General features: G+C 64.0%; 67 protein-coding genes. 34 read left to right on the top strand and 33 right to left on the bottom strand.

Annotated elements, in window-relative coordinates; translation table 11 throughout:
• Positions 1–519: flagellar biosynthetic protein FliO (locus tag XI03_RS06970; protein ID WP_271591697.1), on the bottom strand; the 519-nt coding region annotated here is incomplete at its 3' end.
• A 352-nt stretch (positions 520–871) separates the two neighbouring features.
• Here XI03_RS06970 and flgB point away from each other — a divergent pair.
• From flgB to XI03_RS07020, 10 genes are all read left to right on the top strand, one after another.
• The gene (flgB, locus tag XI03_RS06975; protein WP_038971614.1) at positions 872–1276 is read left to right on the top strand and encodes a flagellar basal body rod protein FlgB; all 405 of its coding nucleotides are present in this window, start codon (positions 872–874) and stop codon (positions 1274–1276) included.
• Between the two features lie 40 nt (positions 1277–1316).
• Positions 1317–1742: a flagellar basal body rod protein FlgC gene (gene flgC, locus XI03_RS06980; protein WP_018321863.1), complete on the top strand. Its 426-nt coding sequence runs from the start codon at positions 1317–1319 to the stop codon at positions 1740–1742.
• 16 nt (positions 1743–1758) lie between these two features.
• Positions 1759–2067 (top strand): flagellar hook-basal body complex protein FliE, encoded by a 309-nt coding sequence (gene fliE, locus XI03_RS06985; RefSeq protein ID WP_018321864.1) that lies wholly within the window; start codon positions 1759–1761, stop codon positions 2065–2067.
• Between the two features lie 138 nt (positions 2068–2205).
• Positions 2206–2469, top strand: a complete 264-nt coding sequence (gene fliQ, locus XI03_RS06990) for a flagellar biosynthesis protein FliQ (protein WP_018321865.1) — start codon at positions 2206–2208, stop codon at positions 2467–2469.
• A 17-nt stretch (positions 2470–2486) separates the two neighbouring features.
• Complete coding sequence (gene fliR / locus XI03_RS06995) at positions 2487–3263, top strand: flagellar biosynthetic protein FliR (RefSeq protein ID WP_028142768.1); 777 nt, start codon at positions 2487–2489, stop codon at positions 3261–3263.
• A gap of 4 nt (positions 3264–3267) precedes the next feature.
• On the top strand, positions 3268–4347 hold the full coding sequence (gene flhB / locus XI03_RS07000) for a flagellar biosynthesis protein FlhB (RefSeq protein WP_028142769.1): 1080 nt from the start codon (positions 3268–3270) through the stop codon (positions 4345–4347).
• Positions 4348–4502: 155 nt separating this feature from the next.
• The gene (cckA, locus tag XI03_RS07005) at positions 4503–7082 is read left to right on the top strand and encodes a cell cycle histidine kinase CckA (protein ID WP_271591698.1); all 2580 of its coding nucleotides are present in this window, start codon (positions 4503–4505) and stop codon (positions 7080–7082) included.
• Positions 7083–7441: 359 nt separating this feature from the next.
• Positions 7442–8449 carry a Tim44 domain-containing protein gene (locus XI03_RS07010; RefSeq protein WP_097668917.1) on the top strand — a complete coding sequence of 336 codons (1008 nt, stop codon included), beginning with the start codon at positions 7442–7444 and terminating at the stop codon, positions 8447–8449.
• Between the two features lie 144 nt (positions 8450–8593).
• Positions 8594–9277 (top strand): lectin, encoded by a 684-nt coding sequence (locus XI03_RS07015; RefSeq protein WP_028142772.1) that lies wholly within the window; start codon positions 8594–8596, stop codon positions 9275–9277.
• A gap of 180 nt (positions 9278–9457) precedes the next feature.
• Positions 9458–10165: a glutathione S-transferase gene (locus XI03_RS07020; RefSeq protein WP_271591699.1), complete on the top strand. Its 708-nt coding sequence runs from the start codon at positions 9458–9460 to the stop codon at positions 10163–10165.
• A gap of 1 nt (position 10166) precedes the next feature.
• Here the strand turns inward: XI03_RS07020 and XI03_RS07025 are convergent, their stop codons facing one another.
• Both XI03_RS07025 and XI03_RS07030 read right to left on the bottom strand, forming a co-directional pair.
• On the bottom strand, positions 10167–11792 hold the full coding sequence (locus XI03_RS07025; protein WP_028142774.1) for an AMP-binding protein: 1626 nt from the start codon (positions 11790–11792) through the stop codon (positions 10167–10169).
• A gap of 2 nt (positions 11793–11794) precedes the next feature.
• The gene (locus XI03_RS07030; RefSeq protein WP_028142775.1) at positions 11795–12439 is read right to left on the bottom strand and encodes a TetR/AcrR family transcriptional regulator; all 645 of its coding nucleotides are present in this window, start codon (positions 12437–12439) and stop codon (positions 11795–11797) included.
• Here XI03_RS07030 and XI03_RS07035 point away from each other — a divergent pair.
• Positions 12438–13421 (top strand): crotonase/enoyl-CoA hydratase family protein, encoded by a 984-nt coding sequence (locus XI03_RS07035; protein ID WP_271591700.1) that lies wholly within the window; start codon positions 12438–12440, stop codon positions 13419–13421. The two genes, XI03_RS07030 and XI03_RS07035, sit on opposite strands and share 2 nt — an antisense overlap.
• Before the next feature lie 77 nt (positions 13422–13498).
• On the opposite strand, the gene XI03_RS07040 is transcribed toward XI03_RS07035, so the two are convergent.
• Complete coding sequence (locus tag XI03_RS07040; protein ID WP_271591701.1) at positions 13499–13732, bottom strand: DUF1330 domain-containing protein; 234 nt, start codon at positions 13730–13732, stop codon at positions 13499–13501.
• Between the two features lie 95 nt (positions 13733–13827).
• Positions 13828–14820 carry a zinc-dependent alcohol dehydrogenase family protein gene (locus tag XI03_RS07045; protein WP_038948104.1) on the bottom strand — a complete coding sequence of 331 codons (993 nt, stop codon included), beginning with the start codon at positions 14818–14820 and terminating at the stop codon, positions 13828–13830.
• A 103-nt stretch (positions 14821–14923) separates the two neighbouring features.
• On the opposite strand from XI03_RS07045, the gene XI03_RS07050 reads away from it, so the two are divergent.
• Complete coding sequence (locus XI03_RS07050) at positions 14924–15889, top strand: AraC family transcriptional regulator (protein WP_038971620.1); 966 nt, start codon at positions 14924–14926, stop codon at positions 15887–15889.
• A gap of 418 nt (positions 15890–16307) precedes the next feature.
• Here the strand turns inward: XI03_RS07050 and XI03_RS07055 are convergent, their stop codons facing one another.
• Positions 16308–16982 carry a methyltransferase family protein gene (locus XI03_RS07055; protein ID WP_271591702.1) on the bottom strand — a complete coding sequence of 225 codons (675 nt, stop codon included), beginning with the start codon at positions 16980–16982 and terminating at the stop codon, positions 16308–16310.
• Positions 16983–17065: 83 nt separating this feature from the next.
• Positions 17066–18187 carry a helix-turn-helix transcriptional regulator gene (locus XI03_RS07060; RefSeq protein ID WP_271591703.1) on the bottom strand — a complete coding sequence of 374 codons (1122 nt, stop codon included), beginning with the start codon at positions 18185–18187 and terminating at the stop codon, positions 17066–17068.
• A 137-nt stretch (positions 18188–18324) separates the two neighbouring features.
• Here XI03_RS07060 and XI03_RS07065 point away from each other — a divergent pair, with 137 nt between their 5' ends.
• Complete coding sequence (locus tag XI03_RS07065) at positions 18325–18561, top strand: hypothetical protein (RefSeq protein ID WP_271591704.1); 237 nt, start codon at positions 18325–18327, stop codon at positions 18559–18561.
• Here the strand turns inward: XI03_RS07065 and XI03_RS07070 are convergent.
• Both XI03_RS07070 and XI03_RS07075 read right to left on the bottom strand, forming a co-directional pair.
• Entirely contained in the window at positions 18549–18722 is a 174-nt protein-coding gene (locus XI03_RS07070) for a hypothetical protein (RefSeq protein WP_018321873.1), read from the bottom strand. The two genes, XI03_RS07065 and XI03_RS07070, sit on opposite strands and share 13 nt — an antisense overlap.
• A gap of 340 nt (positions 18723–19062) precedes the next feature.
• Positions 19063–19536, bottom strand: a complete 474-nt coding sequence (locus XI03_RS07075) for a hypothetical protein (RefSeq protein ID WP_095425268.1) — start codon at positions 19534–19536, stop codon at positions 19063–19065.
• 122 nt (positions 19537–19658) lie between these two features.
• On the opposite strand from XI03_RS07075, the gene XI03_RS07080 reads away from it, so the two are divergent.
• The 3 genes from XI03_RS07080 to XI03_RS07090 all read left to right on the top strand — a co-directional run bounded on the left by XI03_RS07080 (position 19659) and on the right by XI03_RS07090 (position 21964).
• Positions 19659–19880, top strand: coding sequence for a hypothetical protein (locus XI03_RS07080; RefSeq protein ID WP_028142783.1), 222 nt, complete (start codon positions 19659–19661; stop codon positions 19878–19880).
• 6 nt (positions 19881–19886) lie between these two features.
• On the top strand, positions 19887–20093 hold the full coding sequence (locus XI03_RS07085; protein WP_271591705.1) for a type II toxin-antitoxin system RelE/ParE family toxin: 207 nt from the start codon (positions 19887–19889) through the stop codon (positions 20091–20093).
• 215 nt (positions 20094–20308) lie between these two features.
• Positions 20309–21964, top strand: coding sequence for a fumarate hydratase (locus tag XI03_RS07090; RefSeq protein WP_038948099.1), 1656 nt, complete (start codon positions 20309–20311; stop codon positions 21962–21964).
• Between the two features lie 57 nt (positions 21965–22021).
• Here the strand turns inward: XI03_RS07090 and XI03_RS07095 are convergent, their stop codons facing one another.
• From XI03_RS07095 to XI03_RS07125, 7 genes are all read right to left on the bottom strand, one after another.
• Positions 22022–23071, bottom strand: coding sequence for a DUF3616 domain-containing protein (locus XI03_RS07095; RefSeq protein WP_271591706.1), 1050 nt, complete (start codon positions 23069–23071; stop codon positions 22022–22024).
• 83 nt (positions 23072–23154) lie between these two features.
• On the bottom strand, positions 23155–24075 hold the full coding sequence (locus XI03_RS07100; RefSeq protein WP_271591707.1) for an SH3 domain-containing protein: 921 nt from the start codon (positions 24073–24075) through the stop codon (positions 23155–23157).
• Positions 24076–24089: 14 nt separating this feature from the next.
• Positions 24090–24386 (bottom strand): hypothetical protein, encoded by a 297-nt coding sequence (locus XI03_RS07105; RefSeq protein WP_028142787.1) that lies wholly within the window; start codon positions 24384–24386, stop codon positions 24090–24092.
• Between the two features lie 189 nt (positions 24387–24575).
• The gene (locus tag XI03_RS07110; RefSeq protein WP_271591708.1) at positions 24576–25130 is read right to left on the bottom strand and encodes an inner membrane-spanning protein YciB; all 555 of its coding nucleotides are present in this window, start codon (positions 25128–25130) and stop codon (positions 24576–24578) included.
• A 12-nt stretch (positions 25131–25142) separates the two neighbouring features.
• Positions 25143–25718 (bottom strand): hypothetical protein, encoded by a 576-nt coding sequence (locus tag XI03_RS07115; RefSeq protein ID WP_028142789.1) that lies wholly within the window; start codon positions 25716–25718, stop codon positions 25143–25145.
• Between the two features lie 76 nt (positions 25719–25794).
• Positions 25795–26058, bottom strand: a complete 264-nt coding sequence (locus XI03_RS07120; protein ID WP_028142790.1) for a hypothetical protein — start codon at positions 26056–26058, stop codon at positions 25795–25797.
• Positions 26059–26133: 75 nt separating this feature from the next.
• Complete coding sequence (locus XI03_RS07125) at positions 26134–27531, bottom strand: carotenoid oxygenase family protein (protein WP_271591709.1); 1398 nt, start codon at positions 27529–27531, stop codon at positions 26134–26136.
• A 105-nt stretch (positions 27532–27636) separates the two neighbouring features.
• On the opposite strand from XI03_RS07125, the gene XI03_RS07130 reads away from it, so the two are divergent.
• On the top strand, positions 27637–28377 hold the full coding sequence (locus XI03_RS07130) for a TetR/AcrR family transcriptional regulator (RefSeq protein ID WP_038971628.1): 741 nt from the start codon (positions 27637–27639) through the stop codon (positions 28375–28377).
• 121 nt (positions 28378–28498) lie between these two features.
• Here XI03_RS07130 and XI03_RS07135 read toward each other — a convergent pair whose 3' ends face one another.
• Positions 28499–29101 (bottom strand): hypothetical protein, encoded by a 603-nt coding sequence (locus XI03_RS07135; RefSeq protein ID WP_271591725.1) that lies wholly within the window; start codon positions 29099–29101, stop codon positions 28499–28501.
• A gap of 163 nt (positions 29102–29264) precedes the next feature.
• Here XI03_RS07135 and XI03_RS07140 point away from each other — a divergent pair, with 163 nt between their 5' ends.
• Positions 29265–29828 (top strand): SET domain-containing protein, encoded by a 564-nt coding sequence (locus XI03_RS07140; RefSeq protein WP_038948090.1) that lies wholly within the window; start codon positions 29265–29267, stop codon positions 29826–29828.
• Positions 29829–29870: 42 nt separating this feature from the next.
• On the opposite strand, the gene XI03_RS07145 is transcribed toward XI03_RS07140, so the two are convergent.
• Positions 29871–30269 (bottom strand): hypothetical protein, encoded by a 399-nt coding sequence (locus XI03_RS07145; RefSeq protein ID WP_271591710.1) that lies wholly within the window; start codon positions 30267–30269, stop codon positions 29871–29873.
• Positions 30270–30308: 39 nt separating this feature from the next.
• Positions 30309–30539, bottom strand: a complete 231-nt coding sequence (locus tag XI03_RS07150; protein WP_080670194.1) for a hypothetical protein — start codon at positions 30537–30539, stop codon at positions 30309–30311.
• 101 nt (positions 30540–30640) lie between these two features.
• Between XI03_RS07150 and XI03_RS07155 the strand changes: the two genes are divergently transcribed.
• Both XI03_RS07155 and XI03_RS07160 read left to right on the top strand, forming a co-directional pair.
• The gene (locus XI03_RS07155) at positions 30641–31462 is read left to right on the top strand and encodes a helix-turn-helix domain-containing protein (RefSeq protein ID WP_271591711.1); all 822 of its coding nucleotides are present in this window, start codon (positions 30641–30643) and stop codon (positions 31460–31462) included.
• Positions 31463–31502: 40 nt separating this feature from the next.
• Positions 31503–32327, top strand: coding sequence for a helix-turn-helix domain-containing protein (locus XI03_RS07160; RefSeq protein WP_271591712.1), 825 nt, complete (start codon positions 31503–31505; stop codon positions 32325–32327).
• On the opposite strand, the gene XI03_RS07165 is transcribed toward XI03_RS07160, so the two are convergent.
• Positions 32315–33115, bottom strand: a complete 801-nt coding sequence (locus tag XI03_RS07165; protein ID WP_271591713.1) for a thioesterase family protein — start codon at positions 33113–33115, stop codon at positions 32315–32317. The genes XI03_RS07160 and XI03_RS07165 overlap by 13 nt on opposite strands.
• 170 nt (positions 33116–33285) lie before the next feature.
• Between XI03_RS07165 and XI03_RS07170 the strand changes: the two genes are divergently transcribed.
• A complete protein-coding gene (locus XI03_RS07170; RefSeq protein WP_028142798.1) occupies positions 33286–33951 on the top strand; it encodes a DsbA family oxidoreductase in 666 nt (221 codons plus the stop codon).
• Here the strand turns inward: XI03_RS07170 and XI03_RS07175 are convergent.
• The 3 genes from XI03_RS07175 to XI03_RS07185 form a co-directional block, all read right to left on the bottom strand.
• Positions 33929–35122 carry a GNAT family N-acetyltransferase gene (locus XI03_RS07175; protein ID WP_038948087.1) on the bottom strand — a complete coding sequence of 398 codons (1194 nt, stop codon included), beginning with the start codon at positions 35120–35122 and terminating at the stop codon, positions 33929–33931. The two genes, XI03_RS07170 and XI03_RS07175, sit on opposite strands and share 23 nt — an antisense overlap.
• 151 nt (positions 35123–35273) lie before the next feature.
• Complete coding sequence (gene ccoG, locus XI03_RS07180; protein WP_271591714.1) at positions 35274–36713, bottom strand: cytochrome c oxidase accessory protein CcoG; 1440 nt, start codon at positions 36711–36713, stop codon at positions 35274–35276.
• Positions 36714–36744: 31 nt separating this feature from the next.
• Positions 36745–37062 carry an ArsR/SmtB family transcription factor gene (locus XI03_RS07185; protein WP_038948085.1) on the bottom strand — a complete coding sequence of 106 codons (318 nt, stop codon included), beginning with the start codon at positions 37060–37062 and terminating at the stop codon, positions 36745–36747.
• Between the two features lie 93 nt (positions 37063–37155).
• Here XI03_RS07185 and XI03_RS07190 point away from each other — a divergent pair, with 93 nt between their 5' ends.
• The 3 genes from XI03_RS07190 to XI03_RS07200 are packed head-to-tail and all read left to right on the top strand — an operon-like array spanning position 37156 to position 38437.
• The gene (locus XI03_RS07190) at positions 37156–37584 is read left to right on the top strand and encodes a YeeE/YedE family protein (protein WP_028142802.1); all 429 of its coding nucleotides are present in this window, start codon (positions 37156–37158) and stop codon (positions 37582–37584) included.
• 5 nt (positions 37585–37589) lie between these two features.
• Positions 37590–38057, top strand: coding sequence for a DUF6691 family protein (locus tag XI03_RS07195; RefSeq protein ID WP_271591715.1), 468 nt, complete (start codon positions 37590–37592; stop codon positions 38055–38057).
• A gap of 23 nt (positions 38058–38080) precedes the next feature.
• Positions 38081–38437: a carboxymuconolactone decarboxylase family protein gene (locus XI03_RS07200; protein WP_038948083.1), complete on the top strand. Its 357-nt coding sequence runs from the start codon at positions 38081–38083 to the stop codon at positions 38435–38437.
• Positions 38438–38505: 68 nt separating this feature from the next.
• Here XI03_RS07200 and XI03_RS07205 read toward each other — a convergent pair whose 3' ends face one another.
• Positions 38506–38832, bottom strand: a complete 327-nt coding sequence (locus tag XI03_RS07205) for a hypothetical protein (RefSeq protein ID WP_028142805.1) — start codon at positions 38830–38832, stop codon at positions 38506–38508.
• Between the two features lie 113 nt (positions 38833–38945).
• Positions 38946–39350, bottom strand: coding sequence for a hypothetical protein (locus XI03_RS07210; protein WP_028142806.1), 405 nt, complete (start codon positions 39348–39350; stop codon positions 38946–38948).
• A gap of 177 nt (positions 39351–39527) precedes the next feature.
• Between XI03_RS07210 and XI03_RS07215 the strand changes: the two genes are divergently transcribed.
• Together XI03_RS07215 and XI03_RS07220 are read left to right on the top strand one after the other, a co-directional pair.
• Complete coding sequence (locus XI03_RS07215; RefSeq protein ID WP_038971667.1) at positions 39528–39752, top strand: hypothetical protein; 225 nt, start codon at positions 39528–39530, stop codon at positions 39750–39752.
• Between the two features lie 13 nt (positions 39753–39765).
• A complete protein-coding gene (locus tag XI03_RS07220; protein ID WP_271591716.1) occupies positions 39766–41802 on the top strand; it encodes a pyrroloquinoline quinone-dependent dehydrogenase in 2037 nt (678 codons plus the stop codon).
• A 44-nt stretch (positions 41803–41846) separates the two neighbouring features.
• On the opposite strand, the gene XI03_RS07225 is transcribed toward XI03_RS07220, so the two are convergent.
• Positions 41847–42095 (bottom strand): PilZ domain-containing protein, encoded by a 249-nt coding sequence (locus XI03_RS07225; protein WP_370092662.1) that lies wholly within the window; start codon positions 42093–42095, stop codon positions 41847–41849.
• Positions 42096–42271: 176 nt separating this feature from the next.
• On the opposite strand from XI03_RS07225, the gene XI03_RS07230 reads away from it, so the two are divergent.
• Positions 42272–42565: an HdeA family protein gene (locus XI03_RS07230; protein WP_026201704.1), complete on the top strand. Its 294-nt coding sequence runs from the start codon at positions 42272–42274 to the stop codon at positions 42563–42565.
• A gap of 133 nt (positions 42566–42698) precedes the next feature.
• Here the strand turns inward: XI03_RS07230 and XI03_RS07235 are convergent, their stop codons facing one another.
• On the bottom strand, positions 42699–43163 hold the full coding sequence (locus XI03_RS07235; RefSeq protein ID WP_028142810.1) for a PaaI family thioesterase: 465 nt from the start codon (positions 43161–43163) through the stop codon (positions 42699–42701).
• Positions 43164–43538: 375 nt separating this feature from the next.
• Here XI03_RS07235 and XI03_RS07240 point away from each other — a divergent pair, with 375 nt between their 5' ends.
• Together XI03_RS07240 and XI03_RS07245 are read left to right on the top strand one after the other, a co-directional pair.
• Positions 43539–43835 (top strand): hypothetical protein, encoded by a 297-nt coding sequence (locus XI03_RS07240; protein WP_271591717.1) that lies wholly within the window; start codon positions 43539–43541, stop codon positions 43833–43835.
• 127 nt (positions 43836–43962) lie between these two features.
• Complete coding sequence (locus tag XI03_RS07245; protein WP_095425257.1) at positions 43963–44217, top strand: hypothetical protein; 255 nt, start codon at positions 43963–43965, stop codon at positions 44215–44217.
• 82 nt (positions 44218–44299) lie between these two features.
• Here the strand turns inward: XI03_RS07245 and XI03_RS07250 are convergent, their stop codons facing one another.
• Together XI03_RS07250 and XI03_RS07255 are read right to left on the bottom strand one after the other, a co-directional pair.
• On the bottom strand, positions 44300–44533 hold the full coding sequence (locus tag XI03_RS07250) for a DUF6894 family protein (RefSeq protein WP_028142812.1): 234 nt from the start codon (positions 44531–44533) through the stop codon (positions 44300–44302).
• A gap of 167 nt (positions 44534–44700) precedes the next feature.
• Positions 44701–44898 carry a hypothetical protein gene (locus XI03_RS07255; protein ID WP_028142813.1) on the bottom strand — a complete coding sequence of 66 codons (198 nt, stop codon included), beginning with the start codon at positions 44896–44898 and terminating at the stop codon, positions 44701–44703.
• 353 nt (positions 44899–45251) lie between these two features.
• On the opposite strand from XI03_RS07255, the gene XI03_RS07260 reads away from it, so the two are divergent.
• On the top strand, positions 45252–45509 hold the full coding sequence (locus XI03_RS07260) for a DUF2798 domain-containing protein (RefSeq protein ID WP_028142814.1): 258 nt from the start codon (positions 45252–45254) through the stop codon (positions 45507–45509).
• A gap of 548 nt (positions 45510–46057) precedes the next feature.
• On the opposite strand, the gene XI03_RS07265 is transcribed toward XI03_RS07260, so the two are convergent.
• Complete coding sequence (locus XI03_RS07265) at positions 46058–46225, bottom strand: hypothetical protein (RefSeq protein ID WP_271591718.1); 168 nt, start codon at positions 46223–46225, stop codon at positions 46058–46060.
• Positions 46226–46380: 155 nt separating this feature from the next.
• Positions 46381–46581 carry a hypothetical protein gene (locus XI03_RS07270; protein ID WP_271591719.1) on the bottom strand — a complete coding sequence of 67 codons (201 nt, stop codon included), beginning with the start codon at positions 46579–46581 and terminating at the stop codon, positions 46381–46383.
• A 399-nt stretch (positions 46582–46980) separates the two neighbouring features.
• On the opposite strand from XI03_RS07270, the gene XI03_RS07275 reads away from it, so the two are divergent.
• A complete protein-coding gene (locus tag XI03_RS07275; protein ID WP_271591720.1) occupies positions 46981–47415 on the top strand; it encodes a hypothetical protein in 435 nt (144 codons plus the stop codon).
• Here XI03_RS07275 and XI03_RS07280 read toward each other — a convergent pair.
• Complete coding sequence (locus XI03_RS07280) at positions 47412–48314, bottom strand: transposase (RefSeq protein ID WP_271591721.1); 903 nt, start codon at positions 48312–48314, stop codon at positions 47412–47414. The genes XI03_RS07275 and XI03_RS07280 overlap by 4 nt on opposite strands.
• A gap of 498 nt (positions 48315–48812) precedes the next feature.
• Here XI03_RS07280 and XI03_RS07285 point away from each other — a divergent pair, with 498 nt between their 5' ends.
• Positions 48813–49550 (top strand): hypothetical protein, encoded by a 738-nt coding sequence (locus tag XI03_RS07285; RefSeq protein WP_271591722.1) that lies wholly within the window; start codon positions 48813–48815, stop codon positions 49548–49550.
• 266 nt (positions 49551–49816) lie between these two features.
• Here XI03_RS07285 and XI03_RS07290 read toward each other — a convergent pair whose 3' ends face one another.
• Entirely contained in the window at positions 49817–50089 is a 273-nt protein-coding gene (locus tag XI03_RS07290) for a hypothetical protein (RefSeq protein ID WP_271591723.1), read from the bottom strand.
• A gap of 314 nt (positions 50090–50403) precedes the next feature.
• On the opposite strand from XI03_RS07290, the gene recA reads away from it, so the two are divergent.
• A complete protein-coding gene (gene recA, locus XI03_RS07295; RefSeq protein ID WP_100176636.1) occupies positions 50404–51492 on the top strand; it encodes a recombinase RecA in 1089 nt (362 codons plus the stop codon).
• 103 nt (positions 51493–51595) lie between these two features.
• Positions 51596–52597, top strand: coding sequence for a hypothetical protein (locus XI03_RS07300; RefSeq protein WP_271591724.1), 1002 nt, complete (start codon positions 51596–51598; stop codon positions 52595–52597).
• Positions 52598–52604: the final 7 nt, after the last annotated feature.

Here is a 52604-nt window from a genome sequence, read left to right on the forward strand (position 1 = left end):
GTTCGGCTCGGCCGTAAAGCCGGCGAGGGGATCGCTGCGGCGTTCGGCCAGCGCGGGAGCGGGCCGGCGCACCTCGTCGGCGAAGGACGGGCGCGCGGGCCGCGGCGGCGGCTCGGGCATCTGCGGCTCGGGATGATCGAGCAGTTCGGGCCGCGGTGCTTCATCGGCCCAGCTGCTGGTATCCGGCATGGGCGCGAGCCGCGGCGGTTCCGCGGCGTTCGGACGCTGCGGAAGCTGGTCGCGGCCGGGCGCGGCGCGAACGATATTGGGCTCGACGACGATATCGGTCGGCCCGCCGATCATCAGGAGATGCTCGACATTGTCACGCCGGACCAGCACCAGGCGGCGCCGACCGTCGACCGCGGCAGCGTCGATCACCGCGAGCCGGGGCATCCTGCCGCGCTGGGTGTTGGCGCCGACCCGGCTGCCGGCGAATCGGCGAACCAACCAGGCAGCGACGCCGATCAACGCCAGAACGACGATGAACGCGACGATGAAGGTGATAGGGCTGCCTTGCATACTTGTCCCCGACAAATGGCGCTGTTCTCGTGCCCGTGGTCAGACGCGCCAACCACCGGCTTAACGATGCCCCAAACTGCGATCTCTTAACGTCCCACGGCAAGTTTTGCCGTCCCCAACTCTTAATAACCTATGAATCGCTCGATCCAAAACGACTTCTTGGCCCGTGAATGCGCCGCCAAATGGTTGGGTTAATGCCATTTTTGGAGGCGTAGAATCACGGGGCGCAAAATAGTGTCCCGCCCGGGGACACGCCTCGAGGGCGTCCTTAACCAGCCGTTAACCATACACGCGGCAAATTCTGCCTAGTTGCGGACCTCAAGGTTCGCAAGAGGCGGAAGGAGCCGCGACGATGTCCATCAACGACCTCCCGGTGCTGTCGGCGCTTCGGACCAAGATGCAGTGGCACCAGGAACGCCAGCGCGTCCTGTCCGAGAACGTCTCCAATTCCGACACGCCTAAATTCCGGCCGCGCGACCTGGTCGAGCCGAAGCTCGACAAGTCCGGGGCCGTCACAGGCTCGATGGGCCCCCTCGCGCTCGCCCGCACCAGCGGTTCTCACATGACGCCGTCAGGGGCTGCTTCCGGATTCGACCAGAACAAGAATGCGGGGTTCGAGACCCGCCCCGCGGGCAACGCCGTCAATCTCGAAGAGGAGATGATGAAGGCGGCCGGCAACCAGATGGACTACGCGGCGGCGACCTCGCTCTATTCGAAGAGCCTGCATCTGCTCAAGACCGCGATCGGCAAGGGCTAGCCGCATGATCCGGGAACAGAAGAGCTAGAGGAGGCGCATCATGGCCAATGACAGCAGCGACTTTGCCCGCTCGATGGCGATCGCGACCTCCGGTCTGCGGGCGCAAGCCGGCCGCATGCGGGTGATCTCGGAAAACATCGCGAACGCGGATTCGACCTCGCAGACCGCAGGCGGAGATCCCTACCGGCGCAAGGTTCCGACCTTCTCCTCCGCGCTCGACCGCACGCTCGACGCGCAGGTCGTCACCCTCGGCAGGATCAAGCCGGACCAGTCGAACTTCCGCGTCAAATACGAGCCGAACAATCCGGTCGCTGACGCCAGCGGCAACGTCAAATATCCCAACGTGAACTCGGTGGTCGAGATGACCGACATGCGCGACGCGCAGCGGTCCTACGAGGCCAATCTCAACATCATCAGTGCGACGCGCCGGATGATCCAGCGCACGCTCGACATCCTCAAGAGCTGAACAGGACAATTGAGCCATGGCATCACCGACAATCGCGGCCAACGCTTATGCCAACCTCGCCCGGGTGCTGGAGAACAGCGGTGCCGGCAAAGCCACCGAGGCAGGCGGGCAATCCTTTGCCTCGATGCTGAAGGACGCCGTCGGCAGCGTCATGGAGTCCGGCCGCAAGTCGGATGCGCAGACCGTGGCGATGGCCTCCGGCAAGGCCAACGTGATGGACGTGGTGACGGCGGTGGCGGACACCGACGTCGCGGTGTCCACGCTCGTCTCGGTCCGCGACCGCGTGATCGCGGCGTATGAAGACATCATGAAGATGCCGATCTGACGCGCACTGTCATTCCGGGGCGCGACGAAGTCGCGAGCCCGGAATCCATGGTGCGACCAGCGCTGCGGCCCGATGGGTTCCGGGGTCTCGCTTCGCGAGCCCCGGAATGCCGACAAACAATTCAGAGTAGGAATTCAAATGACCGGACCCGAAACCCTCGACGTTGCACGCGATGCGATCTGGACGATCGTGATCGTGTCCTCACCCCTGATGGTGGTCGGTCTGGTGGTCGGCGTCATCGTGTCGCTGTTCCAGGCGCTGACGCAGATCCAGGAGCAGACGCTGATCTACGTGCCGAAGATCCTCGCCATCTTTGCCACGATGCTGCTGGCGCTGCCGTTCATGGCTGACGCGCTCCACGCCCACATGCTGCGGATCTCGTCGCGAATCATCGGCGGCTGAGGCAAGATGCGTCAATCATGCGCATCGACGTCTCGCTACTGCCGGCGCTCGCCGCTTCCTTCATGCTCGCCTTCGCCCGGGTCGGCGCGATGGTGATGCTGTTGCCGGGGCTGGGCGAGACCAATATTCCGACGCGGATCAAGCTGTCGATCGCGCTGGTGCTGACGCTGATCATCCTGCCGCTGCATCGTAACGCCTATCAGGTCGACATGGGATCGCTCGCGCCGCTCCTGGTCCTCATGCTGCATGAGATCGCGATCGGAATCGTGCTGGGCGCGACCGCGCGCGTGACGCTCTCGGCGCTCCAGGTCGCGGGATCCGTGATCGCACAGCAGATGGGACTCGGTTTCGTCACCTCGGTCGACCCGACGCAGGGCCAGCAGGGCGTGCTGGTCGGCAACTTCCTGACCATCCTCGGGGTAACGCTGCTGTTCGCCACCGACAGCCATCATCTGGTGATCGCGGCGCTGAACGACAGTTACACGATCTTCTCGCCGGGCGAGACCGTATCGAGCGGCGATGTGGCCTCGCTCGCAACGCGCGCCTTTGCCGCCGCGTTCCGCCTCGGCCTGCAGCTCTCGGGGCCGTTTCTGGTGTTCGGCCTGGTCTTCAACATCGGCCTTGGCGTGCTGGCGCGGCTGATGCCGCAGATGCAGGTCTATTTCGTCGGTGTGCCGCTCTCGATCTTCGCGGGCTTCCTGGTGCTCGCCGTGGTGCTCACGGCGATGATGGGCACCTATCTGGATTACTTCATCGGTGTCATGCACCAGTTGATGCCGCTGAGGTCACGGTAGATCGATGTCAGAAGACAAGGACCCAGAGAGTCAAACAGAAGACCCGACGCAAAAGCGCCTGGACGACGCGCTCGAACGCGGCGACGTCGCCAAGAGCCAGGAGATCAACACCTGGTTCATGATGGCGGGCGGCACGCTCGTGGTCTCGACCTTCTCGGGCTCGGTGGGCAGCGGGCTGCTGGCGCCGATGCGGGGCCTGCTCGCCAATTCCTGGATGATCAAGACCGACGGCAAGGCCCTGCTCGCGCTGATGCAGCAGATCGAATTCGCCCTGCTCGCGGCGATCGGCGTGCCTCTCTTGATGCTGATGCTGGCGGCGATTGCCGGAAACATGCTCCAGCACCGCCTGGTCTGGTCGACCGAATCCCTGACGCCGAAGTTCAGCAAGATCTCGCCCGGCGCCGGCTTCAAGCGCATCTTCGGCAAGCAGGCGGCGGCCAATTTTCTCAAGGGCATCGGCAAGCTCGTGCTGCTCGGCGTGGTCATGACCATGATCCTGTGGCCGGAGCGGCACCGCATGGAAGCGATGGTCAGGCTCGATCCGGCTGCCATGCTCGGCGCCAGCACCAGCATGACGATCCATCTGCTCGGTGCGGTGGTCGCGGCGCTCGCGATCGTCGCCATTGCCGACTATTTTTTCCAGTACCGCAGCTGGTTCCAGCGGCAGAAGATGTCGCTCCAGGAGATCAAGGAAGAGTTCAAGCAGTCCGAAGGCGATCCGCACATCAAGGGCAAGCTCAGGCAGTTGCGGCAGCAGCGCGCCAAGAAGCGCATGATGGCGGCGGTTCCCAAGGCCTCGGTGATCATCACCAACCCGACCCACTATTCGGTGGCGCTGTCCTACGAGCGCGGCATGACGGCTCCGATCTGCGTCGCCAAGGGCGTCGACAATCTCGCCTTCAAGATCAGGGAGATCGCGCGCGAGCACGACATCCCGATCGTGGAGAATGTGCCGCTCGCCCGCGCGCTCTACGCCACCGTCGAGATCGACCAGGAAATCCCGACCGAGCACTACCATGCGGTCGCCGAAGTCATCGGCTACGTCATGCGGCTGAAGCGCGGATTCAGCGCCGGGCGAGAATAAAACACCCGAAAAGTACCGGAAATGGCCGTAATCTGGGAATCAGCGTACCTTTCGCCCCTGCTGCCCTTGCACCTCAGGGTCCGATTCAGGCAGGGAGGACCCCACGCGCCCCGTAGCGCGTTGATTCTCTGCCGACAGGCTGCGCCAGCTCGAGAATGACCGCCGAGACCGACCACGACCTCACCCGCGAGCCCGTTGCGACGCACGAGCCGTCGCCGCGCTCGGGTAGCATTGCGTTGGTGCTGCTGGTGGCCGCCGGCCTCGTCGCCGTCGCCGTCGGGCTGATGACGCTCGGGCGGGTGCAGGCGCAGCCCTATATCCTCGGCATCCTCGCCGTGCTGGCCATGGTCGGTCTGTTCAACCTGTTCGCCTTCGCCGCCGGGATCATCCGCTTCGCCGACCGCAGTCTCGATGATCCGGTCGTGGGCCGCATCGCCGATCATGGATTCGACGGGCTAGCGGTTACTGATGCCCGCGGCCACGTGGTCTATTCCAACGCCGCCTATCTGACGCTGACGGGCGCGACCGGGCCGCAGGACGTGCGCCCGGTCGAGCGTGTCTTCATCGGCAACCCCGACGTCTCCGAAGCCGTGTTCCGCCTGCTCAAGGCCGCGCGCGAAGGCAAACGGCAGCAGGAAGAGGTCCGCATCTCCGGCCAGGACGGCAGCCAGGGCCGTTGGTTGCGCATGCGGGTGCGCCCGCTCGGCACCGGCAAGCGCGAGGCGAAATACGCGGTGTGGTCGATCGCCGACATCACCCGCGACCGCGAGCGCCAGGAGGACGTGTTCCAGGAGCTCCAGCACGCGATCGAATATCTCGACCACGCGCCGTGCGGCTTCTTCTCGGTCAATCCGGCCGGCGAGCTCGCTTATGTCAACGCGACGCTGGCGAACTGGCTCGACTACGACCTCGCCGAGATCGGCTCGGGCGGCCTGAAGCTGACCGACATCGTCTCCGGCGACGGCGCCTCGCTGCTGACGTCGATCGTGGCGGTGCCGGGCGAGGTGAAGACCGAGGTCTTCGACATCGATCTGCGCATGCGCACCGGCAAGACCATGCCGGTGCGGCTCTATCACAAGCTCGCCTTCGGCGCCGACGGCGCGCCGGGGCCGTCGCGCACGCTCGTCATCAGCCGCGCCCGCGACGAGCGCAGCGATCCCGACCGCGCCGCCGAAGTGCGCTTCATGCGCTTCTTCGACCATACGCCGATGGCGATCGCGACCGTCGATCGCGGCGGCAACGTGGTGCGCGCCAATGCGCGCTACGCCAAGCTCGGCCAGGCGCTCGGGCTCGACAGCGCCTCCAAGTCGATCTTCCGCGCGGTCAATGCGCGCGACCGGCACCTCCTGATCGCGGCCATCAACCAGGCCGCCGACGGCCAGGCCGACATCGCCCCGGTCGAGGTGGCGCTGGAAGGGACCAAGGAGCGCTGGGGCCAGTTCTTCGTCACGCCGGTCGATGCCGCCGAGAACGAGGCGGAAGCCGCCATCGTGCACATGCTCGAGACCACCGAGCGGCGCGCGCTGGAGAACCAGATCAACCAGTCGCAGAAGATGGAGACGGTCGGCCAGCTCGCCGGCGGCATCGCCCACGACTTCAACAACGTGCTCTCCGCCATCATGATGGCGAACGACTTCCTGCTGAACGCGCACAAGCCGACCGACCCGTCGTTCCAGGACATCATGCAGATCAAGCAGAACGCGACGCGGGCCGCGACCCTGGTGCGGCAGCTGCTGGCGTTCTCGCGGCGGCAGACGCTGCGGCCGCAGGTGCTCGATCTCGGCGACGCGCTGTCGGATCTCGCCATGTTGCTGCGCCGCCTGATCGGCGAGAAGGTCAAGCACGAGACCATCCACGGCCGCGATCTCTGGCCGGTCAAGGTCGACGTCTCCCAGTTCGAGCAGGTGATCGTCAATCTCGCGGTGAACGCGCGCGATGCCATGCCCGACGGCGGCAAGCTGATCATCCGCACCGCCAACGTCACCGCGGAACAAGCGGCCAAGCTCGCCTACAAGGGCATGCCGGCCGCGGATTATGTCCGGATCGAGGTCGCCGACACCGGCACCGGCATTCCCGCCGACATCCGCGACAAGATTTTCGAGCCGTTCTTCTCGACCAAGGAAGTCGGCAAAGGTACGGGTCTTGGCCTTTCCACGGTCTACGGCATCGTCAAGCAGACCGGCGGCTTCATCTACGTCGATTCCGAGCCGGGCCAGGGCACCTCGTTCCACATCTTCCTGCCGCGTCACCACGCCGAGCCTGAAGCGCAGGTCGAGCAGCCGGCGGCTCTGGTGAGCGCGACCAGCGGCGCCGGGAAGGACGCCGCGGCGGCCGAGGCCAAGCCGCGCACCGATCTCACGGGGCAGGGCACCATCCTGCTGGTCGAGGACGAAGAGGGCCTGCGCGCGCTGAACGCACGCGGCCTGCGCTCGCGCGGCTACACCGTGGTCGAGGCCGAGAACGGCGTCGAGGCCATGGAAATGCTGGAAGAGCAGAGCGGCGCGATCGATCTCGTCGTCTCCGACGTCGTCATGCCCGAGATGGACGGCCCGACGCTTTTGAAGGCGATGCGGGAGAAAAATCCCGACATCAAGTTCATCTTCGTCTCCGGCTATGCCGAGGACGCCTTCGAGAAGAGCCTGCCCGAAGGCCAGCAGTTCGACTTCCTGCCGAAGCCGTTCACGCTCAGCCAGCTCGTGGCGGCGGTCAAGGAGACGATGGCGAAGCAGGGGTGAGGATAGGCGGCGCACGCCGTTCGCCCCTCCGTCATTGCGAGGAGTCCGCGACAAAATTGCGTAGCAATTTTGCGCTGGTGCGACGAGGCAATTTAGAGTCTTTCCGCTGAGGCAGTCTGGATTGCTTCCGCCTTCGCCGAGGCTTCGGCGGACAAGTCGCTACGCTCGCATGACGGGGAAAGAGCGGAAATCTCGGCCCAAGCCGCCGGTATTCCGCGACCACGGTTCCTTGGCGCGCCCGGCCAAGCCCCCGCCAAATATGGGCTTTTGCCACATCCCCGCGACTGAGGGCCGCAGCCATAGGTTCCGAAACCGGCTTCACTTTTCGGGAAGTCTGCCCATCTTAGGCGCACGTCCCCATGCCGGGGATTTGGGAAACGCACATGAATTTCTCGCTACGCTCCCGCAGTCTCTTCAAGACCATCGCTGTCGTGCTGGCGCTTGCGCTGCCGACTGCGCTGGCGATCTCGTCTGCCGACGCGCGCGTCGGCGGTGGCGGCTCGTCGGGTTCACGCGGCTCGCGCACCTATTCGGCCCCGCCCTCGACCACGACGGCGCCCGGCTCGGCCTCGCAGTTCAACCGCACCTACACCCAGCCGGGTGCAGGCATGAACTCGGCTGCTTCCGCGCCCGCGCGCGGCGGCCTGTTCGGCCGCGCCGGCGGCTTCATGGGCGGCCTTGCGGCCGGCTTCCTCGGCGCCGGCCTGCTCGGCATGCTGTTCGGCGGCGGCCTGTTCGGCGGCCTCGGCGGCCTGTCCTCGATCCTGGGCCTGATCATCCAGATCGCGCTCGTGGTGCTGGTGGTGCGGCTGGCGATGTCCTGGTGGCAGCGCCGTCACACGCCGCAGGCGGCCTATGCCAATGCGGAGGCGGGCGCAGGTTCCGGACCGCAGCCGAACCAGCGCGGCGGCCTTGGTGGTGGTCTTGGCGGCTTCGGCTTCGGCGCGAATGCCAATAACGCGCCGCTCGAGATCAAGCCGGACGATTACGAGGCGTTCGAGCGCCTGCTCGGCGATGTCCAGACCGCCTGGTCGAACGAGGACGTGGCCAAGCTGCACACGCTCGCGACACCGGAGATGGTCTCCTATTTCGAGCAGGACCTCGCCCAGAACCGCGCGCGCAACGTCGTCAACAAGGTGACTGGCGTCAAGCTGCTGCAGGGCGATCTCGCGGAAGCCTGGCGCGAAGGCGAGACCGACTACGCCACGGTGGCGCTGCGCTTCGCGCTCACCGACAAGACGCTGGATCGCAACAGCGGCACGGTCGTCGCCGGCAGCGAGCAGCCGGGCGAAGTCACCGAAGTCTGGACCTTTGCCCGACGGCCCGGCAGCGGCTGGGAATTGTCGGCGATCCAGCAGACCAACTGATCGCAAAGCGATGGAGAACAAAGGGCGTCGTGCTCAAGCACGACGCCCTTTTCTTTTGTGCCCCATTCATCGCGGCACCGGAATAAGTGGGGGCGCATCGGGTTGAAATCAGGCGGCCAACGACAAACACAACGGGAGGACAAGATGATCCGTATCAAGAGATCCGTGACGATTTCAGCGCTCGCTGCGGCCTCGCTTGCATTGCTTGGGGCGCCAGCCGTGGAGGCGCAGTCGGCCGACATGACGTTCTTCGTGACGTCCAACGGCCCGGGCAAGGGCGCCGATCTCGGCGGCCTGGAGGGAGCCGATGCGCAGTGCGCGAGGCTCGCACAGACCGCCGGCGCCGGTGCGAAGACCTGGCGCGCCTACCTCTCGACGCAGGCCGCCGACGGCAAGCCGGCCGTCAACGCGCGCGATCGCATCGGCAAAGGACCGTGGCAGAATGCCAAGGGCGCGGTCATTGCCAAGGATGTTGCCGAGCTGCACGGCTCCGCCAACAACCTCACCAAGCAGACGGCGCTCAGCGAGAAGGGCGAGGGTATCAACGGTATGGGTGACCAGCCGAACCGGCACGACGTCCTCACGGGATCGCAACCAGACGGCACCGCGTTTGCCGGTCCGGACGATCGCACCTGCAAGAACTGGACGTCGAGCACGCAAGGCACCGCGATGGTCGGCCATTTCGATCGCAAGGGCCTGCGCGATGACGAGCCGTCAAAATCCTGGAATAGCTCGCACCCCTCGCGCGGTCCCGATGGTGGCTGCTCGCAGGCCGATCTGAAGAGCACGGGCGGCGACGGCCTGCTGTATTGTTTCGCTGCGAATTGAGAGGCCGAGCTCCCTCGGCTCGTCATTGCGAGCGTAGCAATCCAGACTATCTCCGCGGAAAGGCTCTGGATTGCTCGCTAACGCCCGCAATGACGCGTGGGGCCGACGTTCCGCCTCATCACGACGGAACTTGCGCCGCATGCTAGGCTTGTCCTGCCTGCGTCTCAAAGGACCTCTCCCATGAAATACGAGCTCTACTACTGGCCCGAGATCCAGGGCCGCGGCGAATATGTGCGGTTGGCGTTGGAGGAGGCGGGGGCCGCTTATGTCGACGTCGCGCGCGGACCACGCGGCACAGCTGCGATGATGAAGATGATGGATGCACAGAAAGGCACGCCGCCCTTTGCGCCGCCGTTCCTGAAAGCCGGCAAGCTCGTCATCGGCCAGACCGCCAATATCCTTCTCTATCTCGGTAGCCGCCATGCGCTCGCGCCGAAGACGGAAGCCGGCAGACTCTGGGTGCACCAGCTTCAGCTCACCATCACCGACCTCGTGGTCGAGATCCACGACACCCATCATCCGCTCGGACCCTCGCTCTATTACGAGGACCAGAAGCCGCCGGCGAAGAAACGCACGGCCGATTTCTGGGACGAGCGGGTGCCGAAATATCTCGGCTATTTCGAGCAGCTTCTCACCGGGAATGGCGGCGCCTATGTCACCGGCCGGCGGCTGACTTACGTCGATCTCTCGCTCTTCCAGATCGTCGCGGGGCTGCGCTATGCCTTCCCCAGGCGCATGAAGGCGTTCGAGACAGACATTCCGGGCCTCGTTTCCCTGCACGACCGCATCGCCGCGCGGCCGAACATCGAGGCCTATCTGGCGAGCGAGCGCCGCATTCCCTTCAACGAGCAGGGCATCTTCCGCCGCTATCGCGAGCTGGATGGCTAGTCTAGTCCATCCGCTCGAGCGAGCCCGCAGCCAGCGCTTCCCGCAGGCGGAACTTCTGAACCTTACCGGAGGCCGTCAACGGAAATTCGGAGCAGGCGAACCACAATATCGGCGTTTTATGTGGGGCCATTGCGTCGCGGCAATGCGCAGTCAGTCGCTCGGCGCATCCTGAAGCGCTTGACGACAGGCGAACGGCTGCTGCGACGACTTCGCCCCATTTCTCGTCCGGCGCCCCGAACACGGCGACGTCGGCGACCTCCGGATGGCGCAAGAGGCAGGCTTCGATCTCGACGGGATAGATGTTCTCTCCACCGCGGATGATCATGTCCTTGAGGCGACCGGTAACGCGGATATAGCCGCCCTCGTCGATCGTTCCCAGATCGCCGGTACGCAGCCATCCGTCGGACGTGATAGCCTGTTGGGTGTCGTCCGGTGCGTCGAAATAGCCGATCATCGTCTGGTACCCGCGGACTTGAATTTCGCCCTCTGTACCCGTCGGCAAGACACGAAAATCGCCGGGATCCGCGATGCGCACCTCGACGTTCCATAGCGGCTTTCCTACCGTATGAAGCCGTTCAAACTCCGGATCGTCGTCGCTCGTCTGCGCGACGATCGGGCTGAGCTCGGTCTGACCGAAGACGGTGACGACCGGAAGACCAAGCGCATCTTTCACGCGACGGTGTATCTCCGGCGAGACCGGAGCGCCCCCGGACAGCGCCACACGCAAGGACGACAGATCGTGCGGGGTGGCCTTCATCGCCTCGATCAGCGCGAGCAGCATCGTAGGAACGCCGAAGAGGACCTGCGCCCTGGACGCTTCGATGGCCTGCAGGACCGTTGGCGGATCGAAAAAGAGCGGGAGCACCAGTGTCGCGCGTGAGGTCATGCAGCCGAGCACGCTCATGACCGACCCGGCGGTGTGAAAGAGCGGCATCGGACTCAGCAGTACGCTGTCTTCTAGACCTGCTCTGGCCGCCACATAGCTCGCGTTCGTCACCAAGCCGCGGTGATGGAGGAGCGCCCCTTTAGGCTTGCCCGTGGTCCCGGAAGTGTACTGGATCTGCGCCGGATGCTGCGAATCGATCTCCGGCAACGCCGCTTCCGGCGTGTTGCGGATCTCGTCAAGCCAGCCTTCGAAGCAATAGCGGTGGATGCCGAGACCTTCCAACTCGCGGGCGATGGCACCTGTATCGACTTCGCGGAAACTCGATAGATGAAAGAGAGCTGATGATCTGGACTGCCGAAGAACGAATTCGAGCTCGCTCGGCTTGAACGCGGGATTGGCGGTGACCAGGATCACGCCGGCAAGCGCCGCCCCGTACTGCAAGACAACCCACTCCGGCACGTTCGGGGCCCAGACGCAGATGCGGTCTCCGCTCTCGACCCGTTGTAGCAGCCAACTCGCGCAACGCTGCGCATCGTCGTACAATTGAGCGTACGTCCACCGACGGTCAGTGCGTGAGGCCCCGACTGGGGAGGCCATCGATGACGGAACGACTTCGACCAGCGCTTCGCGATCAGGCACGGTGCCGGCAGCGGACGTGAGAGCACGACCGATGCTGACGTCGAGGATCGGCCGCGACGGATCGGCGGGATAGTAGGAATTGCGAAGCCTCGTTTCGTCCATGTCTAAGCCCCCTGACTCTTTTGTCTGTTTCGGACGTTGGATTTCGTCTCGAGAACCGTCCGCATCGCTTCTGCCCAGGCGGCGATGAGGCGCTCGCGCTTTCGCGCCGAGCTTCGGAGGTTGTCCGAGATCGCCAACCCCCTGATGAAATGGAGCGTCAGCGCCACGAATTCATCGTAGGCTTCCGATTCCGTCCATTTGCCAAAGAGCTGCAAATAGACTCGTTCGAGATCACGACGCGCGCCGCGCTCGGCCGCGATGAGCGCCTGCTTCAAAGCCGCGTCCGTGCGTGCGACGGCCCAGAGTTCAAGCTCGGCGAGATAGGCGGGCTGATGGGCGGCGAAGGCCAAGGCCTCGATGGCCGACTGCAGGGAATCCGACGATGCGCCGCTCGCCGCGCGGGATTGCGACACCGCCCGCTCATTGCGGCGGACAAGCTCCGCCACGGTCGCGGCCAGAAGCGATGCATGGTTGGGGAAATAATGCAGCAGGGCGCCCCGGCTAACTTCTGCCCGATGCTGGACAGCGAGGGTGGTCGTGCCGGCTACGCCGTGTTCGATCAGACATTCGACCGCGGCGTCGAGCACTCTCGATCGCATGGTCTCGGAGCCTTCAGACCCGCGCACGGACTTCGCCGCTCTGGACATGCACTTCCTCCTATCGACAGTCAGCGTTGACTGTAGCATGAGATGTGCTACAGTCAATGCTGACTGTTTATGCCCGGAGGATACTATGCCGAATTTTTCGACGCTAAGCATCGTGACCCGCGAGGACGCTCCGCGCATCGCTCGCCTCGTCCTCAACCGCCCGGAACGCTTCAATGCCATCGACGATGCGATGCCGGCCGAAATCCGCGCCGCCGTGGAGTGGGCCGAGAAGAATGACGACGTGCATGTCCTCGTTATCGAGGGCGCCGGCAAGGGCTTCTGCGGCGGGTACGATCTCGTCGCCTATGCGGAAAGCGAGATCGAGCATCCATGCCAGCAGGAGAGCGAGCCTTGGGATCCGCTCGTCGATTACGCAGTCATGAAGAAGAACACCGAAAACTTCATGAGCCTATGGAAATGCTCCAAGCCGACGATCGCAAAAATCCACGGCGCGGCGGTAGCTGGCGGTAGTGATATCGCGCTGTGCTGCGACCTGATCGTAATGGCAGAGGACGCCCGGATCGGCTACATGCCGACGCGGGTCTGGGGATGTCCCACCACCGCAATGTGGACATTCAAGCTCGGCCCGTCGCGCGCGAAAGAGCTCATGTTCACCGGCAACATGATCGACGGCCGGACGGCGGCCGAGTGGGGTCTGGCCAACGCCTGCGTGCCGATGGAGCAGCTCGAGAACGCGACCAGGAAGCTTGCGAACCGGATCGCCGGGGTGCCGAAGAGCCACCTTGCCATGCATAAAATGGTGGTCAACCAAGTCATGCTGAATATGGGATTGGAGCAGACGCAGTCGCTCGCCACCCTGTTCGACGGCATCACGCGTCACAATCCCGAGGGTCTGTGGTTCAGGCGGTACGCCCAGAAGCACGGCTTCAAGGCCGCGATCGAGTGGCGCGACAGCGGACGTCCGATTCCGGAGCGCGACGAGGCACGCAAGCAGATCAGCGAGTTGAAGAGCCGCACCTAGCGTGTTGCGCGAGAAGCGATCGATCGCGGCGCGATTTTCCCTTCTTCGAGAACGTCGCCGAAAGTGGACAGTCCGTCTCAGCCATCGACCCCCTGAACGATGATCGATCGATAGTCCGCGCCCAAAAAGCGGTGTCGGACGGCAGCTTGGTATTCGGGGCTGTCATAGAAGGTGCGCGCGGTCTCCATGGTCGGGAAGCTGACCATCACCACGCCTTCAGGCGAAGGCCCCTCCAGAACGTCCTGAGCGCCGTAGGCCGCGAGAACCGTCGCTCCCGAATTCCCCAGTAGGGGGGGTGACCATTTCGGCATAGGTCTCCAGTTCACCCGCGTTGCGGGTGCGTTCGCGAATGAAGATGGCATAGACGCTCATCGATTAAAATCTCCGTTGAGGGTTCAAGATGAAATCAGTGCTGAACGACGATCTTGCCGAACACTTGGCGTCGACCCAGGTGTTCGATCGCCGCTCGCGCCTCCTCGAAGATGAAGGTACTGTCGATGACGGGTTTCAGGCCAGTTCGAGCGACGAAGCGCGTGAGCTCCTCAAGATCGCGGCGGCTGCCGGTCGTGATCGTCTGGAAGCGAGCAAAGCTAAAAAACATCGCCGTGTAATCGACGCTGCCCGCAAAGCCGCCGAGCACGCCGACCAGCGAAATCTGTCCGCTGGGAGCGATTGCCTTGATGGACTGCGCAAGCGAGGTCGCACCGCCCGTCTCCACGATACGGTCAATCCCACGATCGGTCATTGCGCGTGCCGTGGAGCCCCAGTCCTGATCGGCGCGATAATCGATGACCTCGTCAGCGCCCAGCGCTCGCAGACGATCGGCCTTTTCCGCGCTTGAGGTGGTGGCGATGACACGCGCACCCAACGCTTTGGCCAATTGCACTGCGAAGATTGAAACGCCGCCCGTGCCTTGCGTCAGCACGATGTCGCCCGCCCGGACGCCGGCAAGAGCCGACCAAGCAGTGACGCCCGCGCAGGTCAGAGCAGCGGCCTCTGCGAACGACAAAGTATTGGGCGCGGCGACCAGGGCTTCGGCGTCGACGACCTTATACTCGGTCAGCCAGCCATCCCGTTCGACCGAATATTGCTCTGCACCAGCCTCGAACGCGCCACCGAACCAGGTCGGAAAGAAGCTGCTGACAACGCGGTCGCCGATTGCAAAGCGGGTTACATCCGATCCTACCGCCTCGATTTCACCAGCCGCATCAGACAGCGGAACGACGTCCGCCTTGGCGGGAGCAGGGAATATCCCGGTGAGAAGGGCGAGGTCGCGAAAGTTAAGGGCCGTGGCGCGGACCCTGACCCGAACTTGTCCAGGTCCGGGAACGGGAAGATCCTCCTCGATGATCTTCAGGTCGTCGAGCGATCCAATCTTATTAGCTCTGTAGCTTCGCATGTCCCTCTCCAATCGATGAGGTGGGATAGATAGACTGGCTCGATCGTATGAGTAATGGCCCAAGCGCCTTGATTCCTGACCGATCGTCCGATATCGAATCGGGATGGATCCCTTCGACGACGTTGTGAGCGCGATGAGCGTGGCGAGTTCGCTCTATGTGCGATTCCGCTTTACCGCGCCGTGGGGTGTGGCATTCGATACCGGCTATCAGGCCCGGCTGGTGATGATCGCAGAAGGTGTGGGCTGGTTGCTGTCCGAGGGTGAGGTTCCCCTACCAGTGGCCAAGGGCGATTGTCTCATCGTCAAGGAAGGCACGCGGTTCGCGCTGGCGGATCGGCCCGACAGTGCCCTCGTGGATTGTGTGAACCTGTTTGCGGACCTGCCCGGCTTCTCGGAAGGGACCGGCTTCACCACCATCCCTGACCGCACGGTCAACTATGGCGGTAACGGCGCGCTGATGGAAATGGTATCGGCGCGTCTTTCATTCGATCCGATCGCGGCCGAGCCCTTGCTCGCCTTGTTGCCCGATCTGCTCCACGTTCGCTTGGCGCATGGTGACCTCGATCTGCTCGAGACCACCCTAGGCCTGATTGGCCTGGAAAGCCGCGCAGATGGGCTCGGCGCGGACTTAGTGGTAGAGCGACTGACGGACGTGTTGTTCATTCAAACGATCCGCGCGTGGGTTGCGGCGGACGGGACACGGGCCGGCGGGTGGCTTGCTGCGCTGAGGCACAGATCCTTGGCCAAGGTTATTCGCTCCGTTCATGCGGACATCGCACGCGACTGGACGGTCGAGGAGATGGCTCGTGTCGCAGGCGTCTCGCGCTCCACCTTCGCTCAGAACTTCCGTTCGGTTCTCGGAGAGACGCCGCTGAGCTATGTGACGCGGTGGCGGATGTATCGCGCCAAAACCCTGATGCGGAAGGGCGCGGCCTTGGCGGAAGTGGCGGTCAGGGTCGGGTATGACTCCGATACCGCGCTAAGCCGCGCCTTCCGGCGTGTCGAGGGACTGGCGCCTGGAGAGTGGCGGCGCACCTTGGCTGCGGAGGCGAACAGGCCTGCGTTATGATCCGCGGCGTGCGGCCGGGTCCAGATCTTCGTCAATATTGCGGGCCTCTCAACCCTTCTCGACTGCGCTCCAGCTAGAGCGTTTTCGAGCGAAGTGGATACCGGTTCGCGTCAAGAAACGCGTCAAAAAATAGAAACTTAGCCGGTCCGGAGGGAGGCTGGCGGCAGCCCCCGTTCCGGACCGGCCGCTTCGGGCGCGATCAATCGCCCGAAAACGTCATGGCTGCCGACGGGCTGCGCGTGCGCCGGACCAGGATGACCGTCTGAAGCATCGGGAGCGGAAGAAAGCTCCGGCTGGTCGGGGCAGGGCGGCTTGCAGAACATCGTCGCGTCTTTCGTTGCGTTGCGTGCCGCCGCTGTCTAGCGAAGTCCGCTTTCCGCTGCGTCAGCCGATCGGAGGAGGGCAGCGCGATGCGCGCTCACCAAACGCCGGGCATCAGGCGATAGCGCACCCGCGCCGCATAATCGGCATAGCCCGGCAGGCCCTCGCGCAAGGTGCGCTCCTCGATTCCGATGTGGATCGCGAACAGGAGGACCAGGAGCGGGACCATCACGAGTCCCCACCACGAGCCCAGCAGCAGCGGCACGCCGGCGAAGAACAGGACCATGCCGCTATACATGGGATGACGCACATGGGCGTAGGGACCGCTCGAGATCACGCGCTGGGCGCGCTCAGCCTGCAGTTTCACCACCGGCGCAGCGAACGAGTTTTCGCGGAACACCCACATCGTGGACAGTGTCGAGGCCAGGAACAGCGCAAGGCCGAACGCCTGGAGTGCGACCGGCATGTCGGACGATTGAAGGCGCCGGTCCACGCCGATCAGCACCAGCCAGGCGAGCATCGCGACGACGAAGACGCTCATGAACAATTTGTCGGCTGCTGGCTGATCCTTCTGCAGCACCGGCCGCAGCCGCTCGGCGAGCAGCGCCGGATCGATCCGGTAGAGCCACCAGCCGCAGAGCGGGCCGAGCAGGGTGCATGTCGCGAGGAACACCCAGGCCGAAGGCCAGCGCAGCGTCCCTGCGGAGGCGAACAGCAGCGCGCCCATCGCGGCGGTGGTGATCGTGTTCTGCAGCAGCAGTCTGGCGATCATTGGCGATCTTGTTCTGTCCCACGCCAGCGTATTGATAGCCTGCTTTCCGGCAAACATGCGGCGCGAGGCGACAGGGACCGGGTTCAGACCTTGATCGGCGGTGTAAAGGCCGCGATGAGCCGAACCAGATCCGCCTGTCGTTTGGTTCCGGTCTTGGCGAAGATCCGGGCGAGATGGGTCTTGATCGTGGATTCGGCAATGCCCATGCTCCTGGCCACGTCGGGAACCCCACCGATCTCGACGATGGACAGGAAGACGCGCAGCTCGGTCGGCGTCAGCTTGAACAGCTTGCGGATGAGGTCGGGCGCGACGCTCGTATCGAGCGCTGCCTTGCTGACGAACTGGACGGCGCAGGCGTCGTAGCTCGCTGCGAACCTTTGCCGGCGCCCGGCGGTCAGCGGCAGGAGATGCGCGACAAAATGCGCGCCGTCGCGGGCCGTCAGATGCAGCGAGATGCTCGCGCTCGTCATCGCGCGGTCGCCGACAACCGTGCCCGCCAGCGCCTGCCGCAGCACGCGATCGGCATTCGGCTCGGACGTCACCAGCCGGCCACGGACCGAACGAAGCACGTCGGCCTCGTCCAGGATGTCGCGCGCGCTGGCATTGGCGTGCGTGATACGAGCCTCGGCATCGAGCAGCAGGATGGCGGTTCGCAGGGCGTCGAGCGTGCGCATCGACGTCGTCTCCAATGCGTTCTGCTGCTGCAGCTTCTGCCTGACGACCATGGCCCGTTGCAGGTGCGGCGTGAGGTGGGAGATCACCTGGTACATCCTGCGGTCGACGGGGCCGCCGGCCTTCATGATCGAGAGGCGGGATATTCCCTCAGGCGATTTGTCGAGCAGGATATTGGCGGCGTCCTCGAGGCCCTGCGGCCGCGTCCATTCGTTGTAGAACATGGTGGTGCGGAATTCGTCGACGTCGATCCAGTCTCTGATGGTCTGGATCTGGCCGACCGACGCGTGGAGCACGCTGCGCGACGGATCGAACGGTTCATAGGTTTCGATGTAGGACTGAACATAGGCCGGCTCGACACCAACAGCATGCGCGATCACGGCCTCGCCGTCTGCTCCGATCCGGACCAGACCGCCGCTTTGGCCGCCCGCCAGGTCGACGATGCAACGAAGCGTCGCCGACCATCGGGAATCGTCGAGCGCTGCATCGTAGATGCCCGCCACCAGCGACAGCAGCTCTTCATTCAGTTCCATGGTTGTCCCATCGACGCATGCTCATTCGGCCTCGCAGATGAGCACGCCGCATGCGGAAATTTGATGAGCCGGATCACACTTGAAGGCCGCGCCGAACCGGAGCGGTGGTTTTCGGCCCAATCGTGCGCGTAGGGAAAATGGCCGCGGTGGAGCAGGCGGGCCGGGTGCAAGGTTCGCGTGGACGCGAACAATCGCGCGCCCATGGCGGCAACGAGCGCGGTGTCAAGCAACGGCCGTCTTGCGATCATGCGCAGGTCCCGGGGTGGCCGCGCATGATGTTCCCGCTATCCGGCGAAGATGCGCCGGACGCGAAACAGGCCCGATCGACCGGATCGGGCGATTCGTCCTTCGAGAAGATCGATCAGGCGAGCTGATCGATCCGCGTGCCCTGACCCGGCGGCAGCGGTGCGGGCGGCTGCGGCTTGTAGGTGGGGTCGGCGTCCTTGGTCTTGGTCTGATCGTCCTGCTGCTTGGTCGTGTCGTAGCTCGGAACCACGATCGCGATCGGCGGCGGCGCAACGGTGGAAACCTTCATCCGCAAATCCTCACACATGGAAACAATTGACCCTGCGCTGCGAGGAGCGAAAATTCCTTCAAGGCAATCGTTAAAATGCGAGCGATTGGTGTGGTAGGAGGCGCTGTTCGTGCCCCGCATCGTGCCTTATGCGAGCGACGACTAAACCCTCCTCGTCATTGCGAGGAGCTCTTGCGACGAAGCAATCCAGACCGTCACCGCGGAAGGATTCTGGATTGCTTCCGCCTTCGCCAAGGCTTCGGCGGACAAGTCGCTCCGCTCGCAATTACGGAGTACGAAGCGAGCTGCGTCGCGTCGCAATTGCACCTTGTCCGCAGCAAGTGCGGAAGAGGGCCTCCGCCTATTCGTCCTTGCCGCGCGTGATCGCGATGGACGCGTCCTTCTTGGTGCGGGTGCATTCCATGTTGAGTCGCCGATAGCGCATGCTGATCTTGTCGCCGCGCAGCAGACCCATCCGCTTCAGGCAGCGTGTCGCGCCCGTCGTGGTGTCGTCCTTGGTCACGGTGAAGACGATCGCCGCCATCGATCCCACCAGCGCATAGAATTCCGGCGTCGGCTTGCGATCACCCTTGGCATAGAGCTCGATGGAATATTTGTCGCCGCGGCAACCCACGGACAGCTCCTTGGCCGCCGGGTGCGTCAGGTAGACGGTGTTCGCAGCGCGGAAGTTCACCTTGAGGCGATCGACCTGGTTCGCCAGCTCCTTGGCACTGTCGTCGCAGCGGTCGGCGCGTGCGGGCGAGGTGAGGGTCACAAGGCCGGTGATGGCGGCGGCGACCAGGATCGCGCCGCGGACGTTCAAGTTCAATGTCATGATGAAAAGCCCCTTAGGGCGCGCATTCAAGCGTCGTCGGGCGCGAAGCGCAAGGGTGGGAACGGGCATTTCCCCGTGCGGCTTGGCTGTTCTCTCGCCTGCAATCTGCTATACTTGATTGTATGACCAAGCTCCTGGACGAGGCTATCCGTCAGGTCGTGCAGCTTCCCGAAGGCGAGCAGGATGCCGCCGCGGGGGCGTTGCTCGACTATGTCAAACACATGCGGGACATCCAGCTGACCGAGGAGCAGATCGCCGAAGTGCGCCGTCGCCGAGCCGATCCAAACCGCAAATTCCTCTCCCTGGATGAAGTGCGTGCGCGCGTCGAGCGCTTTGGGTCCTGAGGGGCCATGGAGCTGATCTTCGATGATCAGGCGGTTGCTGATCTCGAAGGTATCTTCAACTGGATTTCACAGGATAGTCCGGCCGCTGCCCGGAAGGTGACCGATCGGCTGCTCAAGAGTATCGGGCAGTTGACGTCCTTCCCCTTTATGGGGCACGTCGGGCATGATCCCCAGACATTTGAGTGGGTTGTGCCCCGGCTCCCTATGTCGTGATCTATGAGGTCGATGGGTTACGCGCACGAATTGTCGTAACTGCAGTATTTCACGGCGCACAGGCCCGAGATTCTTGAGTGGGCGCCTGCCCCTTGCCGGGAGACAGAATGGGGTCTCTTCCATGCGCTCCGCTCACTTCCCTTTGCAGCAAAAAAGCTTAGAACGCTTCTATGCTGAGAGGCCCGCCAGGGCTCCAAAAACCCGAGATTCGCTCCATGAACGCTCCGACCGCCTTCCCCGACCCGTCAAAGCCCGTTCCGCCCTACAAGCACACCCCGCTATTCCCGCTGGGCAAGGACGAGACGCCCTACAAGAAGATCACGGCCGAGGGTGTCAGGGTCGAGAAGGTCCTGGGCAAGGACATGCTGGTGGTGTCGCGCGAGGCGCTGCGGGCGCTGTCGGAGGCGGCTTTCGGCGACATCAACCATTATTTGCGCCCCGGCCATCTGAAGCAGCTCCGCGCCATCCTGGAGGACGGCGAGGCCAGCCCGAACGACAAGTTCGTCGCGCTGGACTTTTTGAAGAACGCCAACATCGCCGCCGGCGGCGTGCTGCCGATGTGCCAGGACACCGGCACCGCGATCATCATGGGCAAGAAGGGTTGCAACGTCATCACCGACGGCGACGACGAGGCGGCGCTGTCGGAAGGTGCGCGCGACGCGTATCTGCGCCGCAATCTGCGCTACTCGCAGGTCGCGCCGCTCTCGATGTACGAGGAGAAGAACACCGCCAACAACATGCCGGCGCAGTGCGAGATCTACGCCGAAGGCGATGACGCCTACAAGTTCATGTTCATGGCGAAGGGTGGCGGCAGCGCCAACAAGAGCTTCCTGTTCCAGGCGACGCCCTCGGTGCTGACCAAGGACCGGCTGCTCGCTTTCCTGAAGGAAAAAATCCTCACCCTCGGCACCGCTGCTTGCCCGCCCTATCACCTCGCGATCGTGATCGGGGGCACCTCGGCCGAGCTCTGCATGAAGACGGTGAAGCTCGCTTCCGCCCGCTATCTCGATGCGCTGCCGACCCACGGCTCGCCCGACGGCAACGCCTTCCGCGACGTCGAGATGGAGAAGGAGATCCACAAGATGACGCAATCGCTCGGCGTCGGCGCGCAGTTCGGCGGCAAGTACTTCTGCCACGACGTCCGCGTGATCCGCATGCCGCGTCATGGCGCATCGCTGCCGATCGGGCTCGGCGTTTCGTGTTCTGCCGACCGCCAGGTGCTCGGCAAGATCACCAGGGACGGCGTCTATCTCGAGGAGCTCGAGCACAACCCGGCGCAATATCTGCCGCAGGTCGAGCAGGCGCTCGGCGGCGAGGTCGTCAAGATCGATCTCAACCAGCCGATGAAGGACATCCTGGCGACGTTCTCCAAGCACCCGATCAAGACCCGCGTCTCGATGACCGGCACCATGATCGTCGCGCGCGACAGCGCCCACGCCAAGCTGCGCGAGCGGTTGGAGAAGGGCGAGCCGCTGCCGGACTATTTCAAGAACCACCCGGTCTATTACGCCGGCCCGGCCAAGACGCCCGAGGGCTACGCCTCCGGCGCGTTCGGTCCGACCACGGCGGGCCGCATGGATTCCTTCGTTGACCAGTTCCAGGCCGCCGGCGGCTCGATGGTGATGGTGGCCAAGGGCAACCGCGCGCCGGCCGTGCGCGAGGCCTGCAAGAAGTATGGCGGCTTCTATCTCGGCTCGATCGGCGGCGCCGCGGCGAACCTTGCCGAGCACTGCATCAAGAAGGTCGAGGTGCTCGAATATCCCGAGCTCGGCATGGAAGCGATCTGGCGCATCGAAGTCGTCGACTTCCCCGCGTTCATCATCATCGATGACAAGGGCAACGACTTCTTCAAGGAGCTGAACCTGGGCTAGCCAGTCCTGCGTCGTCCGCCGGTTCTCGGACCGGCGGACGATTTACGCAGCGCGCGCTCAGCGCTTTATTGTGAACGACATCGCGCCGCCATTTTCGGCGCTGTCGAACATGACAAGCACGCGGATGTTGGCTGCGTCTTCCTCGAGGGGAAGCAGAATTTCCGCTTTCGCCTCTTTTGGCGCTGTGCTCAGATCGAGCGTCGCCAGGGATTTGGCAGTCTTGCTGCTGCCGTCCCACAGCCAGACGCTATAGGGAACGTCTTCGTCACGCGTTGGCCCTGCGAGGATCAAGATGCCGTTGTTCACCACGGCAAGGTCGCGGATGCCGGTATTCTCCCCGAGATCGAGCGGCGTCGAGGCGGCTTTGAGATCGTCGTCCTTGGTAAAGAGCGCGCTTGCATCGACGCTGAGCACAAAGGCCTGACGGTTCAGCGATGGACCTCGCAGCCCGAAGTAGATGCGGTCGTTCCTGACTGCAATCCCTTCGACGTTGACACCGCCTTCCGCGAGCGGCTTGTTGAACTTCGATCCGACGTCGTTACTCTTTTCAATCACTTCGCGCAGCCGTGGGCTCGGCTCGACGCCTTCGACCTTCTTGGCGTTGGGTTCGGTCTTGGGTGCGCCGGTTTGCGGATCCACGGCAATCCGAAACACGACATAGCTCGACAGATTCTCCTTGTCGCTCTTGCGGCTTCGGCCGTGCGAGCCGGTTACATAGAAGAAGCCCTTTTCATACGCGACGCCTTCGGCATCGGGGTCCTTGTCGTCATCCGAAAGCCGGATGAGCTTCCGGGGAACGAGGACGTTGCCTTCGATCGAGAAGAACTGTGCGTATTTCTTCTCATCATTGGCGATCAGGCATGACGTGAACTTCGGCGTGGTGGGCACGCACGCCGCTCCGCTCAAATTCATGCGTGGCTGATCCTTGAACTTGTCGTCCTTGTCGTCTTTCTCGAAGATCGAGGCGGGCTTCCAGGCGGTTGCCTCCGGGGCAATCTTCGGCGGCAATTGTTCGCCGCGCCCGGCCGACATCGCTGCTCCGAGCAGAATGCAAACGAACGCGGCTGTCAGTGATCGATGAAATGCAAGCGTGATGCTGTACGGCATTCTTCCCTCCCGGGTGCAATGCTCAAATACAATCCTGAATTGTTAAGAAGACAAGAGCGAGAATGTCGCGGAGCGCTCTCTTCTCAGCTGCAATTCGTGACCTGGTTCGAGCAGAGCGCGCGCCACCAGCCGCGGACGCCGTCATGGCTCTCGACCAGACCCCAGAAGCCGCTGCAGGCGAACAGACGCTTCGGGCCGCCGTCCCCGTCGATCGGGCCGCCGAGCTCACGCTGCGCCGGCATCCATTTGGCATCGACGAAGGGAGCCTGGAACAGCCCGCCTGCGCGCGTATAGCCATTGGCGTAGCTCGCGCCGACCTTGTTGGACGCAACCCAGCCGCGCCCGGCATAGGGTTTGGGCGCGCTCCGCGGATATCTCTTCTCGTCCTCGTAGTCCTTGCCCGGCGGCTTGGCGCCTTCGATCAGAAACCAGCCGCTCTTGAAGCCGATGATGCGGAATTCGGTGAGCCAGCCGCCGTCGGGCGTGTTCTCAGCGCCGCCTAACTTCAAGCGGTAAGGCGGCGGCAGCGTGCCGAGCACGCGCGCCGTCGCCGACGGCTCGGCGCGCACGTTGAGGCCAGCGGGGTCCTTGTCGATGGACCAGGCGCCGAGACTGCAGGGCTCGGTGCCCTCGGGCAGCTTTGTTCGTCCGGCGGCGAGATCGGCGTGCAGCTTTGAGAAATCGCTGTCGTCATTGTCCGGATCGGGCTCTGTGCGCGGCTTCAACTCGGCTGAAACCGCGCGTGTCGCATCCGGTGTCAGCTTGACCACGAGGGCCTGGCGCGCAGCGAACACGCTTGCCGGTGTTTTTGGATCGTTCGATGGCGCGGGATAGACGGCGAGATATCCCATCGAGCCATCGGTTCGATAAGCGGCGCCGGCGACATAACCTGCCGGGACCAGGGCGAGCGCGCTTGCGCGCCACGCCGGTTCGGTGTCATCCGCGCGCGCCGCTTGTGTCGCGACGCACAGCATCGTCGTCGCGATGAGACGAAGCACGCGCATGATGCTGCGCCGCCTTACGCGCGGGCGCCCGTGAACGGGAAGCTGCCCATCGGGCCGATGCCCATCTCGCCGTTCATGCTGTCGCCGGAGACGGTGCCGGCGAATTCGAGCGTGAGCGGCATCGGGTTGGTGATCGAGACCTTCCAGGAGACGTTGTCGCCAGCGACGGTGCCGTCGAAGATCTCGGCGGTATTACCTTCCGCGCCTTGCGTGCCCGTGAGCGTGCCGCCGGCGGCCTTGAGGCTCAGCGTCGCCTGGCGCTCGCCCATCGGCGTCGTCATGGTCAGATTCCAGTTGCCGTCTACGGCCATTCCCGTCTCCCGAACAAATCCGGCGGACCGCGACGATCCGCGGCCAGTCCCGGACGAGCCTATAGCCCAACTCGCAGCTCCTGCCTAACGCTCCATTTGAGGCATGGAAACATGATCCCGAAAAGTGCGTAGCGGTTTTCGGAAAAGATCATGCTCAGACAACAACCTGAAGCGCGATCACATCGCGCTTTAGGCGCGGGCTGCAGCGCGCCTGCGGCTGGTGACGATGAGCCTTAGAACGACATACTGCACGGCAAAGGCGAGGAGCTTGGCGCCGCCGGCGACCACCGTGAGGTAGAACGCCCACAGCTTCAGATCGCCCGTGGAGGCGACGAGGATCATGCCGACGCCGATCACGAACATCAGCGCCGCCCAGGCATAGCCTGCAGCCGTCACATATTCCGGAACGGTCTCGACGACGATCGGCGGCATGTAGCGCAGCATCCAGCCGCGCTTGAGCATGATCGCGCCGATGGCGAAATGCGCGATCGAAGGCTTTGCCATCATGAAGCGGGGATCATTGGTCAGCAGAGTGATCCCGCCCAGTCCGACGACGAGCGCGAGGCTCGCATAGGTCATGTAGTTGAGTTGCTGCCCCTTGATGCGGGCGTGGATCACCTGCGCGATCGCGCCGGCGATCGCCACTGACGTCGCCAGGATGACGTTGTCGGTGGCGAGATAGACGACCAGGAAGACGATGGCGGAGAAGAGGTCGGAGCCGAGGCGGGCGAATACGTCCTTCATCGTCAATCCTGTTCAGCGGGCGGTGGGCAATGCGCGGGCGGGCGTACCGTACTTGATCTGGCGATACTCGGGATACCATTTTGTGAAGTAAATCGCGCTGTTGCGGGCGGCGAAGGCGACCGCAAGGCTCGACCAGAGCGGCAGGCCGGGGACGTAGAGCAGCACGAGATTGCCGGCCGCCATCAACAGCGCGGCCACGGTCCAGGCGCCGGTGATGACGTAATTGGCGGTGAGAAAGCCGGGCATCGCCGCGGTCTCGGCCGGCACTGATTCCAGCGCATATTGCAGCGTGAAGGGACGGCGGACCAGCAGCGAGCCGAGCGAGATGACGAAGATGCCGATATCGACCGACAGCTTGACGCCGAGCGTTCCGAGCTGCGGGTCGAGCAGCGCCAGGTAGAGGCCGATTGCGGCGAACACGATCGCCGAGCCCGCGGCCAGGGTCTTCACCGAGCGCCCGCGCGCCACATCGATTGCGACGGTGGCGAGGCAAATCGCGGAGGCCACGAACACGCTGATCGCGGCCGACGTTACCAGCATCAGGAAGCTGTAGGCGCCGTAGGGCGCAAGGATCAGGAAAATCGCCATTACCTACCTCGGTCAGGTCGATCTTTACAATGTAAAGATCAATAGGTCAGAGGCGAGACCGGGTCAAGCGAAATCTTTACAGTGTCAAAATGATGTAGGCGGCATGTAAAAGTTGAAGTGCCGCAACGGCTTGGTCGGACGCCTCGTCAGCCAATTCCGCCCAGGGCAGGCGCGACAGAATGGGGAGCGCGCAGGCGATCGCGAGGCCGAGGGCGAGCAGGATGCCGCCGTTGAAGAGGACTTGGCCGCTCCGCCGCAGATGGACCACCTCGAGTGTGAGCGCGGCGCAGACCATGGCGAGGATGGCGAGGAGGTCTGCGGTGATGGAGGGCATCTGCATACGGGCCTCTTTGGTGACACGTCCGTGCTGTGGCTCCGGGCGGGCGCCAAGTGGCGCGCCCCGGAATGACGGGAGCTACTGCGCCCCCACCCAATTGCCGTGAAAACCATCCGGCACGCGATGGCCGAGCTGCACCAGCGCGACGGGACCCGCTTCGACATCGGTGGCGTTGAACACGGCGAGGTCGCTGCGGTTCTCCCGCGCCCGCCAGACCACGGCGAGCAGCCAGCCATCGCCCTCAGTCGCATCCTTCGATCGCTCGACGAACACCGGCTCGGAGATGGTGTCGCCGGCGGGCAGCAGGTAATGGCCGAGACGTCTTCCGTTGCCGTCGACATGGACGACGCCGGAGAGCGCGCCGAACATCGGCAGTTTCGGATTGGCGCAGGCGTACCAGCCGTGACGGTTCTTCAGCCCGGCGCGGCGGTCGTCGATGCGCGGAAATTCGCCGGTGAGATCGTCGAGATAGGTCTGCTGGAAGCGATCGGTATTGCCGGAGAGATCGAAGGTCCAGCGGCAGTGCCGGGCGCGCGACTTGTCCGGATCGGTCGGCCGGCCGTCGGGATGCGAAAACAGCGGTGCTTCCTCGAACTGCATGACGTCGGCGATGATGCGGTTCTCGTCCTCCCACGCGTTCATGATGTGGAAGACGTAGCAGGCTTCACCGCGAAACCAGACGATGTCCTTTGCGGTGCCGCTCCGCTTCATCACGCCGACATAGGCGCCCTTGTCCGGCTCCCAGGCGTAGGGCGGCTGCCCGCGCATCGCGCGCTCCATGCTGCCGGTGATCGGCAGGATCGGAAACAGCACATGGTTCGCGGTGACGATGAAGTCGTGCACCATGCTGGCATAGGGCGCCTCGAACCGCTCGAAGCGGGTCGCCTTGCCGGAGGCATCGATCGAGCCGTAGGACAGGGCAGGGGTCAACGGGCCCGCGGCGTTGTAGCCGAAGAACACGAGCTCGCCGGTGACGGGATCGATCTTCGGGTGCGCGGTAAAACTGCCGGCGACACGGCCCTGGTAGTTGTGATAGCCGCGCGTCGCCAGCGTGCCGGGCTCGATCTCGGTCGGCAGATGCGCCTCTTCCAGCGCCAGCAGCTTGCCGGCATGGAAGATGATGTTGGTGTTGGCGACGCCGCCGTCGGTGAGATCGGCCGGCGCATCCGGCAGCTTGCGGCCGAAGCCGCCGAACAAAGCGCGGCCGGCATCGTGCTCGGCGAGCCATTTCGGCGTGCGGACCCAGCGGTTGCGATAGCTGGCGCGGCCGTTGTCGAGGTGGAACGCGTGCAGCATGCCGTCGCCGACGAACCAATGCGCGCCGGGGGAATCGAACTGCGGATTGGGGCCGTTGCGATAGAGCGTGCCGTTCAGCTCGCGCGGCAATTCGCCGATGATCTTCAGGAATGGCGCGTCCGCTTCGAATGGGATCGGCGCGATGTTGTTGCGGCGCTCGGCGATGGCGTCGTGCTGCACGGCGTACACTCCCTATCTTTACATCGTAAAGATCGGATAGCGTCGATTGCCGCATCGGTCAAGCGAAATCTTTACACTGTCAATATTGCGTCATATAGCTTGCAAATGGCCAAGATCGACACCAAGACCGATACCAAGAGCGAAACGGCGCGACGCGCGCGTGCCCCCAGAAAGACGACGTCGACTGCGGCATCGCGCCCAAGGCGCGGCGCGGCGAGCGCGAAGTCCGAGACGCCCTATCACCACGGTGCCTTGCGCGAGGCGCTGCTGCAGGCTGCCGAACGGGTGCTGGAGCGCGACGGACTCGCCGGCCTCACCTTGCGCGCGGTGGCGCGGGAGGCGGGCGTCTCCCATGCCGCACCCACCCACCATTTCGGTGATCTCACCGGCCTGCTCAGCGAGCTCGCGGCCGTCGGCTTCCGCCAGTTCAACGCGGCGATGGCGGCATCCTGCGGTGCCGCCACCACGCCGCTCGAAGCCGCGCTGGCGCGGCCCAAGGCCTACGTCGCCTACGCGCAAGCCCATCCCGGCATGTACAGCATCATGTTCCGTACCGAGCGCCTGGACTATTCCAGGCCCTCGCTGCACGAGGCGGCCGAAGCCTCCTTCGCCGGGCTGGCGAATGCGATCGGCATGATGCGGCAGGAGCAGATCAGCGGTGACGCGCTGACGCTGAGCCAGGGTGCCGCGATCGCACGTGCCTGGTCGATGGTGCATGGCTTCACCATGCTGCTGCTCGACGGACGGCTCGAGGATATCTTGGGACGTCTGCCCGAGGGAACGACGGCCGAGCGGCTAATGGAGGCGATGCTGATGGCGCCGGTGGCCACCAAACACCCCGCATAGCGGTCGCGGGCCGCCAAGGCCTAAAGCATGATCCGGAAAAGTGCGCAGCGGTTTTCCGAAAAGATCATGCTTAAACAACAACCTAAAGCGCGATGACGATTCGTCCTAATCGCATCGCGCCTTAGCGCATCGTCGCAAGCTCGACGGCGCGGCCGCGCGTGCCGATGATCTTCACCTCGTCCTTGCCGCAAGCGAAGCCACGGGCGAAATCGTCCGCGGCCTTGCGCGCAAGCTCGTTGGTGGTGTTTGCGATCGCATCGACATAAGCAACGTGACAGACCGGGCCCGGCGGGAGCCGGGTCACGACCAGCATGGCCTTGGTGTTCGGCCGGCCCTGCTTGTCGGGATCGGCATTGTCGGCGATGTGCCAGCGCTGGATGATCGCGAACGGCTTTGCGCCCACGGCACGCCATTCGATCGTGGTCTCCGACGAATTGAACGGTGCGAACCAGACCTTGGCTGCCGGTTCCTCGGCCGCCTGCTTGCGATTGCGGCCGACCGAGACGATTTCGCGAAGATCGTCCTCGGCGATCAGCACCAGGAGGCCGTCCTTGCCCGGACAGATGCGCGTCGTGCTGCCGTCGAGCTCGCTGGGCTTGCCGATCTGGCGGCAATCCTTGGGCGCGGTCGAGGTGTAGGTGCTGCCCACGGTTTGGGCGGCGGCGCTGTGCAGGCCGATGCAGATCATCAAGACGGCCAGGCCTGTGCAGGTGATGCGGTTCATCATGAGGGCTTCGATCGCAGGGAACTCCGCACCATCAGACGTCTTCATTGTGGGCAAGGTTCAAACAGGGGTGGGATAGACCTGACAGCGGCGCGGAATCGTTCTAGAAGAGCGGCTTCGCTTGGGCTCCTCCAGCCTCGTTCGCGTCCTCCTTTACTTGATCATGCCAGCCATCTCCTCGCAAAAACCCTATCGCGTCGGCCGCTCCAAGACCGGGCTCGGCCTCTTCGCAACCAAGCCGATCAAGAAGGGCACCCGGATCATCCGCTATTTCGGACCGATCCTGGATTCGCGGATTCCCGAGCAGGACGACATCGAGAACAAGTACCTGTTCGAGCTCAACGGCCGCTGGACTATCGACGGCTCGGTGCGCAAGAATCTGGCCCGCTACATCAACCATTCCTGCCGGCCCAACGCCGAGTCCGACGTCCGGCCGCGCGAGCGCAAGGTCTTCATCCGCGCCATCAGGAACATCGAGCCGGGTGACGAGATCAACTATGATTACGGCACCGACTATTTCAAAGCCTATCTGAAGCCGATCGGTTGCAAGTGCGAGTCTTGCGAGAAGAAGCGCAAGAAGCTGCGCGCCGAGGCGCGGGCGGAAGCCGCCAAGGTGAAGGCGCGCACGGAAGCCAAGGCCAAGAAGGCGGGCACGAAAAGCACGGCGAAAAAGAAGAAGCTGAACGGCAAGCACTTCGCCGGCAAGGTCGGCCGGGCGAGGGCATAGTCGCAGGCGATGGCCGCGATTGGTGCGCGGCCAGGCCGGGCCTCACGCCGCCACCGCGCTCGCACTTCTCCGCAATCCCACATATTGCAGCTCGGCAAACACGCCGGTGGCGATCGCCTGCGCCACGACCATGAGCGCGCCGGCAAGGTTCGGCGACACCGCGCCCGACAGCAGCAGCGCAATGCTGCCGACCGTCCAGGCCGCATTGCCGACCACGACCAGCAGCACGAGCGCCTTCGCCACCGAGGCGCGTGACGCCAGCCAGCCGACCAGCGCGGCGTAGGCGATCAGGAACAGGCCGGTCTCGCGCAGCAGCGCTTCGGGCAGGTTGAACAGCGCAGCGAACGCGCTCGCGCCGAAAGTGAAGCCGAGGGCGGCGACGCCGCTGAAGATGGCATCGGCGAGCAGCGCGCGGCGCAGGAAGGTGGAAGCGTCGATCATCAGAGGTCTCCATGGTTGGGGTGGGCTCGGGGGTGAAACTCAGTGCCGTCCGCGCCACCAGGCGCGAAGCAGGCGGGCGAGGCGGAACGGACAAAGGCTCCTGCCGACGCCGTGTTCGAAGGCCGTGACCTGCGCGAGCACATAGTCGCCGGTCGAATGCACCAGCGGCTCCGGCATGTTGAGGCTGCGCGCCAGCATCCGCGTTGCGAAGGCCATGGCCCAGGGAACAAGGTGGTCTGCGACGGTCCGGTAGAGCAGCAGCGCGATCATGGTCATCTCCTGTCGCCACTGAAGATGCGCGCGCCGGCGCGCCAATTCGATTACCTCGCGGGTAATGGAAGGGCCGAAATCCGCATGCTAGGTTTCTGGTCATGAACGCACATGCATCCACGGCACAGGCCGACCGCAGCCAGCCGGTTCACATCGGCGACCATTTGCGCGAATGGCGGCAGCGCCGCCGCATGAGCCAGCTCGATCTCGCGGGCGAAGCCGAAATCTCGGCGCGTCATCTCAGCTTCGTCGAGACCGGCCGCGCCGCGCCCTCGCGCGACATGGTGCTGCGGCTCGCCGAGCGTCTCGACGTGCCCTTGCGCGAACGCAACGTGCTGCTGGTCGCGGCCGGCTACGCGCCGGCGTTTCCGCAGCGCCAGCTGGAGGACCCGGCCTTGAAATCAGCCCGCCAGGCGATCGACCTCGTGCTGAAGGCGCATGAGCCCAATCCCGCGCTCGCGGTGGACCGGCACTGGAACCTGGTGTCGGCCAACCGCATGGTGGCGCCGCTGCTCGATGGCATTCCGCAGCATCTGCTCGGCCAGCCCTTCAACGTGCTGCGGCTCGCCTTTCATCCCGAGGCGCTGGCGCCGCGCACGGTCAATCTCGCGGAGTGGTGCGGCCATCTTCTGGAGCGTCTGCACCGGCAATGCGAGGTGACGGCCGATCCTGAGCTGATCAAGCTCTACAACGACCTCAAGAGCTATCCGATCCCGGCGCGGACAGGGCCGCTGTCGAGCGACAACGTCGCCATCCCGTTCAAGCTGCGCCATGGCGGAGAAGTTCTGAGCTTCTTCTCCACCACCATGGTGTTCGGCACGCCCGTCGACATCACCCTGTCGGAGCTGGCGCTGGAAACCTTCTTCCCGGCGGACGAGCGCACCGCCGAACGGCTGAAGCAGATGGCGGCCGGGTTGTCATAGCGGCGTTTACAGGCAGCAGCGGTCCCCGCATAATCCGCCGATGGACACACGCTCGTTCCGGCGATTGCGGCCGGCCAATCCCGTCGGCGATCTCCTGCGCGCTTGGCGCATGCGCCGGGCGTTGAGCCAGGCGGAGCTGGCGTTCGAGGCCGGCATTTCGATCAAGCATCTAAGCTATGTCGAGACCGGCAAGGCGGCGGCAAGCCGGGAGACCCTGCTGCAGCTCGCATCCGCCCTCGATCTGTCGCTGCGCGATCGCAACGCGCTGCTCGAGGCCGGCGGCTTCGCCCGGCAATATGGCGAGCGCGACCTCGCCGCGCCCGAGCTTGCCGATGCGCGCCGCGCCATCGATCTGCTGCTGCGGCGGCACGAGCCGTTTCCCGCGATCGTTACCGACCGGCGCTGGAACGTGATGCAGGCCAATCGCGCCGCCTCGCGTCTGATGACGATGCTGCTCGGCCCTGAGCGCATGCAGCGGCCGCTCAATCACATGCGCATGTTCCTGGCGCCGAACGAGCTCAAGCCGTTCGTCGAGAACTGGCCCGCGGTGGCCGCGGCTCTGCTGGCGCGTGCGCGCCATGAGGCAATGGCCGCGCCGCTCGACGAAGCCCTGCAATCGACCTGGCGCGAATTGATGCGGCTGCCGGAGCTGCCCACGCCTGCGATCGAGGACGACGCCGTGCCGGGGCCGCTCTGCGAGGTGCGCCTACGCAAGGGCGGCGTCGCGATCGGCCTGATCGGCGCGGTGCTGACGCTCGGCACGCCGCAGGACGTGACGCTGCAGGAGCTCCGCGTCGAGATGTTCATGCCCGTTGATGCCGCCTCCGAGGCGACCCTGGTCGCGCTTGCGGCTCAGGACGCCTGAGCTTGCGCGGCCTCACGCCGCTCGAAGCTCATGGCCTGCATCACCTCCGCAAACGGACCGTTGAGATCGCTCAGTGTCGCCGTGGTCAGGCCGGCGCCATTGGCGCCGACGCGCGTGGCGGCGCGGATGAGGATCCATTCGCTCTCGGGCGGACGGAAGAAGTAGAGGCTGATCTCGGGATTGATGAAGGTCCAGTCCCGCATGTCGACGATCTGCGCGACCCCGCTGGCGAAATCCGCGGCCTGCACCGCCTGGAGCAGCGGCGTGTTCGGCTCACCCTCGACCAGCGGCGCATCGAGCCGCATCCAGGCGGCCGCCGGGCCCGGCTTCTCCAATGCGCCCTCGATCAGCCGCACCGACACGTTCTGGAAATAGCGACTCCATTTCTGCGCGAAGGCCGGCGGCGGGCTGCCCGCCTCGGGCGCCTTGTCGACCATCATGGGTCTCGCAAAGGGATCGGCGGGAGATTCCCCGCTCGACGCGGTCAGCAGCGCCGTGCAGCGGCCGATCTCGGTCTCGCCGTCCAACAGCCGCACCTGCAAGGTCTTCGCCTTGCGGCCGTCGCGCAGCAATTCGCTGACGGTCCCGAAGGCGCGCAGGCCCGCAGGTCGCCACAGATCAAAGGTCAGGCGTCGCACCGCAAAGCCGGTTTCGGTGGCGAGACGCTCGACCTCGCGGGTCATCAGGGCGGTGGTGGCGCTTCCCTGCAGCATGTCCGGAGACCACGGACCGCCGGCGTGCTCCGTGGCCCGGAACTGTTGGCCTTCCGGCCTGAAAATGGCGCTCAACGCGGTCTCCCCTCGGACTTGATTGTGGCCGCAAGTATCGGGGCGGGGTGCAGCAGTCGCAATAACCGCAGAGGTGAAGTCGTGAGCCATGCAGGGCCAATGTCTTGCGCCGCCCCCGGTTCGGCTTATCTTCCGGCGAACCCGTGACCCGCCCGAAGGAGGCGCCTGACATGAGCACGCTGAAACCGCTCCAGATCGATGTCGTCTCCGATGTGGTGTGCCCCTGGTGCTATATCGGCAAGCACCGGATCGAGAGTGCGCTGGCGCTCGTGCCGGACGTTCCCGTCAAGCTCAATTTCCGCCCGTTCTTCCTCAATCCCTGGGTGCCGCGCGAGGGCATCAGCCGCGAGGCCTATCTCACCCAGAAGTTCGGCTCGGTCGAAGCCTATAAAGGAATCGCGGGGCGCGTCGTTACGGCCGCAAGCGAGGAGGGCCTCCTCTACAAGCCCGAGCTGGTCGCGCGTCAGCCCAACACCACCGACTGCCATCGCCTCATCCTGTGGGCGGAAGCGATCGGCAAGGCGCCCGAGATGAAGCAGCGCCTGATGGAGCTGTATTTCCGCGACGGTGGCGATCTCACCGATGTGAACGTGCTGGTGCAGGCGGCCGCCGATATCGGCCTCGACGCCGAGGACGTGCGCCGGCGCCTTGCCACCGACGAAGACGTCGCGCGCGTCTCGGCCGATGCGCAGGAGGCCGCCGAGAAGGGCATCTCCGGCGTGCCGACCTACGTGTTCGCGCAGAAATACGCCGTCTCCGGCGCGCAGGACCCGACCCTGCTCGCGCGCGCCATCCGCCAGGTCTCGGAGGAGATCAACGCGCAGGCGGCGGAGTAGCTTTCGCTGATTTGCGGAGCCGGCGGACCACGTGTCGCGCGCCCTCGTGCGCGGCATTGAGTCCGGCCAGTGCTGCGTGAATCAGGGCCACGACCGGATCGTGCCGCCGCAGCGGGATCAGCACGTCGCCGACTGCAAAACGCCCGCGCCAGATCGGGTTGATCATGGGGTGATCGGCGCTCGCGGTGGAATCCGCGCTTGCGATGGCGGGATCGGCGCAGAGATGGCGGGTGAGCTCGATTGTGAGCTGCACGCCCGGCGAATATTTCGCAAAGCGTTCGTCAATGCCGAGCTTGAAGAAGAAAGCGCGGTCCTGATGGCGCAGCACGATGCCGGCGGCGACCGGGGTCGTCCCGGCGCGAAGCGTGATGATTTCGCACTGCGCGGTCTCCGCCAGCGCCGGCACCGCGCGGCGAATGAAGGTCGCATCGCCGACATGCTGCACCAGCGCGGTGCCGCGCTTGCCTTTCCAGCCGCTGGCTTCGAGCTGGAGGAATGTTTCGAGTGCGGGCCCGATCTCGTCAGGCCGGCGTGCGACGTCGAACGTAACAGGGCCGTGCTCTTCGAGGCGATGGCTTTGTCGGCGCAGCTCCTTGAGCTTCTTGGTGCCGAGTGCGTCGCGCAGTAGCGTTTCGTCATCCTGCGTCGCATCGAGGCTGGCGCGGATGTAGGAGGAAAGCACGCGCGGCTTCAGGCCGTCGCGGGTCAGGACCTGCTTAAGCGCAGTCATCGCAGCGCCGTCGAGCGCGACGTCGTTGAGCACGAGCGCATGCGCGCCGGCCTCGCGCGCCCGCCGCAACAGTTGCGTCGCCGCCTCGATCGGGGCGTCGCGGTCGATCAGCGGACTGCACAGGGTGCCGTAGGGATGCGCGCTCACCAGCGCGGGCAGGGGAATCTTCAGGGCGCGCCACAGCGAGATCACCGGCATCAGCCCGATCAGCCGGGTCGACGCGCCGTCGAAAGCGGGCAATGCCGAAGCTGCGGTGCGGCCGCGCGCGGTTGCGCTGACGGCGAGCTCCCAGGCGGGCAGGTAATATCCGTTCGGCTCGACCGCCTGCTGCGCGAGCGCGCGCCATTGGCCGGGGTCGATCGCTGTAAGCGGGACGCGCGCCGCCATGGCATCCTTTCTCGATGCCGCATGGATCGCTGCCTGCTGCGCGATGTCGACCACGTCCCCTCGTCCCGTTCACGCGGGCAAATGCCGCGTCACGAGGCCATGCTTAGCCCAAAGATTGGAAAATACCGTTGGGACGCGGCTCCAATTCGACCGGTAATGTTAACGTCTCGTTGAGCATCCGGTGCCGGATGCTCAACGCAGATCCCTATTTGTCGCCGGGCAGGAAGTGATCACGGGCGCTCGCCCGTCCGCCGCTGGCGGTATCGGTGATCGTGACCTCGAGATCGCGCGAGCTCTTCGGCAGATCGGCAGGCCCGACCTGCACCGACAGCCTGACCTCGCGGGTCTGGTCCTGCCCGACTTCTACGACGGGCTTGCCATCCGGAGCGACTTCAACGCCTGCGACTCGGATGTTCGCGCCGGGCAGTCCGGAGACCTCGATCGCAAACGATCGCTGTGCGCCCTTGTTGAGAATGCGCACGGTGTAATCGTTGCGGACCCCGCCGTCAGAGAGCTGAACGAACAGCGGATTGCGCTCGTGCAGCACGTTGACGTCCATGGTCGCGCGCGTGGCGAGGGTGTAGACCATGATGGTGCCGACGATGGCAATGGCTGCGGTATAGATCAGCGTGCGCGCGCGGACGATGCGATAGATCGGCGGCTTGCCGTCGCGCCGACGCTGCATGTTGATATCGGTGTCGTAGCCGATCAGGCCCTTGGGCCGGCCGATCTCGCGCATGACGTTGTCGCAGGCATCGATGCAGAGGCCGCACTGGATGCAGCCGAGCTGGATGCCGTGGCGGATGTCGACGCCAGTCGGGCAGACGTTGATGCATTGGTGGCAGTCGACGCAATCGCCGGCGAAATCGCCATGGGCGCGGGCAGCTTCCGCCTTCTTCACCGACATGCGCGGCTCTCCGCGGTCGCGGCGATAGGTGACGTTGAGCGCCCATTCGTCGGTCAATGCCGCCTGGATGCGCGGCCACGGGCACATGTAGATGCACATCTGCTCACGGGCGTGGCCGGCGAAGACGTAGGTCGTCGCGGTCAGGATGCCGATCCAGAGATAGGCGATGAACGGGGCCTGGAAGGTGGCGAGCTCCTTCACCAGCGTCGGCGCGTCGTCGAAATACAGCACCCAGGCGCCGCCGGTCCACCAGGCGATCATGATCCAGAGAAAGTGCTTCAGCGCCACCTTCCGGATGTGGTCGAACGTCCAGTAGCGCTTGTCGCCCTGCATGCGCTCGCGCCGGTCGCCTTCGACCCAGCGCTCGACGGCGTAGAACAAATCGGTCCATACGGTCTGCGGGCACAAATAGCCGCACCACAGTCGCCCTGCGACCGCGTTCATCAGGAACAGGGCCATCGCCGCGATGATGAGCAGCCCGGTGAAGTAATACACCTCCTGCGGCCACAGCTCGATGAAGAAGAAATAGAAGCGGCGATGCGGCAAGTCGATCAGAACGGCCTGGTCGGGCAGGCCGGGTCCGCGATTCCAGCGCATGAATGGCAAGAGATAATAGATCCCGAGCGTGACGCACAGGATCGCCCATTTGATGCGGCGGAACGGGCCGTGGACCGATTGCGGATAGACCTTCCTGCGCTTCTCGTAGAGAGGTCCTTCGATGAAGGTGTCGTCGGTCATGCCGCGCTCCCGCGTTTGCGCCGGCGAAGTCCTAGGGTGCGCAGAAGAGGCGGTACAGCGTCTCCAGCACCGCGCGGACTTCCCGGCTCGCGATGCTGTAGTATATCGTCTGGCCGTCCCGCCTGGGTTTGACCAGGCTCAATGCGCGCATCTTGCCGAGATGCTGCGATAGCGCCGCCGAGGACAGGCCCGCGATCTCGGCGAGTTCGCCGACGGATTTTTCGCCGTCCAGCATGTTGCAGAGAACCAGCAGGCGCTTGGGATTGCCCATAGCGGTGAGGAGGCGGGAGGCCTCTTCGGCCTTCTCCTCCAGAGCGAGCAATTCCTGATTGCGGGGCTTGCGATTCATGGTCGGCTAGTATATTAGTATATTCGAAAATAAGAAACAATTGAAATAATGGTATCGCCGCCCGTGAAGGGCACTCTCGGTCCGGAGGGTCGAATGGTTGCAACGTCTTTCACGCCAATGGCTTCGCTTGTGGGTGGCGCGCTGATCGGCCTGTCCGCCGTTCTGCTGATGTGGGCGAAGGGACGGGTCGCCGGCGTCAGCGGCATCGCGGCAAGGTTGTTTCCGCCCTATGAGGACGGCGAGTTCGCCGGACGGCTGGCCTTCGTCGCCGGTCTTGTTGCCGCACCCGTGCTGGTGCGGCTCGCCACCGGTAGCCTGCCGTCGCAGACGATCGAGGCGGGCACGGCAATCCTGGTTGTCGGCGGCCTGCTCACCGGCTTTGGCTCGGTGTGGGGCAGCGGCTGCACCTCGGGCCACGGCGTCTGCGGCCTGTCGCGGCTCTCCACGCGTTCGCTGGTCGCGACCGTGACCTTCATGGCAGCCGGCATGGCGACCGTCTTCGTGATGCGGCACTGGAGCTGACGCCGATGGCCATTCTCGTTCAATTCGTGATCGGCCTGATCTTCGGTTTCGGCCTGATCGTCTCCGGCATGTCCGACCCGGCGAAGGTTCTGAACTTCCTCGACGTCGGCGGCATTCCGGCGGGGACGTGGGATGCGAGCCTTGCCTTCGTGATGGCCGGCGCGGTGGCCGTGACCTTCATCGGCTTCAATCGCGTCCTGCGGCGCGCGCGTCCGTTCTTTGCCGAACGATTTTTCCTCCCGACGCGAAACGATATCGATCTCAGAATCGTCGCAGGCCCGGCGATCTTCGGTATCGGCTGGGGACTGGCCGGCTTCTGTCCGGGGCCGGCGCTGACCGCGCTCGGGTTCGGGTCTTCTTCGGCCTTCATCTTCGTCGCGGCGATGTGTGCCGGCATGGTGCTGGCACGCTTTGTCGCTCACCTGCCGTCGCTGACGCGCTTCGTCGCGCCGGCCGATCCGCTCGAAACCTGAAGTCACTGCAGAGAGTAAAGACCATGGACAAGAACTATCCCGACATCGTCAGGCAAATCTCCGCCAATATGCGCAAGCTGCGGAGCGACATTCCCGAGACGATGAAGGGATTTTCCGCACTCGCCCAGGCCGCCACGCGGGACGGCGCGCTGGACAAGAAGACCAAGGAACTCATGGCGCTGGCGCTCGGTGTCGCCGCGCGTTGTGACGGCTGCATCGGCTTTCACACCGAAGCCCTCGTCAAGCTCGGCGCGACGCGTCAGGAGGTCGAGGAGACGCTCGGCATGGCCGTTTACATGGGCGGCGGACCGTCGCTGATGTACGCGGCGGACGCGATCGCGGCCTACGAGCAGTTCCAGCAGCAATCCGTCGCCGCCTGATCCGATTCAATCACGTGACGGGACCGGGCGATTGTCTCGCCCGGTCCCGCCCATGCTGGATCTAGCAACTACCAGCGGTCGCCGACACCGACGCCCACGCTGACGCCGGGCGCGCGAATGCCGACGCCGCCGCGCGGCCCGTCATCCCAGTCGCGATAGGTGCGTCGCTCATAATAGCGATCGCGCGGCATGGAATTGTAGGAATCGCGCACGATCACGCGCGAACCACCGCGCGTGCGATAGCAGCGGCCGGCGTCGTCGCAGACAAGCCGGACCTGCTGGACGAGATCCGAATTGGTGTACTCGCTGCTCGTGTAGATATCGGAAGCCTTCGCACTCGACGCCGCCGCCAAAGCACCGACGCCCGCCAAAAGCGCAATCGTAAACGTCTTCATCCTGTCCTCCACCGAAACTGCCCTCGGCGGTAACAAGAAGGGGAGGCGGCGATCGTTCCCGATTGCGATGCTGGTTTTTCCCGGAACCGGAGCTTTGTTGCGCGGATTCGCTGCTAGATCGGCTCGTAGGTCTCCGTTCCGCAGATATCGTCGGCTTCCGCCCGGCGGCGGTCGACCACCTTTCCGCCCGATATCGTCACGATGTAGGTCTGGGCGCCGAGCGAGGTGCCGGTCGCGGAGGTGAGCTGGGCGCGGACGCAGGCGGTCCAGCCGGGCCCTCGTACCTCGCGATGGGGCGAAGCGACGTGCACCTCGCGCGGATAGGAGGTGGCGAGGAAGACGACGTCGATCTGCTCGCGCACCAGGCGCTTGACGTCGGGAGGCGCTTCGGGCGGCGGCTGCTCGGTTTCCTTCATGCGCATGAATTCCGGCACTGGGGCGCGGCTGTCGGCAACGCCGCAGGCGCCGAGCGCGAGCGCGCCGGCGAGCAGCGCCGCATGAGCAATGATCCGCAACATCCGTGAAGGTCCCCTGCGGGCCAACAGATAGGCAGGAATGCGATCCGGCGAAGTCCCCGGCGATCAAGATTTGCTGAAGTCTTTATGGAAGCCTTGATGGAATCCTTGGAACTCGCGGCATTTCATATTCCGGAATTGCAGGCTAAGTTTGTACCCCAGACGAGGGGGATTGCACCAATGAGGATTTTGGTCATCGCGGCCGCGGTCATGGCGCTGACGGTTGCCTCGGCGCAGGGGCAGGGCCGGCGGCCACCCAATGACGGAGCCAAACCGGCGGACAACAAGCCCAAGGTCGACGAGAAAGCCTACAAGGCCGCGCTCGAGCGCATTCCCGAGCCCAAGGACAAGTACGACCCTTGGGGCGGGGCCCGGCCGAGTGAGCCCGCCAAGAAGCCGAAATAGAGCGAGGGAAGCGTTGCGGAGCAGCCTGCGAATTCCGATCGGGCTCGTTGCGCTGCTGCTGATTGCCGTGCGGCCAAGCGCGGCCTGGGAGAGTTGGGGCGGCGATGCCGGCGGCTCGCGCTTCTCGCCACTGCAACAGATCACGCCCGACAATGTCGGCAATCTGGTTCGGGCCTTCGAATTCCGCACCGGCGATCTTGCGGTGCGTCCGCCGGAGGTGATGCGGCGAACCAAATTCCAGGCAACGCCGCTGTTCGTCGAGGACAGCCTGATCTTCTGCTCGCCCTTCAACGAGGTGATTGCGCTCGATCCCGGCACAGGCGCGCAGAAATGGCGTTACGATCCGAAGATCGCGACCAATCAGCGTCCCGCCAATCGTTACGTCTGCCGCGGCGTCACCCACTGGACCGACGATGAGGCGCCCGCGAATGCCGCCTGCCGATCGCGCATCTTCATGGGCACGAACGACGTCCGCCTGATCGCGCTGGACGCGAAGACGGGAATTCCCTGTGCCGGTTTCGGCAATGGCGGCGAGGTGAACCTCGATATCGGCATGGCCCTGGAATGGCCCGGCGAGTTCCAGATCACCTCGCCGCCCGCCGTTGGCCGGGGTGTCGTCGTGGTCGGCTCCTCGATCTCCGACAACCGACGCGTCGATGCGCCGAGCGGCGTCGTACGTGCGTTCGACGCGCGCAGCGGCCGGGCGCGCTGGACCTTCGAGCCGCTCAAGCGTGACGGCATCGAAGCCGGGCACGCCAACGTCTGGGCGCCGATGTCGGTCGACGCGGCGCGCGGCCTGGTGTTCCTGCCGACGTCCTCGCCGTCGCCGGATTTCTGGGGCGGCAAGCGGCCGGGCAACAACGAACATGCCAATTCGGTGGTCGCTTTGCGTATCGAGACCGGCGAGCTCGCATGGGCATTCCAGACCGTGCATCACGACGTCTGGGATTACGATCTGGCGGCGCAGCCGACGCTCGCGCGCCTCGATGCCGGTGACGGCCAGCGCGACGTCGTGATCCAGCCGACCAAGCAGGGTTTTGTCTTCGTGCTCGACCGCGATACCGGCAAGCCGGTCTGGCCGGTGGAAGAACGCGCGGTGCCGCAGGGCGGCGCGGACGGGGAGGCGTTGTCGCCGACGCAGCCGTTTCCGACGCATGTGCCGGCGCTGACGTCGCAGACGATCTCGACCGACGACGCGCTCTCGCCGTTGCCGGAACTGCGCCGCTCGTCCTGCGAGCGCCAGTTCACGGAGGCGCGCAACGAGGGTCTGTTCACGCCGCCTTCCGTGCGGGGCACGCTGGAGTTTCCCTTCACCGGCGGCGGCGTGAACTGGGGCAGCGCGGCCTTCGATCCGGTCCGGCAGATTCTCTACGCCAACACCGGGCGCGCCGTTCATCTCATCAGGCTGATCCCGCGCGCGGAGGCCGCCGGATTCAATCCGCCGCCGGGTCATGATTTCGGCCAGCAGCGCGGCGCGCCGTTTGCGATGTCGCGCGCGGTGATGATGTCGCGGCTCGGTCTGCTCTGCAACAAGCCGCCCTGGGGCGAGATGGTTGCGGTCGATCTGAAGGCCGGCAAGATCCTCTGGCGCTCGACGGTCGGCACCACCGAAGATCTGGCGCCGCTCGGCGCGCCGCTGCCCTGGGGTGCGCCTCTCGTCAACGGACTGGCGGTCACGGCGGGCGGTCTCGTCTTCACCGGCGCGATGGATGCTTATCTGCGCGCCTTCGATGCGCGAAGCGGCAAGGAGTTGTGGCAGGGACGGCTGCCGGTGCCCGGCGTCGCCAATCCCATGACCTACCTGTGGAAGGGCGAGCAATATGTCGCGATCGGCGCCGGCGGCCACTCCGAAGCTGGCACCTCGATCGGCGACAGCGTGGTTGCGTTCCGCCTGGCGCGGCCGGGCGAGGCGCCGACATTGTGGTCGCGCACCATCGATCGTCCCGGTGGACGATTTTTTGGGGCATCCGCAGTGATCGGAATCGGGATCGCCGCGCTCGTGATCGCAAGCCTGCGCTGGCGTCGCCGTCGCCGTATCACGCAATCATAATCGTGTTGTGGATGCGATGCGAACGTTCGTTCACATCGAGCGCGCTATTGCACGAAGGCGAGGCCGACGCGCTTGTCACTGCGCCAAACTGTGCGACAATTCCGGACGAAATCGTCGCGCGCGATCGATAGCGTGAACGATTGCGGCAATGTGACGGGGGTGTCGAGGTCGATCGCCGCGCCGCCCGCTGACATGTTTCGCACAGTGCAGGGAATGCCGCTGCTTTCAAAGGTGATCGTTCCACCCTTGAAAACACGGTACCGCTGCGCTTCACGCTTCTCGATCATCCGCATTGGTCCATCATGATGATTGTGAAGTAGTGCATAGAAATTACGTTGAACTAAACTCAATACTGGCGCTACTTGCACAGCGCTTCAGACTTCGTTTACGACGTTGACGCGGAGAGTCTCTCCGCCGACTTTCCCCACACGCTTTTCTTTTGTGGCGCTACGCGCCAATGGAGATACTGATGAAGACCACGCTTTCGATTTTGCTCGCCGCCGCGTTCTCGCTGTCGTCGATGCCCGCCCACGCCGTCAAGTGGGACCTCTCGACCATGAGCTGCAAGCAGTTCCTCGAGAGCGGCGAAGACAATATCCAGGTCGTGCTGACCTGGATGGACGGCTGGTACAAGGGCGACGAGGACAACGCGATCATCGACACCGACGTGTTCATCGAGAACGCCAAGAAGTTCGGTGCTTATTGCGGAAAGAATCCGACCGCCAGCATCGTCACCGCGGCCGACGAAGTGCTCGGAAAATAATCCCGGCAAGTCATGAAGCGTGCGGACCGAAGCGAGGATGCAATCGCGCTTCGGTCTCTTGCTTCGACACGATCGTGATGGAGAGCCGCGGTGCGCTTTACGCCCACGCGGCTCTCTTCTTTTGAGATGCTGCTCAGCCCGGCAGCATTGCGAACGCGCTCGATACCATCGCGACCGGCTTGTTGTCGGCGGCCGAGAGCAGCGTGACGCGGCCAAAGCTCATAGTGCGCCCGAGCCGCACCACGCGCGCGTCCGCCAGCACGTCCGACGAGGACACTGCGCGCATGAAATGCGTGGTCTGGTCGACCGTGGTCATCGGGCGGTAGCCGCGATTGGCAGCCAGGATCGCGATCACCATCGCGGTGTCGGCGAGCGCCATCAGGGCCTGGCCGCAGACCACGCCGCCGTTCCGGCACAGCCGCTCCGAGAACGGCATGCGCAGCAGCGCGCCCGGCTGCCAGTCCGGCGCATCCGCCGGCTGCACGTGCTCGAGGCGCTCGACGGCGAGATTGAGATCCTGGACCCAGGGCGCAAAAACCTCGCCGAGGATGCGTCTGGCGTCGGAGAGGCCGAATTCGGTGTCTGGCTGCATTTGCATTGCTGGCGCGCTCTCCTGTATTGCCGGATGTTTCGGCCCATTGTGCGCGCATCGGCGCGGCAAAGTCACCCGGTCTGGCGCCGGTCCCGTCGGCTTGAAAATGCCTGACTTGGCCCGATATGATGGCTTGCTCGGGGTATGGGTGGATGATGTTGCGTCGGTGTGTCCTCGTCTTTTGCATGGCCGCGCTCGGCCTGGCGCTGAGCGGCTGCACCAAATGCGGTCCGATCTGGGACGACTGGCTGCACGCGCCGAAATCGTGCAGATCGGATCGGCTCTAGCGAGCCTGGACGGCCTCGGCGGTCGCGACCGGCCGCGACAAGGATGACCAGGCGCGGGCGATCCGTGCCTCCATGGATGATCAAGGAGTAGACGATGAAGCTTTTCCGTTTGGCCGCGGTGCTGGCCGTGCTGGCGGGACCTGCCTATGCGCAAATGCCCAATCTGAATTTGCTGCAGGACGCCCCGAGCAAGACCCCCGAGGAAAAGGCCGCGGAAGCCGAGCGTGACAAGGCCTACAAGGAAACGCTGAAGAAGATCCCGGATTCCAAGACCTCCAACGATCCCTGGGGCGGCATGCGCTCCGAACCGCCGAAGCAGCCGGCGGCGCCGAAGGCCTCGGCCGCAACCAGCGCGCCGAAGAAGTCCAAGAGCGGCACGACCGCCAACTGACGAGCGGCACGGCCGCCAACTGACCCAGCTCCGTTCGGGAGGCGGTGCAACGCTTTTCGGACGGGACTCCTCTTCACCCGGCTCACGCCCTACATTGGGCTGAGCGTAGTGCGTAGAGGAGGAGGACATGGCCGACCGTCCGCGGGATCTCGCCGAGCGGATGGCGCGCCGGCGCAAGATCGCCGGCAAGCCGGGCCAAACGGTTCGGGACGGCTATCTGCGCGAGACCTTCACGCTGCCGCGCGCGGCGGCGCGGGAAAGGGCGCAGGCCTTCTTCGCCCGCTACCCCAAGGCCGGCTATATGAGCGTTGTCGAGAGCTGGCGCGAGCTGCCCGGCGGCGATATCGAATTCACCATGCGGCGGCTGCCCAGCGCGGACTAGAGCATGATCCGGAAAAGTGCCCAGCGGTTTTCCGAAAAGATCATGCTCAAACAACAATCTAAAGCTTGATCCGGAGAGCTTGCTAGTCGAGGGTTTCGGCAACGATGCGGATCCGGAACACGGGCTCCTTGGTCTCGTCCAGCAGCTCCATGTGCCATTCGGAATTTTCCTGGAGCTTGCGGGCAATGCCTGCGGTCATGTCGGCGCAGACATTGGTCATCTCTTTCCAGGCCGAATTGCGATCGGCAAATTCCGTCGCCTGATCGGCGCAGCCGGAGTAACTTCCATTCCGGATCCGAAAGAAATACAACGGCATAGCTGGCACCGATCGCGCGCGTGATGGCCTCGCCCCCAAGGCCATGGGCGCGCGCAGTCCAATCCCAAACGACCGTCAGATCAATTCCGGGCGGCTACGGATGATGTTCCGCCGCAACCGCCAGCCGTGGTGCAGCGGGCGCAGAAGGCGCCATCCGATGCCGACTTTCATCCGGCCGGTTCACGCCGCCCGGCCGATCGCTTCAGCTCACGGTCGATACGCAGCTGCACGCGCCGGATCGCCAACAGGTCGATTTTCGTCTCGGTCTTGCCGGTCTTGACCTGCTCGCCAATGCGGAACTGCCACTGCCAGATTCCGGGAATCGCCGTCTTGGCGACGGTGAACTCGATGCCCCTGTGATTCATGGCGACCTCCCACGATTCACTCTCCATGACTGCAAACATGTTCGACGTCCCAATATTCCGGAGACAAGCAAATTTTGTCGGTAAGCCCTAGATAGTTCGGGGGTATCTCGAAAGCGCGCCTGCCCCGAAACGGGCCAAGCCGGCTCTCGAAAGACGCCGGTCCGTGAGACAGTGAGGCTGTCGCATACCCGTGGTTCTCCGACCATGAACAAAGTTCCTGGGCTGCACCCGGCTGCGTCGGTACGCCGATCGGACGGGCCGCGGGGGGCCCGCCGAGGGGGTTACCGATTTCCCTGCAAGCGGCGGCATATGCCTTGCTTGGTCTGGCGACGGCAAAAACAGCAAGGGCCGTCATGCTGGGCATTCCCCGCCGCTACAGTCATTTCGTCTTCGGCATCATCCAGTCCGGGCTGACCTCGCTGATCGCGGCGGGGATCGCCAGCCTGCCCGCAGGCAGCGCGATGAGCTTCGTCGGGCACTGGATGGTGTCGTGGCTGATCGCATGGGCCGCGATGTTGCCGATCGTGCTGCTGGCTGCGCCCGCGATCCGCGCCTTCTCGCTGCTCCTGACGCAGGAGGAGCGGGACCCGCGAACCGCCCGACAGGCATGAAAAAGCCCCGCCTGGGGAGAGCCAGACGGGGCAAAAAGTTATTGGAGGCTGAGGTGCTGGGCTGCAACACCATAGCGGCATCATCCTAGCCGGCTCCGCTTACGGCAGCCTGACAGGCGGCAGATTTCCGGACTCAACGCCGAGGCCGCAGACTGGCCCCGCACCGGTCCCAATTTCGACATCCGTTCGCACAACTGCGGACACACCGGTCGGCAAGATTCCACAGCGTTCGGCGCAGCCATGGGGGAAACGTGGCACGCCGACCACGGGGTGGCATCATGGATAACGTAGAGCGGTCATTCGCCGCCGCGACAGCGGCTGGCTTCGTGGTGCTGGTGATCGGCCTCGTGCTGCTGGCGCTGCTTTAAGGACAGGCACGCGAGCGGCAGCCTTTCAATAGCTTAAACTTGGTGTTTGGATGCCGTCAACGCGCTTGCGGTGATAGGGCGACCGCCTCCCGCCGCCACCTCCCGCAAGGTCATCAAAAGGGCCGCCGCCAGCCGTATCGCCGGCGCGCTCTTGTCAGCTTGGGAAGCCCCCGGTTGGGTCTAGTGGATCTTGATTTCATTCAGGGGAAGGTGGAGCTCGGCGGCGCGCTCTTGGCGGTCCTTCTTGCGGAATTCGTTTTCCTGGCGCTCGAACTTCATCAGCTCCTCATGCGCCGCCTCCAGCAGGGGATTGCGCCTGATCGTATCGCGGTTCGTGTTGTCCGTCATGACTGAGGTCCCCAGAGTTGCGGTCCCATCCTGGAGAAGGCCCGAGACCGCGAAAAGGTTCGGTGCCGCAGGATTGCGGAATTCTGACGGCGGCCGGCGGCTGCGTCTTTGATGCGCGTCAGCTTCGGCCGGGGAATGACGTTGCGACAGCCCTGCTATTTCGGCGGTTGCAGCCCGGGGGATATGACCCAGTCGTGCAGATGATTGGCGACATCGGCCTGGCGGGCCTTCTTGAGCAGGGCGTCCCGCTCGGGCCCGGGCGGAAGCCTGGCGGCCTCTTCCTGGACCTGCTTCACCCATGCGGAGAGCCGGTCTTGAAGGGTCAGCTGCTGCTTGAAACGTCGCCGCTTGGGCATGGTGCGCTCCTTTTCATGCGATGAAGGCGGGAGCGCAATCGGCGTTCTCGTCACCGACAGTGGCCACGGTTGGGGCGGTGATGGCCCATTGAGAACCATTAACGGGAGCCGCGTCTGTCCAGTTGTGTGCACAACGCGAATGGGGAGGGGGACGTGGAGATGCTCACGGACAAAGTCCCAAATCCGGGTACTGGCCGAAATAGGCCACTCTCAAATTCGAAACAGGCCACTGCAATATATGTCAGTACAATTGACGCTTTGTTTACCTGTTGGTAATTCGAAGCAGATTCCAATGAGTCGCTGCACGCGTCCGGAACAAGATTGCGCCCCAATACGTTCCGTGAGACTCTTGTGGGGCTTTCGACGGGATTCGGTGAGAACCGAAAAGGGAGGCCCGCCATGAAGCGATCCAAGCAACGGGGCGAAAAAGATCCTCGGCTGGCTAGAATGTTTGGGCTCGGTCATAATGGACGATGGCCCACCGATTCGAACCGCGGGACGCGCATGTACGCCATCTGTTTCGATTTAGATCAAGATCAGTTGCAGCGGCATTATCCGAACGCCGCTCATACCGGCGCTTACCACGACATTCGTCGCGCGCTGGAAAAGTTCGGCTTCACCCGGCAACAGGGTAGTGTTTACTTCGGCGACCAGCACGTCACGCCAGTTACATGCGTGATGGCTGTGCAGGCCGTGCAGCATACTTATCCTTGGTTTGCGAAGGTCGTTAGCGACATTCGCATGCTCAGGATCGAAGAACATAACGACCTGATGCCGGCGATTGCCCAGCAGGAATTGGACCTGTCTGAGCCTCCGCCGATGGCCGCCGGTTAGGGCTTCCCCCCTTCGATTACTACAAACTTCCGGCGCCGATCCGGCGGGGTCTCCGTGGGTAGCGCGGGGGCCACAGCAAGCGCGGCATCCACAAGCTGAGCGATGCTCCACGCCTTGTCAGCGAGCCCCAGCGCCTTCGCTGGCGTCGTGCGCAGTGCCTCATGAACGCGGCACAGATTGTAGTGCGCGACGTACAGCGCGACCGCCGCAACGTGGTTGTCCAGCTTCTTGCTAAAGCCGTTGGTCAACCGGGTGAACCGACGCGAGGCCATGCGCAACGTGAGGTTCTGGCGCTCAACGTATGACGTTGAAACGTACTGATCGGGATGGCCCGATACTACGTCACGGCTTACAGCTACTACGGCGGCCGGGGAGTAGCGGCCCTGCGCTTCCTTTACCAGATGAGTTACGGAGTAAGTCTTTACGATAACGCCATGCGAGGCGTCCGGGCCGAAGGCGTCGCGGATCGCTACGCGGTAGGGGTGAAAACCGTCCGTTGAAATCTCCGGCTGACCAATGACGCGGCTGCGGAGGTCGTGCAGGAAGTCCATGGTGCTTTCGGCATTCCGCTTGCCGACGCCCCAGCTGATGATTGCCTTCTGCGTCCCGGCCATGCCGATGAAAACGTACTGATCGCCCTTGGCGTTGATTTCGTGACGCTGGACGTTCTTTTGCTTCTTGCCGACGAAGCTCCACAGCTCGTCAAGCTCAAGGCGCTCAGTGCGCACGCCGACCATAATGCGGTCGTGCAGCTCCATGCAGCCCATGCCCACGCGGAGGGCCAGGCTGGCGACGGTGCCACGGTTGACGCCGGTCAGGCGGGAGGCGGTTCGGATGCCGACGCCCTCGCAAAGGGCGGCAATGACTTCAATCTGCTTTTCGCGGGCTAGAACGTTCATGAGGGCGCAATCCTCGTTAGGATTGACCCCGGGGACTCTAGAAAACCCGCTCTGCAAAGCGTATATTCTAGTTTGGTCGCTAGCCCGGGGCGCAATCTCGGGTGGGTGACTAGGGATCGCTGAGGCTGCAACCGCAGCGGTCCCGCTAATTCGTATCCTTGGCGGCCCCGCCGGGATTCGGACCCGGACCTCTCGGCCTGTAAGAGCGAGCGTCCTACCGTTAGACTACGGGGCAGCTTCGAAGCCGATTGCGAGGCCGTCTTTCCCTGATTGAACCCCGGGAAGGCGGCCTCTCCTTTATCCTCGCCCCCCCCTTGCTCGGCTAGCGCGCCGGGGGCTCATACCCTCCTGAGCATGATCGATCTCCTTGACGATCAATCTCTCATTTATTCGCGCATCACGCAAGACCGCGCGGAGATAAATTTGAATTTTATCTCTTGATTTATCTCTGGCTGTCTGCGATAAGTTCCGCCATCAGGCCGGAGGAGGGCCTACACGATGGCAAAGGTTCGAAGCCCCAACTATCCCATGCTGGACCTAGGCGCGGCCCTGCAAGCCGCTCGGAAGGCATACGCAAACGACCATCGCAACAAGATGTCCCGTGCTGTGCTGGCAAAGCACCTTGGCCACGACAGCCTGAGCGGGCCGGCGCTGGGCAAGATCGGGGCGTTGCGAGCCTATGGCTTGATTGATGGTAATGCCGACGAAATCCGCATCACTAACGAAGCCGTCCATGCTCTGGAGGCGCCAGAAGGCTCCCCGGAGCGAACTGCTGCAATGTCGCAGTTGGCCTTCCGGCCAAAACTGTTCCAAGACATTCGAAAGGACTTTCCCGGAGCGGTTAGCCCTGACAACCTTCGCTTTTGGCTTATTAAACGGGACTTTGTACCGGAGGCAGCCGAGAAGGCCGCTAAGACTTATCTCGCTACAATGCGGCTTGTGGATAGTGGGGCTCAGGCGTATAATTCCGAGAGCGATGTAGCCCCGGAGCCCCTAGTGACACCACAAGCACCCACTGCAGCACCGATATCCCCTCGCGCGCCCCGCCCGGAGGATTTGGCGCCCTTGTCGGATGATCAGCCGCTAGTGGTCGTCATGAACGGCGAGCGGCTGAACATCAAGGCGTCGGTTGACTTGGAGGGGCTTAAGAACCTCCGAGAGATTTTGGAGAAGTATGAGGGCATTCTCCAAATGATGCAGAAAATGAACCCGGACAAGAAAGAGGCCGCCAACTGAGGCGGCCTTTAATTCAATGCGGTCCCGGATGTCTAAGTGAGACCTATGTCCCACGCAGTCGCTTACGAAACTCGTCTGCCACAGCGGCAAGAGGGGACAGGTACAGAGCTATATCGTCCCTCACCATCCCGGTGAGACTCCGGGCTTCTTGCTCGGCTTTTGCCTTGGTGCGGACAATTACTGACGTGCCCGTTCCTGCGCGTTTGTGAAGCGAGCCGGTAAAGGCTTTGCGTCGGAGTTGCCGCTTGCTGCTCATCTTTTTCATCTTAGCCGTCCTTTAAGGACCATGTGTCTCTTACGAACCTATAGGTGCGGATCATCAGAAAAAACACGAGGCTGCCGACATCTAAGACCAGAATCACAACCGCCACCAGATGGAAAACGATGGCGAGCAGCCACAGTTTCGGGAACTCGTCGAGATAATCCGCGGCCAATTCCAGGCCAGCCGAGACGGCGCCGGCCATGAGAAACATCAAGCCGCCGGTGACTAAGTGGAACATGAAATGCTTAACGAGGTCGAAATCTTTATCTTGGGCCATCCGCCGACCCAACCATAGCTAGAGTATCTATTTGTCTTTTCAATGTTTTGGCCGCCCCTCGCATGGGAATCGATTGAATATGGCGGTCACGCTAGCAAAGGTTGAGCTGGTTGTAACGTCCTCGTTACCCCCCGCAAATCAGGCCACCCCCGAATTCAACTGAGGCCACTAGGGGTTAAATCAGGCCAGCGCCCAAATCCGCAAAAGAACATATTGCGAACCTAGAACAAATAGGGTACGTTGCTTTTATCGACGAGCCGCCTCGCCAATCGTTTGTCCCTCACGCGAATCCTCGCCATAAGGAGCACGACCCAATGTCCGCCACTGCCCTGCGTATCGTCGAAGGATCTTCCATGGACAAGAGTAAAGCTCTGGCTGCCGCGCTCTCTCAGATCGAGCGCCAGTTCGGCAAGGGCTCGGTGATGAAGCTCGGCAAGAACGACCGCTCCATGGACATCGAGGCGGTGTCGTCAGGCTCGCTCGGGCTCGATATCGCGCTCGGCATCGGCGGCCTGCCGAAGGGGCGCATCGTCGAGATCTACGGGCCGGAATCCTCAGGAAAAACCACGCTGGCGCTGCATACGGTGGCCGAAGCGCAGAAGAAGGGCGGCATCTGCGCCTTCATCGACGCCGAGCACGCGCTCGACCCGGTCTATGCGAGGAAGCTGGGCGTCAACATCGACGAGCTCCTGATCTCGCAGCCCGACACCGGTGAGCAGGCGCTGGAGATCTGCGACACGCTGGTGCGGTCGGGTGCGGTGGACGTGCTGGTGATCGATTCGGTCGCGGCGCTGGTGCCGAAGGCCGAGCTCGAGGGCGAGATGGGCGATGCGCTGCCGGGTCTGCAGGCCCGCCTGATGAGCCAGGCGCTGCGCAAGCTGACGGCCTCCATCAACAAGTCCAACACCATGGTGATCTTCATCAACCAGATCCGCATGAAGATCGGTGTGATGTACGGCTCGCCGGAAACCACCACCGGCGGCAACGCGCTGAAGTTCTATGCCTCGGTCCGCCTCGACATCCGCCGCATCGGCGCGATCAAGGAGCGCGACGAAGTTGTCGGCAACACCACGCGCGTCAAGGTCGTCAAGAACAAGCTGGCGCCGCCCTTCAAGCAGGTCGAGTTCGACATCATGTACGGCGAGGGCGTCTCCAAGATGGGTGAGATCCTCGATCTCGGCGTCAAGGCCGGCATCGTCGAGAAGTCAGGCGCCTGGTTCTCCTATGACAGCCAGCGTCTCGGCCAGGGCCGCGAGAACTCGAAAGCGTTCCTGAAGGCCAACCCCGACATCACCGCCAAGATCGAGACCTCGATCCGCCAGAACTCCGGCCTGATCGCCGAGCAAATTCTCGCCGGCACGCCGGAGCGCGACGCCGACGGCGAGGAGCCCGCGGAGGAGTAAGACCTAACACGAAAGTTTTTCGCGAGGAGCGGGCGCTGAAGACGTTGAGTTGCCGACGTCGTCAGTGCCCGTTTCGTTTTGCGTAGGGTGAGGTGCGCCGACGATGAAGCGGATGATTCTGACCAGTTCGTCCGGCGCTGGCCTCACCTATGCCGATCGCGCTGACATGGTCATCCCGTTCATCTATCGCTTTGTTTCGGGGCCACTTCCGACGGCTGACCACCTCATCCGCTATCTCGGCTGGCGGGAGTCCAGGACGTGGGTCGACCAAATGCACTGGTCGGATTGCGTCCCCGTGCGTCAGTCGCCCCTCATCAGGCGCCAGGATCGAGCCGGTGCCCTGCTCTGGGTCTGCAAGAATTACGGGGTCGATCTCATTGAACTGTGGTTCGACCCCGAACCCAACAGTCAATTGCAGCTGATCTGGATCCTCGATTACCTGCGTTTCGAGCCGTCACTTACTGAGAGTCTGAGACTACGACTCGTCGATTTCGATCTGCGCGGAGCAGATCCCTCAGAGCTTCGCCATCGTGACGTGAAGCAGTTCGATATCGCGGAAAGCGATCTTGAAAGCGCGACCCTCGCGTGGGAGGCCTATCGCGCGCCGACGCCCGAGCTCTGCGTTGGGCTGCTCGATAGGCCGCTCGGCAAGCTGTCTTTCCTGAAACCGGCCATGGAAGACCTGCTCTCGGAACTGCCGTCGCCAGCGACGGGACTGGGGGCGACCGAGACGCGGCTTCTCGAACTCATCGCAAGCGGACGCAGTCGCACCGATGAGCTGTTTCGGTCAGGCACCTCTGAGGCTCGTGTGTTCGATCCGTGGGAGTTGGGCGCGCTGCTCGAAGGGCTCGCATTCGGCCCTGCGCCAGCGGTTGCGGGTCTGGACGGCAAGCTGGCGACACTCGATCCGGACAACGCGCGCGGTCGCAACGCCGCCTTTCGCCGGAGCCGGCTGTCGCTGACGGAGTTTGGCAAAGCGGTTCTGGAAGGTCGGGAGGATTTTCGCCGTCACAATCCGATTCGGCGCTGGTGGGGCGGCACGTTGCTGACCAATGAGCAACTCTGGCGTTGGGATCGTGAAAGTCGATTGTTGATTGCGCCTTAGGTCAGGA

Origin of the sequence: Bradyrhizobium sp. CCBAU 65884 (genome assembly GCF_028128835.1) — a bacterium.
Taxonomy (GTDB): domain Bacteria; phylum Pseudomonadota; class Alphaproteobacteria; order Rhizobiales; family Xanthobacteraceae; genus Bradyrhizobium; species Bradyrhizobium ottawaense.

Bases quoted from the DNA above. Each gene is read 5' to 3' on its own strand.
- flgB (WP_038971614.1), top strand. From the start codon at position 872: ATGTCCATCAACGACCTCCCGGTGCTGTCGGCGCTTCGGACCAAGATG.
- flgC (WP_018321863.1), top strand. From the start codon at position 1,317: ATGGCCAATGACAGCAGCGACTTTGCCCGCTCGATGGCGATCGCGACC.
- fliE (WP_018321864.1), top strand. From the start codon at position 1,759: ATGGCATCACCGACAATCGCGGCCAACGCTTATGCCAACCTCGCCCGG.
- fliQ (WP_018321865.1), top strand. From the start codon at position 2,206: ATGACCGGACCCGAAACCCTCGACGTTGCACGCGATGCGATCTGGACG.
- fliR (WP_028142768.1), top strand. From the start codon at position 2,487: ATGCGCATCGACGTCTCGCTACTGCCGGCGCTCGCCGCTTCCTTCATG.
- flhB (WP_028142769.1), top strand. From the start codon at position 3,268: ATGTCAGAAGACAAGGACCCAGAGAGTCAAACAGAAGACCCGACGCAA.
- cckA (WP_271591698.1), top strand. From the start codon at position 4,503: ATGACCGCCGAGACCGACCACGACCTCACCCGCGAGCCCGTTGCGACG.
- XI03_RS07010 (WP_097668917.1), top strand. From the start codon at position 7,442: ATGCCGGGGATTTGGGAAACGCACATGAATTTCTCGCTACGCTCCCGC.
- XI03_RS07015 (WP_028142772.1), top strand. From the start codon at position 8,594: ATGATCCGTATCAAGAGATCCGTGACGATTTCAGCGCTCGCTGCGGCC.
- XI03_RS07020 (WP_271591699.1), top strand. From the start codon at position 9,458: ATGAAATACGAGCTCTACTACTGGCCCGAGATCCAGGGCCGCGGCGAA.
- XI03_RS07025 (WP_028142774.1), bottom strand. From the start codon at position 11,792: ATGGACGAAACGAGGCTTCGCAATTCCTACTATCCCGCCGATCCGTCG.
- XI03_RS07035 (WP_271591700.1), top strand. From the start codon at position 12,438: ATGCACTTCCTCCTATCGACAGTCAGCGTTGACTGTAGCATGAGATGT.
- XI03_RS07030 (WP_028142775.1), bottom strand. From the start codon at position 12,439: ATGTCCAGAGCGGCGAAGTCCGTGCGCGGGTCTGAAGGCTCCGAGACC.
- XI03_RS07040 (WP_271591701.1), bottom strand. From the start codon at position 13,732: ATGCCGAAATGGTCACCCCCCCTACTGGGGAATTCGGGAGCGACGGTT.
- XI03_RS07045 (WP_038948104.1), bottom strand. From the start codon at position 14,820: ATGCGAAGCTACAGAGCTAATAAGATTGGATCGCTCGACGACCTGAAG.
- XI03_RS07050 (WP_038971620.1), top strand. From the start codon at position 14,924: ATGGATCCCTTCGACGACGTTGTGAGCGCGATGAGCGTGGCGAGTTCG.
- XI03_RS07055 (WP_271591702.1), bottom strand. From the start codon at position 16,982: ATGATCGCCAGACTGCTGCTGCAGAACACGATCACCACCGCCGCGATG.
- XI03_RS07060 (WP_271591703.1), bottom strand. From the start codon at position 18,187: ATGGAACTGAATGAAGAGCTGCTGTCGCTGGTGGCGGGCATCTACGAT.
- XI03_RS07065 (WP_271591704.1), top strand. From the start codon at position 18,325: ATGGCCGCGGTGGAGCAGGCGGGCCGGGTGCAAGGTTCGCGTGGACGC.
- XI03_RS07070 (WP_018321873.1), bottom strand. From the start codon at position 18,722: ATGAAGGTTTCCACCGTTGCGCCGCCGCCGATCGCGATCGTGGTTCCG.
- XI03_RS07075 (WP_095425268.1), bottom strand. From the start codon at position 19,536: ATGACATTGAACTTGAACGTCCGCGGCGCGATCCTGGTCGCCGCCGCC.
- XI03_RS07080 (WP_028142783.1), top strand. From the start codon at position 19,659: ATGACCAAGCTCCTGGACGAGGCTATCCGTCAGGTCGTGCAGCTTCCC.
- XI03_RS07085 (WP_271591705.1), top strand. From the start codon at position 19,887: ATGGAGCTGATCTTCGATGATCAGGCGGTTGCTGATCTCGAAGGTATC.
- XI03_RS07090 (WP_038948099.1), top strand. From the start codon at position 20,309: ATGAACGCTCCGACCGCCTTCCCCGACCCGTCAAAGCCCGTTCCGCCC.
- XI03_RS07095 (WP_271591706.1), bottom strand. From the start codon at position 23,071: ATGCCGTACAGCATCACGCTTGCATTTCATCGATCACTGACAGCCGCG.
- XI03_RS07100 (WP_271591707.1), bottom strand. From the start codon at position 24,075: ATGCGCGTGCTTCGTCTCATCGCGACGACGATGCTGTGCGTCGCGACA.
- XI03_RS07105 (WP_028142787.1), bottom strand. From the start codon at position 24,386: ATGGCCGTAGACGGCAACTGGAATCTGACCATGACGACGCCGATGGGC.
- XI03_RS07110 (WP_271591708.1), bottom strand. From the start codon at position 25,130: ATGAAGGACGTATTCGCCCGCCTCGGCTCCGACCTCTTCTCCGCCATC.
- XI03_RS07115 (WP_028142789.1), bottom strand. From the start codon at position 25,718: ATGGCGATTTTCCTGATCCTTGCGCCCTACGGCGCCTACAGCTTCCTG.
- XI03_RS07120 (WP_028142790.1), bottom strand. From the start codon at position 26,058: ATGCAGATGCCCTCCATCACCGCAGACCTCCTCGCCATCCTCGCCATG.
- XI03_RS07130 (WP_038971628.1), top strand. From the start codon at position 27,637: ATGGCCAAGATCGACACCAAGACCGATACCAAGAGCGAAACGGCGCGA.
- XI03_RS07135 (WP_271591725.1), bottom strand. From the start codon at position 29,101: ATGAACCGCATCACCTGCACAGGCCTGGCCGTCTTGATGATCTGCATC.
- XI03_RS07140 (WP_038948090.1), top strand. From the start codon at position 29,265: ATGCCAGCCATCTCCTCGCAAAAACCCTATCGCGTCGGCCGCTCCAAG.
- XI03_RS07145 (WP_271591710.1), bottom strand. From the start codon at position 30,269: ATGATCGACGCTTCCACCTTCCTGCGCCGCGCGCTGCTCGCCGATGCC.
- XI03_RS07150 (WP_080670194.1), bottom strand. From the start codon at position 30,539: ATGATCGCGCTGCTGCTCTACCGGACCGTCGCAGACCACCTTGTTCCC.
- XI03_RS07155 (WP_271591711.1), top strand. From the start codon at position 30,641: ATGAACGCACATGCATCCACGGCACAGGCCGACCGCAGCCAGCCGGTT.
- XI03_RS07160 (WP_271591712.1), top strand. From the start codon at position 31,503: ATGGACACACGCTCGTTCCGGCGATTGCGGCCGGCCAATCCCGTCGGC.
- XI03_RS07170 (WP_028142798.1), top strand. From the start codon at position 33,286: ATGAGCACGCTGAAACCGCTCCAGATCGATGTCGTCTCCGATGTGGTG.
- ccoG (WP_271591714.1), bottom strand. From the start codon at position 36,713: ATGACCGACGACACCTTCATCGAAGGACCTCTCTACGAGAAGCGCAGG.
- XI03_RS07185 (WP_038948085.1), bottom strand. From the start codon at position 37,062: ATGAATCGCAAGCCCCGCAATCAGGAATTGCTCGCTCTGGAGGAGAAG.
- XI03_RS07190 (WP_028142802.1), top strand. From the start codon at position 37,156: ATGGTTGCAACGTCTTTCACGCCAATGGCTTCGCTTGTGGGTGGCGCG.
- XI03_RS07195 (WP_271591715.1), top strand. From the start codon at position 37,590: ATGGCCATTCTCGTTCAATTCGTGATCGGCCTGATCTTCGGTTTCGGC.
- XI03_RS07200 (WP_038948083.1), top strand. From the start codon at position 38,081: ATGGACAAGAACTATCCCGACATCGTCAGGCAAATCTCCGCCAATATG.
- XI03_RS07205 (WP_028142805.1), bottom strand. From the start codon at position 38,832: ATGAAGACGTTTACGATTGCGCTTTTGGCGGGCGTCGGTGCTTTGGCG.
- XI03_RS07210 (WP_028142806.1), bottom strand. From the start codon at position 39,350: ATGTTGCGGATCATTGCTCATGCGGCGCTGCTCGCCGGCGCGCTCGCG.
- XI03_RS07215 (WP_038971667.1), top strand. From the start codon at position 39,528: ATGAGGATTTTGGTCATCGCGGCCGCGGTCATGGCGCTGACGGTTGCC.
- XI03_RS07225 (WP_370092662.1), bottom strand. From the start codon at position 42,095: ATGCGGATGATCGAGAAGCGTGAAGCGCAGCGGTACCGTGTTTTCAAG.
- XI03_RS07230 (WP_026201704.1), top strand. From the start codon at position 42,272: ATGAAGACCACGCTTTCGATTTTGCTCGCCGCCGCGTTCTCGCTGTCG.
- XI03_RS07235 (WP_028142810.1), bottom strand. From the start codon at position 43,163: ATGCAAATGCAGCCAGACACCGAATTCGGCCTCTCCGACGCCAGACGC.
- XI03_RS07240 (WP_271591717.1), top strand. From the start codon at position 43,539: ATGAAGCTTTTCCGTTTGGCCGCGGTGCTGGCCGTGCTGGCGGGACCT.
- XI03_RS07245 (WP_095425257.1), top strand. From the start codon at position 43,963: ATGGCCGACCGTCCGCGGGATCTCGCCGAGCGGATGGCGCGCCGGCGC.
- XI03_RS07250 (WP_028142812.1), bottom strand. From the start codon at position 44,533: ATGCCGTTGTATTTCTTTCGGATCCGGAATGGAAGTTACTCCGGCTGC.
- XI03_RS07255 (WP_028142813.1), bottom strand. From the start codon at position 44,898: ATGAATCACAGGGGCATCGAGTTCACCGTCGCCAAGACGGCGATTCCC.
- XI03_RS07260 (WP_028142814.1), top strand. From the start codon at position 45,252: ATGCTGGGCATTCCCCGCCGCTACAGTCATTTCGTCTTCGGCATCATC.
- XI03_RS07265 (WP_271591718.1), bottom strand. From the start codon at position 46,225: ATGACGGACAACACGAACCGCGATACGATCAGGCGCAATCCCCTGCTG.
- XI03_RS07270 (WP_271591719.1), bottom strand. From the start codon at position 46,581: ATGCCCAAGCGGCGACGTTTCAAGCAGCAGCTGACCCTTCAAGACCGG.
- XI03_RS07275 (WP_271591720.1), top strand. From the start codon at position 46,981: ATGAAGCGATCCAAGCAACGGGGCGAAAAAGATCCTCGGCTGGCTAGA.
- XI03_RS07280 (WP_271591721.1), bottom strand. From the start codon at position 48,314: ATGAACGTTCTAGCCCGCGAAAAGCAGATTGAAGTCATTGCCGCCCTT.
- XI03_RS07285 (WP_271591722.1), top strand. From the start codon at position 48,813: ATGGCAAAGGTTCGAAGCCCCAACTATCCCATGCTGGACCTAGGCGCG.
- XI03_RS07290 (WP_271591723.1), bottom strand. From the start codon at position 50,089: ATGGCCCAAGATAAAGATTTCGACCTCGTTAAGCATTTCATGTTCCAC.
- recA (WP_100176636.1), top strand. From the start codon at position 50,404: ATGTCCGCCACTGCCCTGCGTATCGTCGAAGGATCTTCCATGGACAAG.
- XI03_RS07300 (WP_271591724.1), top strand. From the start codon at position 51,596: ATGAAGCGGATGATTCTGACCAGTTCGTCCGGCGCTGGCCTCACCTAT.